The following is a 57,671-nucleotide window of genomic DNA, read 5'->3' as shown; positions in this document are numbered from 1 at the left end:
CCAAACAATCCTATAAATGGAGCAGTTGATCCTACGGTTGCAAGAAAGGTGTAATTTTTATCTACGTTGGTCATTTGCTTTTCAATATTTGCTTCCAAAACACCTTCTAATCTCTCGGATAAATTTGATTTTGATCTTGATTTCATCACCATTTGCATTGAGCTTTTAAATACTTCAGCCATTGGATCATTGGTAGCTGAAGGTAAATTATTGTAAAATGTTTCTGCAGATTTTGACTTCCAAAATTTTTCCTCAAATTCTTCCGCACTTTTATTAATTTTTCTAAAAAGTCTAATTTTATCAAAAATGATAGCCCAAGAGTAAATCGAAAATGCTACTAAAATAATCATTACTGATTTTACTACAATATCTGCTCTTAAAAATAAGCTAACTAAAGAAAAGTCTGTGTTGCTTGAAAGTCCAACTGCTTGTGAGGTTATATCTGCTTCCATGGTTTCTTCTCACACTCAATTGTGTCATTAATTTGGCTCTTATTTCCTATTATTTCGGATTTAATTATTTACCTAAAGTTTCAAAATAATATTTAGCAATTAATATCGCGTCAGCTTTGTTTGCATCTTTTTTTTTTGATAATTCTGAAGATATATATGGGTAAGTTTCAATGACTTTAGTCCTGCTAGCATCTTTCTCGGAATTAAGTAAGTTAAAATGTTTTTTCCATTTAACAGGTCTTACTAAAATTACCGGCAATTTTAATGCTGCACAAACTCCTTTTATTACACCAAATGATTGTCCAAAACTAAACATTCCTGTAACTCCTTGTCCTGGCATTGCACTAACATTCTCAAGAATTACTCTATCATCATGTGAAATATTTTCCTTTGTAAGGATGTTTGCTAATTCAGCTGCATTGATTTGTTTTTTTGACTTTGTGCCTTCTGTCATAGTTGGCATGTCAACAACCATTGAAATATTTCCATCTCTTAATATAGAAATTGCTCCACTAATTCCAGGGTCTATTCCAACCAAATTCATTAATTAATTCTCAAATTTTGCATTTGTAAAAATATTTTGTACATCTTCATCATCATCTAAAGTTTCTAAAAATTTAATCATATTATCTTTATTTTCTCCTGATAAATTTACTGTATTTAATGGTACCCATTCAATTTCTGTAGACAAAAAATTTTCAATTTTTTTTTCTAATTTATTTTTTACTTCATATATCTCAGTATTTGCAGTGTGTACTTCATGAAAATTCTCGTGGGAAAAACATTCATTTGCACCACTTTCAATTGCTAGCTCAAGCATACCTTCATCATCAATTTCGTCTTTATCTATTTTTATAACTCCTAACTGTTGAAAGTTATGTGATGCTGACCCTTGAGTTCCAAGTCCACCGCCACTTTTTTGAAAAATAGTTCTAATACTTGAAGCTGTTCTATTTTTATTATCTGTTAAAGTTTCAACTATAACAGCTGTTTTATTTGGACCAAAACCTTCATATCGAAGATTTTCAAAGTTCGAGTCTGCACTTATACTAGATTTATCTATTGCTCTCTCTATATTGTCCTTAGGCATATTTGCTGATCTTGCAGCTTGAATTGCTGATCGTAATCTAGCATTCATATCTGGATTTTTATCACCAAGTTTTGCTGCAACTGTTATTTCTCGTGAAAGTTTAGAGAAAATTTTGGATCTTTGTTTATCCGCTTTTCCTTTTTTATGTTTGATTCCTGCCCAATGAGAATGTCCAGCCATAAATTAAATATTTTCAGTTAATTTACCACCATATATAAAACTTGTTACACTTTTGGCCAAGCCATTATTCTCATCTGCATTCACTATCATGCCACAAAGTGTTGCTTCTCCTTTAGCTGGGAAATGTTTTTTCGAGTCTCTTTTGAAAAATCTATTTATTGAATTTTGTTTATTCATTCCAATTACAGAGTCATAATCACCACACATTCCAGCGTCTGTTAAATAAGCTGTTCCATTATCTAATATTCTTGCATCATTTGTTGGTACATGTGTATGTGTGCCGACCACAATGGTTGCATGACCATCTAAGTAATGACCCATAGCCATTTTTTCACTAGTGATTTCACCATGAAAATCTACAACTAAAAAATCATAATTTTTTTTTAATTTATGATTATCAATAAAATTTTTTGTAACTTCAAATACATCTTTGCATTTTTTCATAAAAACATTTCCCATCAAATTTAAAACACCAACTCTCAAACCTTTTTTTGACATATAAACTTCAAATCCACTTCCAGGAACATCGTTAAGTAAATTTTCTGGTCTTAATAATCTTTTCTCTTTTTTTATAAATTCAAAAGTTTCTTTCTGATCCCAAACATGATTGCCAGTTGTAATAACATCTACTCCTGAACTAATTAATTCTTTTACATTATTTTCAGTTATTCCAACTCCGTCTATGGCTGCATTTTCTCCATTAGCTATTACAAAATCAATTTTATTTTTTTCTGTAATTGTTTTTAAATTTTTTTTTACTGCAATACATCCTGCATCACCAACTATATCTCCTAGAAACAAAATTTTCATGAATAGATTTTATTTTCTGTTATGACGAAATCTAATTTTTTGTCAAAATTGTTTACAGGTAATTTTTCAATTTCTTGAAAAGAAAACGATAATCCAACTGTCTTGAATTTTTTTAATTTACTAACTTTTTCTATATATCTATCGTAATATCCTCCCCCATACCCTAATCGAAACTTATTTTTGTCGAAACCAACTAAAGGCACTAAAATCAGATCGGGATATACGATTTTTTTAGATACAGGTTCAGGAATTCCCAAATTATTTACTTTTAAATGAGTATCTAATGACCAATTAAAAAAATTCATTTGATTGGAATCACCGACAACAGGTAAGGAAATTAAGAAATTTTTTTCAAGTAACTTTTGTAAAGCAGGCAAACAGTCTAATTCGTAATTTATTGGGTAGTAACCACCAATGGTTTTAATTTTAAATTTTATATTTTTAATTATATCGAAAATTTTAATTTCGATATTTTCAAACTTCTTAAAATTTTTTTTTCTTATAAAAATTAATTTTTTTCTTAGTAATTTTTTTGACAATTTTACTGAATATTTGTATCTGGATTATTTTTTTGTATAAAATTTTCTATTTCTTTAGTTGCTGTATCTATCAAATCTTCATAATTATTTTTTTGATTTTGAATTTCAAACTCAAGCTTAGTTTGATTATCAGATAGTTTTAAAATTTCTTTCTCTTTTTCATCTTTATAATTATAAACTAAAGATTTTAATTCCTTAAATTTGCTAATTAAATTTTGAATTTCTATCTTTTGTTTTTCCAATTTTTTTTTAGTCTCAAAGTATTCATCCATTGTTGTAATTGAAGTAATTAATAAAAGCTTATTTTCACCTATGTTGCCAAGCGAATTTTTAAGACTACTAAACTTTTGGCTTAGATGTGATGACAGCTCCTCTAAATGTTCCTCTTGCCCATCCTCACAGGATAGCAAGTATTCTTTGCCATTAAACTTGATATTTACATTTGCCATTTTTCAATTTCATCCAATAAACTATCGGTTTCTTGATTTAATTCATCTATTTTCTCTGAAAATTTTTGCTCTCTTCTTTTTTCGTCTTCATCCTTAGACTTAAATTCTTCAAACTCCTGCTTTAATTTGAGATTTTCTTTTTCTAAAAAATTATAATTTTCTAATAGTTGTTTATATTCAATTTCTAATTGATTTTTTTGCTCTTTAAGATTTTCTAATTCTGGAGATTTATCTTTTTTAACTAAATCTAAATTTTTAAGTTTTTCGAGTGTTTGATTTAATTTTTTTTCTTTTTCGGTTATAGAATTCATTATATATAAACATACTATTAAATTGAGTCACCTAAGTCTATACAGGATAATTTTTTGAGAATACAAAATAAAGATTTATCGAACGCAATTCGTTTTCTTTCAATGGATGCAGTTGAAAAAGCTAATTCAGGCCATCCCGGGATGCCCATGGGAATGGCAGATGTTGCAACAGTTCTTTTTAAAAACTTTCTAAAATTCAATCCATCCAATCCAAGTTGGATCAATAGAGATAGGTTTGTTTTATCTGCTGGCCATGGATCAATGTTATTATATTCTTTGTTGTATTTAACTGGTTATAAAAGCATCAGTATTTCTGATATTAAAAACTTTAGGCAACTAAATTCTATTTGTGCTGGACATCCTGAGTATGAAAAAAACTCTGGAATAGAAACAACAACTGGACCCCTGGGACAAGGAATTGCAAATGCAGTTGGTTTTGCAATTGCTGAAGAAGTTTTAAAAAAGAAATTGGGAAGTAAAATAATTAATCATAAAACTTACGTTCTAGCAGGTGATGGATGCTTAATGGAAGGCATAAGTCACGAGGCAATGAGTTTATCAGGTCATCTGAAACTTAAAAATTTAATTATGTTATTTGATAACAACTCTATTTCAATTGATGGACCAACTAGTCTTGCTGTATCAGATAACTATAAAAAAAGATTTGAAAGCTATGGCTGGAATTATATTGATATTGATGGTCACAATGAAAGACAAATATTTAGCGCGATTAATAAAGCGCAAAAAGCGATTAAGCCAACAGTTATTTCTTGTAAAACAAAAATTGGATTTGGTTCGCCTAATAAAAGTGGTAAAGCATCTTCTCACGGGAGTCCTCTTGGGCCTAAAGAAATCGAGTTAGTAAGAAAAAAGTTAAACTGGCCTTTCAAACCGTTTGAAATACCAAAAAATATTTTAAAAGAATGGAGAAAAATAGGACTTAAAGGTTCTAAGACAGAAGCAAAATGGAATAAAGATTTTTCAAGAAATAAAAATAAATTAAAAGAATTGTTTAATAATAATTTTTCTAATTCAATTATAAAACAAAAGAAAGACGTTATTGCAAATTTAAAACCATTGGCAACAAGAAAGTCTTCTGAGGCTGTTTTAAACTCATTATTTAAATTAAAAAATAATTTAATAGGAGGGTCTGCAGATCTAGCGGGTTCAAACAATACAAAATCTAAATTTAACAAAGTTATAAATGCTAAAAATTTCGATGGTGACTATATTCATTACGGAGTACGAGAACATGCAATGTGTGGGATTATGAATGGTTTAGCATTGCACAGTAATTTAATTCCGTATGGAGGAACTTTTTTAATATTTTCAGATTATTGTAAGCCTTCAATTAGACTTTCTGCGTTAATGAAACAAAGAGTAATTTATGTAATGACACATGACTCTGTTGGATTAGGAGAGGATGGTCCAACCCATCAACCTATTGAACAATTGTCAGGCCTAAGATCTATACCAAATTTAAATATACTTAGACCTGCTGACCAAACAGAAACCATTGAATGCTGGGATCTCGCACTAAAAAACTCAAAAACTCCAAGCGTTCTTGCATTAACTAGACAAAACCTAGATCCAATAAGAAAAAGTTTTACGTCTACGAATAAATGCTCTTATGGCGCTTATGAGGTAATGAGAACAAATAAAAAAATAAAAATTACTATATTAGCTACTGGCTCTGAGGTAAATCTAGCTTTAAATATAAGTCATAAATTAGCCAAAGAAAAAATATACTCAAAAGTTGTATCTATGCCTTGCCAGGAAATCTTTGATAAACAAAGTCAAAAATACAAAAGTAAAATTTTAAATGAAACGAGCAAAATATTTTCTATAGAAGCGGGATCAGATCAATCATGGTCAAAATATATCAACAATAAAGGATTATCATTTTCAATTAATGATTTTGGAAAAAGTGCTCCTTATAAAAAGGTATATGATCATTTTGGATTAACGGTTGAAAAAATTTGTAAAAAAATAAAATTGAACATCAAAAAAAATGCCAATTAAAATTGGAATTAATGGTATGGGCCGTATCGGAAGAATGGTTGTCCGATCAATTTATGAAAATTATAAAGGGACAGTTCAAATTAAACATATTAATAATAGATCAGGCTCAGAAATTTGTGCAGACTTGTTAAAATACGATTCTGTTCATGGTAAATTTAATGCTGAGATAAAAAGTAATTCAAATTATTTAAAAATAAATAAAGACAAAATTTCATTTTCACAATTCTCAAATATTCAAGACATAAATTGGAAAAAATACGATGTTGATTATGTATTTGAGTGCACAGGCAAATTCAATTCTAAAGAAAAACTAATACCACATTTAAAAAATGGAGCAAAAAAAGTCATAGTATCAGCTCCATGTAAAAATGCGGACAAAACAGTTGTTTTTGGCGTTAATCACAGAAAAATTCGAAAGACTGATAATATTATTTCAGCCGCATCTTGTACAACTAATTGCCTTGCGCCTATTGCAGACGTAATAAATAAAAATTTTACAATCCAAAATGGTTTTATGACAACCATTCATGCTTTTACAACAGATCAAAGAATATTAGATAATTCGCATAAGGATCCGAGACGAGCAAGATCTGCAAGCCAATCAATCGTTCCAACATCAACTGGTGCTTCTAAGGCAATTGGCGAAATTATACCTTCATTAAAAGGAAAGCTTGAGGGTATTGCTATGAGAGTGCCAACTCCCAATGTATCTTTAGTTGAGTTTGTTTTTAATGTTAAAAAAAATATTTCTAAAGAAAAATTAAATAATTCATTTTCAAAAGCATCAAACTCTTATCTAAAAAATATCTTAGAGGTCACAAAAGAAAAATTAGTATCAATAGATTTCAACCATAATAGCTCATCAGCAATACTAGATATTTCTTTAACTAATGTTGTTGGCACAAAAATGGGAAAAATTTCTGCATGGTATGATAACGAATGGGGTTTTTCAAATAGAATGTGTGATATTGCAAGATATTTAAGCAAAATCAATTAATGAAATCCATAACAGATTTAGAAAATTTAAATAATCAAATAGTACTGCTAAGATTAGATTTAAATGTTCCAATTTTAGATGGAAAAATAACAGATACAAATAGAATAGATAAAATTATTCCGACAATTAATTTTCTCTTATCAAAAAAGGCAAAAATAATAATAATTTCTCATGTTGGAAGACCTAAAGGAAAATTTAAAAGCGAGCTATCTCTTCAACCAATAAGAGACAATTTAAGTTTGCAGGTTAATGAAAATGTCAAACTAGAGAAGGCAAATATTTTTAATTTAAAAAAAGATGAATTATTTAAAAGTGCTGGTGAAAAATTAATAATTTTAGAAAATATTAGATTTTACCCAGAGGAAGAGAATAATAATGAAAAATTTTCTGAACATTTAGCAAAACTTGGGGACATTTATGTAAATGATGCATTTTCATGTTCACACAGAGAGCATGCTTCAGTTACAAGTATTACAAAATTTATACCATCCTATAGTGGACTTCAGATCAATTCAGAAGTTGAGGCTCTTAAAAAAATTACAACAAAAATTAAAAAGCCAATTACTTGTATAATTGGCGGATCAAAGATATCTACAAAAATAGACATTATAAAAAACCTAATACCTAAATTTGATAATATTGTAATCGTTGGAGCTATGGCTAATAACATTTTAAAATACAAAGGTTACAATATAGGAGCCTCATTATTTGAAAAAAATTCTGAAAAAATAATTGAAGAAATTTTTTCTGAAGTAGAAAATAATAGTTGTAAAATATATTTCCCTGAGGATGTTAAAGTTGGAAAAAGCCTTGACGACGATTCTTTTCAAAAATCATTAAATCAAATAGAAAATGATGATATGATACTTGATGTAGGTTCAAAAACAATACAAAATATAAAAAGTATAATCGATAATTCCTCAACTATATTATGGAATGGGCCATTGGGATATTTTGAAAACCCTAATTTTTCAATAGGTAGTTTAGAAATAGCAAAATATATAGGAAATAAAGAAGGAAAAATTTATTCAGTTATTGGTGGTGGTGATACAGTCTCTGTTATTAACTCCATAAAAATTAAAAATAAATTTAATTTTGTCTCAACTGCTGGTGGAGCATTTTTAGAATATCTTGAAGGAAAAATTCTTCCTGGTATAAGAGCGCTTAATTAAATGTCTGAATTATACAAAATAGCAGAGAAAATTCTTCAAAACGGAAAAGGAATTCTTGCGGCTGATGAAAGCACCGGGACTATGAAAAAAAGATTAGACTCAGTAAATGTAGAGTCTAATGAAAAAAATAGATTAATCTTCAGAGAAACACTTTTTTCCTCAAACTCAATGAAAGAATGTATTGGTGGTGTGATATTATATGATGAAACAATTAGACAAAAGACTTCACAAAATAAATCTATATCAGAATTAATTTCTGAAAGTGGAGCGGTACCAGGAATAAAAGTAGATACAGGTGCAAAAATGTTAGCAGGATCTAAAGAAGAAAAAATTACTGAGGGATTAGATGGTTTAAGAGAAAGATTAAAAGATTATTATCAACTTGGTGCAAGATTTACAAAATGGAGAGGTGTTTATGTTATCTCTGAAACATACCCAAGCAAGTTATCAATTTCAGCTAATGCTCATGCTTTAGCTAGATACGCTGCACTAGCACAAGAAGCTGGCATGGTGCCAATTGTAGAACCAGAAGTTTTAATGGATGGTAAACACTCAGCAAAAGATTGTTATAATAAAACATCTGAGGTTATCAAAAGATGCTATGACGAATTAGATATAAATAAAGTTGATCTGAAAGGCACAATTTTAAAACCTAATATGATTCTTCCTGGAACGAATTCGAATGAGAAAATTTCTAATATCGAAGTAGCTGAAATGACATTAGAATGTTTAAAAAATAATGTACCATCTGAAGTTCCAGGTATTGCATTTTTATCTGGTGGACAGACAGAAGTTGAGGCAACAAATAATCTTAATCAAATAAATGTTAAAAATGACTCAAGTTTTATTATGACCTACTCATATGGAAGAGCTCTTCAACAAAGTGCTTTAAAGTTTTGGTCTAAAGACATAAACAATATCAAAGGAACTCAAGAAGTGTTTGATCATAGAGCTAAAATGTGTACTTTAGCAGCACAAGGGAAATGGTCAGAAGGTCTTGAAAATTCAAAATAAGAGATTTGTTTATTTAATCTCTCCCACAAAAATACCCGATAATACATTTTTTAAATCTCTAGAACTCGTTTTTAAATCAAAAAAGGTAAGTTTTTTTCAATTAAGATTAAAAAATGAAAAGCTTTCTAAAAAAATTTTTTTTTCAAAAAAAATAATCAAGATCTGTAGAAAATATGGTGTTAAATTTTTAGTTAATGATGATCCAATTCTTGCTTTAAAAGTCAATGCAGATGGTTGTCATTTGGGGCAAAAAGATATGAGCATCATTAAAGCAAAAAAAATTTTAAAGAATAAAATAATTGGAATTACTTGCCATAATTCAATTAGATTAGCAAAAAAAGCTTTAATGAATGGAGCGAATTATATTGCTGTTGGCGCTTTTTATAAAACTAAAACAAAAAAAGTAAAGTTTAGAGCAAAACCAAGTATTTTAAGAAAAATAAAAAAACTGAGTGAAAACCCTATTGTTGCAATTGGTGGTATAAACGAAAAAAACTATAAAAAACTTTTGTTGAACAAAGCAAACTTTTTGGCTATTTCAGGCTACATTTGGAATAATAATAAATACAAACCTTACGAAGCAATAGAAAAATTAAAATGAAAATAAATGCAACTGAAATAAGAGTTGGAATGATATTAGAACATAAAGACGATTTGTGGGAAGTATTAAAAACACAGCATGTAAAACCTGGCAAAGGTGGGGCTTTTGCACAAGTAGAAATGAAAAGTTTAAATAAAAATACAAAACTAAATGAAAGATTTAGATCTAGTGAAACCGTAGAAAAAGCATCTTTGGAAGAGATAAAATTTAATTATCTTTATGATGATGAAACAGATTATTTTTTTATGAATCCTGAAAGTTTTGAGCAGATTAATATTAAAAAAGAGATTGTGGGAGATAAAGGAAAAATGTTAACTGAAAATTTAGATGTCACAATCAATTTCCATGATGAGACACCTTTAAGCGTTAATTTACCCAATCAAATAAAAAGTAAAATTGAAACAACTGATGCAGCATTAAAAGGTCAAACTGTTTCATCTTCTTATAAGCCAGCAACTCTTGATAACGGTTTGAGTATTCAAGTTCCTCCATTTATAGAAAGTGGAGATGAAATAATTGTTGATACAAGAACAGTTGAATATGTAAAAAAAGTGTAATTGATGAATTCAATTTCCCCAAATTTAAATATTATGATTAAAGCTTGTGAAAAAGCTTCTAAAGTAATTATAAGAGATTTTGGTGAAATAGAAAATTTACAAGTATCTAAAAAAGGTCCAAGAGACTTTGTAACTAAGACAGATAAAAAAGTAGAAAAAATACTTATTGAAGAACTTTCAAAAGCAAAAAAAAATTATTCTTTTATTACTGAGGAAAGTGGAATAATCAAAAATACAAATGAAGAAGCTTGTTGGATAATTGATCCGATAGATGGAACAATTAATTTCATGCATGGAATACCTCACTTTGCTATATCAATAGCTTTGAGGATTAATGATGAATTGAAATCTGGTTTAATTTTTGATCCAATTAAAAATGAGATTTTTTATGCTGAAAAAAACAGTGGAGCATATTTTAACAATCATAGAGTAAGAGTTTCTAGTAAAATTGATTTGGAAGAATGTTTATTTTCCTCTAATAGCTATGGAGTAAAATTTGCAACTCCAAATTTAAATATGAGAAATACTGGATGTGCAGCTCTTGATTTGGCATATGTAGGATCTGGAAGATTAGATGGTTTTTTTCATAACAAAATTAATATATGGGATATTGCAGCTGGTATTTTAATCATTGATGAAGCAGGTGGTAAAGTAAGTGACATTAGTGCGTTTAAAGATGAAGCTATAGATCTAAGGGCCTCAAACAGTAATATTTACAAAAAAATGCTTGAAAAAATAAAAAACTTTTAATTGTTTTAAAGATTACTTTTGCTATAAACCGATCACTATGAAAAAAAATTTACACCCTAACTACCATACAATTAAAGTTGAAATGACAGACGGATCTCAATTTGAAACTAAATCTACATGGGGATCTGAAGGAGAGGTTCTAAAATTAGAAATTGACCCTAAATCGCATGCTGCTTGGACAGGTGGAAAACAAAAAATATTAGATAAAGGTAGAATAAGTAAGTTCAATAAAAAATTCCAAAATTTTAGATCAGAGAAAAATAGTTAATGTCTAACGCACCTTTAATGCCGATGGCAACCGCTGTTTGGCTAGTTGAAAATACTACACTTACATTTAAACAAATTGCAGATTTTTGCAAACTTCATGAGGTAGAAGTTCAAGGAATAGCTGATGGTGAAGTTGCAAAAGGTATAGTCGGGTACAACCCAATTATGTCTGGTCAACTTACTAGAGAAGAAATTAACTTATCATCTGAGGATAACAATAGACCGTTAAATTTAAAAACAAATGATGTTGAAATTGAGAATACAGAAAAGAAAATTAAAAAATATGTTCCATTATCAAAACGTCAAGATAAGCCAGATTCTGCTCTTTGGTTGATTAAACAACATAGCATTTTAAAAGACTCACAAATTGCAAAGCTTGTTGGAGTTACTAAGAACTCGGTCACAGCAATAAGAAATAAAAGTTATTGGAACTTTAATAATCTAAATGCAAAAGATCCTGTGGCTATGGGATTATTTTCTCAGAAAGAACTTGTAGATGCAATTGATAAGGCAGAAAGACGAATTAAGAGAGAGAGAAAAGAGAAAGAAAGAGCACAAAACTTAAAATAAATGAATAATAGACAAATAATTTATAAAGTGATAACTAATGCCACTTTTTGGAGGTTGTTATTAAAATAGAAGTTAAAGATAATAATGTTGAGCAAGCACTGAGAGTTTTAAAAAGAAAACTTCAACGTGATGGTTTTTTTAAGATTATAAAGTTAAAGAATACATATGAAAAACCATCAGAAAAGAAAAAAAGGATTCTTCAAGAAAACATTAAAAGAGTAAAAAAACTTAACAAACTCAAGAATAGGATTTAATTATCGCGGGGTGGAGCAGCCTGGTAGCTCGCAAGGCTCATAACCTTGAGGTCGACGGTTCAAATCCGTCCCCCGCAACCAATTTCAAATTTTAAATTTAGATTTCTTTGAGTCTATCAAAAAACCTTTAACAGTATCTGTTGTAAGTTTTTGAAAACTTTTTCCAAATTTTTCAATTTTTTCTATTATAGAGGGTGGTACTGTAATAATTTGACAACCTAATTGCTTTGCTTGGATATAATTGTACGGCTCTCTTGTACTTGCCCAAAGTATTTCAACATTTTTAAAATTTTTTGAAAATTGTATACTTTTTTTAAATTCAGGTACTGGATCTTTGCCTGCATCGGCCATTCTACCACCAAATATTGATATTATTACTTTTGTTCTTTTATCTATTTTGCTTAATATTTGTCTGGTTTGTTTTGCTGTGTAAACTGCTGTTATATTTAGCTTTACTTTATTTTTGTTTAAAGTCTCTATAGCGGCCCCCATAAATTTTCCTTCAGAATTAGTTACAGGAACTTTAACGTAAACATTTCTTCCCCATTTATTTATTTTATTGCCCTGTAATATCATTTCTTTTGAATTATCGGCAAATACTTCACAAGAAACAGGTTTGTTGGTAACAGCAAGAATATTTTTGGAATATTTAGTATAGTCTTTAGCTCCAGCTTTCCTCATTAAGCTAGGATTAGTTGTAAAACCTTTAATTATTTTTTTTTTATTATATTTTTTAATTTGATTTATATTTGCAATATCACAAAAAATTTTTATCAATTTACAAACTCTTAACTATTTCTTCTGTCATTTTTTTTGCGTCTGCAAACAGCATCAAAGTATTATCTCTATAAAATAGATCATTATCAATTCCAGCATAACCTGGTGACAAACTTCTTTTTACAAATAAAACTGATTTACTTTTTTCAACATCTAAAACAGGCATGCCGTATATTGGGCTTTGCGGGTCAGACTTAGCAACAGGATTTGTAACATCGTTTGCTCCAATTACATAAGCAACATCACAGTTTGCAAAATCGTTGTTTATTTCCTCTAATTCAAATACTTCATCATAAGGAACATTTGCTTCAGCCAATAACACATTCATATGTCCAGGCATTCTTCCAGCTACAGGATGAATTGCATAAGAAACTTTTACACCATTTTTTTTTAATGCATCTACCATTTCTCTTAATGCGTGTTGTGCTTGAGCAACAGCCATACCATAACCAGGCACAATTATTACAGAAGATGCATTTTTCATTAAAAAAGCTGCATCATCTGCATTCCCACTTTTTGTTGGTTTTTGTTCCTTACTTTGTTCTGATGATGCTTGATCTGTTGCTCCCCACCCTCCAAGAATTACGTTAAAGAATGATCTATTCATACCTTTGCACATTATGTATGAAAGAATAGCTCCAGATGATCCAACTAAAGCTCCAGTAATAATTAAAGCTGTATTTTCTAATGTAAATCCGATACCAGCTGCAGCCCAACCAGAATATGAATTTAGCATAGAAATTACTACTGGCATATCCGCTCCTCCGATTGGAATAATTAGCAAAACCCCAACTAAAAAAGAAATAGCTACAATTGTCCAAAAAATATTTGATGATTGAGTTTTACATAAATAATAAATTAAAAAAATAATTGCCAATCCTATAAATAGATTAATAAAATGTTGTCCTTTAAAAGTAATTGGCGCGCCTGACATTATGCCTCTTAATTTTAAGAAGGCTATAATTGAACCAGAAAATGTAATTGCTCCAATTGCAGCTCCTAAAGACATTTCAATTAAACTTGCAAGTTTTATACTTCCTGTACTTCCAAGATTAAAAGCTTCTGGATTTAAAAATGCAGAAATTGCAACAAAAACCGCAGCTAAACCAACTAAACTATGAAATCCTGCAACAAGTTCTGGCATCGCAGTCATTGGGATTTTAAATGCTATAAATGCACCAATAGATCCACCAATTACTAAAAATATCAAAACATAAATAAAACCAGAGCCAAAATTTCCAACTGACAAGAAAGTAACAATTATTGCTATCGCCATACCTGCAATACCAAAATAATTTCCTTGCCTTGATGTCTCTGGAGAAGATAGGCCCCTAAGAGCTAAAATAAATAAAATTCCAGAAATTAAGTAAAAGGTTGCGGAAAGATTTGCTGACATAAATTAATTTTATTTCTTTTTTTTCTTATACATTTGAAGCATTCTTTGAGTAACCAAAAAACCACCAAAGATATTCACAGCTGCTAAAATAATTGCAAGAAAACCAAATATACTTGAAGTTTCAAAAATTTTATCTGAGTTGCTTTCTAAAGCTGCAATTATTGCACCTACAATTATTACAGAAGAAATTGCGTTTGTAACTGACATTAATGGAGTATGTAGAGATGGTGTTACACTCCAAACCACGTAATAGCCAACAAAAATTGATAATATAAATATACTAAATCTGAATATAAAGGGATCTATTTCCATAATTATTTAATTTGAGTTTTTTCTATAATTTCATCTTCAAGATTAATAGAAAATTTTTTATTATCTTTATCATATAAATTGCTTACAAAATTGAACATATTTTTTGCATATAAATTTGAGGCCGAATTTGGAAGTTTATTTAAAATATTGCTATCTCCCATTATTTTAACTCCATTATGATCTATAATTTCATTTACTTTTGTAAGCTCAGTATTTCCTCCCTGAGAAGCTGCAAGATCATAAATTACAGACCCGCTTTGCATCGCTTCAATCATATCTTTTTTAACAATTAATGGAGCTTTTTTTCCTGGTATCAAAGCAGTACAAATAACTATATCAATTTTTTTTAATGTTTCTTTTATTAAATTTTCTTGTTTTTGTTTAAATTCTTCAGATGCTTCTTTTGCATACCCACCTTCGGTCTCTAAATTTTCTGCACCCTCAACAACTAGGAATTTGCCACCTAAACTCTCAACTTGTTCCTTTGATGCTAGCCTTACATCTGTTGCATAAACTATACTTCCCATCCTTTTTGCTGTCGCTATAGCTTGTAAACCTGCAACACCTGCTCCTACTACTAATACTTTAGCCGCCGGGATTGTGCCTGCGGCAGTCATCATCATAGGTATAGCTTTTTGATAATAAGCGAAGGAATCTACTACTGCTTTATATCCCGCTAAATTTGCTTGAGATGAAAGTATGTCCATTGATTGTGCTCTTGTAATTCTTGGTAAAAGTTCAAGTGAAAAACAATTTATTTTTTTTTCTAAAAGTTTATTAATTTTTTCTTTATTTGAGTAAGGGTTTAAAACACCGATTAAAATTTGCTTATTTTTCAATTTTTCAAAATTTTCTTCAGCAATTAAATTCATTTGTAAAACTACATCAGCCTCCGATAATACTTTATGTTCATTATCCAATATTTCTGCTCCCTCATTAATAAATTCCTTATCAAAAATACCTAGATGTTCACCATACCCTTTGGGTAGAATTATATTAAGATTTAATGATTTATATTTTTTAACTATTTCTGGTGTAATAGCTATACGCTTTTCTATTTCTAGGTTTTCTTTTATTGATCCTAATTTCATTTATAAAAGAAAGATTGCCATCAATACTAAAACACAAATTACAGCAATAGTTCCCCAAAGTACAAATTTGGTAAAATTATTCCAAGTATTTTTATGGTTCTCATTATCCATCAAACTATTTCTGTCTTGCTTTAAATTTAGGGTTTTTTTTATTGATAATATAAACACGACCGCGTCTTCTTACCAATTTAGAATTTAGGTCTCTTTTTTTCAATGACTTTAAAGAACTGGCAATTTTCATTATTTTAAAATTTTCTGGTCTTTAATAAACGAAGCAACATAATCTTTCAAACTTTTTTTTCCATATCTTCTTATTATTTTGTTTCTTAATGACATTTTTGTCATAGCAGAAGCAAACCTTTCTCCCTCTCTAGGTGGTAAAATCTTTATTTTACTGCCAAACATTTTTGCAACTTTTAGAATCGAAAAGCTTTGTTTATGTGAAATACTATAATGTTTTGATTTATTTTTTTTCCATGCCTCATAACAAACATCAATAGTATCTTTAATATATGTAAATCTTCTAGTTTGAGTACCTGGACTTACAACGGATAAAGGTAATTTATTTCTATATTGATTTTGAAAAATTCCAATAACTGTAGCCATTTCTCCAGTTTCAATTTGACCAGGGCCATAGACATTATAAAAATAAATTACCTCAAATTTAAAATTAAACCATTTTTTTAAATTTTCAAGCAATTCTAAATTTTTTGATTTTGTAAATGCATATGGTGAAAGATTTTTATCATTTCCATTATTTCCTAAACTTGCTGATGTAGCCGAGTAAATCAGTTTAATTTTATTTTCTAAACAAAAGTTAAAAACTGACTCTGATCCTATTGTATTAGACGTATAACATTCATCAAATTTTTTAAAACTCTGAAAAATTCTAGCAAATTCGCCAAAGTGGAAAATTGATTTTATTTTGTTTTTATTTTTTTTGAATATTTTATCTATATCTTTCGTGCTTCCGCGGTAATACTTTACTCTAGAGTTTATTATGTGATTTTTTTTATTCCCAGTAGAATAATTATCTAAACTAAAAATTTTAAATTTAGTGTTCTTTAAAAGTTTCTGAATTAAATTTGTACCAACAAATCCAGCTCCACCCGTTACAACAATAATATCTTTCATTTGGATTAGCCTGGCAATGTCCTACTCTTCCATGTCTTAAGACAAAGTACCATTGGCGCAGAAAGGCTTGACTTCCGAGTTCGGAATGGGATCGGGTATTACACTTTCGCAATAATTACCAGGCATGATTACATACTAAAAATTAAGCTTTATGTAAAGTTATTCATCAAGAAAATTTTGATAAAAGATTAAATTAAATTGGAAATATTAACAATTAGGAGCTCTAATTAGTTTATTAATCTTTTTTGCATAATTATTTGTTATTTTTGAACTTATAAACATGATCTACTATATTATTGTTAATTTCATATTCGTTTACAATTTTTTTTAATATTTTCAAAATTTCCTTAACATCTGAAGCTTCTATTAATTTTTCTAGTGACAATAAGTGTGGTTTTAACTCCCTCCAATTCATATATGGATCCTCTACTTTTTGAATTTTTGGGTGAATAGTTGATTTTGGATTTTGTCCTAATAATAATTCCTCATAAAGTTTTTCACCTGGGCGTAATCCTGTGATTTCGATCGAAATATCCCCATCTGGATTATCTTTATCTTTAATTGATAATCCTGAAAGGCTAATTATTTTTTTAATTAAATCTTTTATTTTTATAGGTTTTCCCATCTCTAATATAAACAAGTCTCCTCCCTGAGATAATGCACCTGCTTGGATTACTAATTGAGCTGCTTCTGACGCAGTCATAAAATAACGAGTAACTTCTGGATGAGTAAGAGTTACAGGGCCACCTTTTTTTATTTGATCTTTAAACTTTGGTATAACGGAACCAGAAGAACCCAATACATTACCGAATCTTACTAAAGAAACCTTTGTTTTATGTTTATTTTCACCTGCGAAAGCCAACAAACAAAGTTCTGAAATTCTTTTACTTACCCCCATTACATTCGTAGGTCGAACTGCTTTATCACTTGAAATTAATACAAAATCTGAAATTTCATAGGAAAATGCAATTTTTGCAATTTTTAATGTACCAAAAATATTATTGTTTAATCCTTCACAAATATTCTCCTCAACTAAAGGAACATGCTTGTGAGCTGCAGCATGATATAAAGTATTTGGTCTAAAAGTTTTTATAATGTTTTCAATTCGTACTTCATCTTGAATTGAGGCTATTATAGGCGTTATGATCAACTGTTTCTCAATTTTTAATTTTATTTGTTCAAGTTCTGAGTAAATTTTGTAAAGACTATGCTCGCTTATATCAATCAAAATTAACTCTTTAGGATCAAGTTTTATAATTTGCCTTGATAACTCAGAACCAATTGAACCTCCGGCACCCGTGACCATTATAGTTTTATTTTTTACATTTTTATTCAATAAATCCTGATTTGGTAAAACTTGATCTCTGCCAAGCAAATCCTCAATGTCTAATTCCTTAATATCAGAAGTAGATATTTTACCCTTAATTATATCTGAAAAACTTGGAAGAGTAATTACTGCAACTTTATATTTTTTTATTTTATCTAAAATTTCTATTCTTTTCGATCTATTGGCTGATGGAATTGCTAATAAAACATGTGATACATCTTTTGATTTAATTAAATAATCTAAATTTTTTACTGAATAAACCATCATTCCATTTATGAGTTTATTTTGTAGTTGCAAATTGTCATCAATAAAACCTAGCACCTTCATTTCACGTGCATCTTCTAATACTGATATTAATTGTCTACCAGCTGCTCCGGCTCCGTAAATAATAACTCTTGATTGTGAGCTTTTATTATTTTTAAGAAAAAAGTTTCCATCCAAGAAATATCTTACAAATAATCTTGATACATATACTAAAAAAAATAAAACTAATGGATGTATAATTCCTATCGATCTTGGTACACCAGAAATACCATAAATTGTAATTAAAATAATAGTTAATAATCCATAGATCCCTATAGCTAAACTAATTGATGATAAAGCTGATTTTCCTGAATAGCGAAATATCGTTTTATAAAAACCTGATATCCAAAATACTAATACTGCCAAAACTGCCAAAGCTAAAGCAGAAGTCAAAGTATTTTCTTTTAATTTTATAAATTCATCTAATCTTAAATAAAACGATAACCAAAAAGAGATAATTGTAAGTGAAAAATCACAAATGACAGCTGCAAATTGTTTAACATATCTAGGAAGGTCCGATATTGAGCCAAATAAATTATATAGTTTTTTTAACATATGTTATTGTTTTCAATTGACACCATTATTCATAACTTCTTATATATAGAAATATACAAGACTTTTCTAATTTTCAAAAAATTCTTTCTTATAAGAAATTTATTTAGTAATTCATCAATTTTAAAAAGTTATGATTGTTAAATGAAATTGCTTTTAACTTTTTTTGTCTTAAACAAATTTCAGAAATTAAAGAGTATTTATCTGATAGTGCATTGATTTTTTTTGAAATTAAAAATAATGTTTTTTCCCTATTGAAAAAATTCATAATTGTTAAAAATACAATATAAAGATAAAGTTTAACTGATCTATGTTTAATATAAATTATTCCTAAAGAGCTTTTCCAAAATCTTATATATAAATTATAATCTAAATCTGGATCTTTGGATTCACTTAAAATTTCCCCTTCGTCTGAAAAAACAATTGACGAAAAATCGGTTATTCCAGGTTTTACACTTAATAATTTTTTCTCTTCATTATAATATTTTTCCACCTCATTAACTACGTTAGGACGTGGTCCAACAAATGACATTTGTCCAAGAAGAATATTTATTAATTGAGGTATTTCATCAAATTTCGTCTTTCTTAAAAAGCGACCAATTGATGTTATTCTCGGATCATTATCTGATGATGATGTTACATTAGAAAGATATTTTTTTTTTTTTGACATTGATCTAAGTTTAAATTGGCTAAAAGTTTTAAAATCTTTTCCAACTCTTTTCCCTGAATAAATTGGATTTGAGAAATCATTTAAAAAAATAATAAAACAAATTATCAGAATTAAAGGTAAGATAATTAAGAAAATAATCAGAGCAATCAATCTCTCAAATATCATTAAAATATTTTTATATCTTGTAGAATAAGTTTATTTTTTTTGCAACGTACTTTGCTTGAATTAAACTCATGAATTGATTCATTGGTAATAATAATGATTTTCTCATTATTTTTTCAGTAAATTTTAAATTTTTTGTGTTGCATCCAAGATTTTTATATTCATGAACAGCTTTTCCACCCCAAGGCAGAATTGTACCTATTTTATTATTAGATAAAAATTTTCTCAAATTATCACGATTTTCGCATTGCACTTCAAAATTTTGATAATTATCGAATCTGTTATTTTCAACTAAATTGTTTGGTGGACATTTTATATATGGATTTTGAGAGAACTCTTCAAAATAAACTTTTGCAATATTTCTTCTATGTTGAATATTTTTTTTAATTTTTGTTAATAAAAAATTTAATATTCCAGCTTGAATATTATCTAGCCTTGAATTAAATCCCCAGTATTTTACAACCTCAATGCTTTTTCTTCCATGATCTCTTAATAACATTATTTTTTTAAAGATTTTTTTGTTGTTTGTGACTACTGCGCCACCATCACCAAAACATCCTAAAACTTTTGCTGGGTAAAAACTTATACATCCACCAACCCCAAATGATCCTGCTGACTTATTTTGATATTTAGAACCGATAGCTTGTGCAGAATCTTCGTATATTTTTAAATTATTTTTTTTTGCAATTTCACAAATTTCCTCCATATCAGCAATCCTTCCATTCAATTGCGTTACAAAAATTCCTTTCGTTCTAGAATTAATTTTTGATTCAATTTCTTTATAGTCCATTAAAAATTCATTATTGCAATTAATAGCCACTGGTTTTGCTCCTGTGAATTTTATTGCCGAGGCTGTTGCTGTCATTGTGTGAGAACAAAAAATAATTTCATCGTTAGATCCAATATTGTCAGCTTTAAGTAACAATTGCATTGCATCTGTGGCATTACCAACTCCAATAGAATAACTAATGTCATGGTAATTCGACAATTTTTTTTCAAATTTTTCTAGGTCATCTTGCATAATAAACGAACCTCTTTTAGCTATTTGAGAAAAAATTTGGTCAAATTTTAATTTGTGTGAGATATATAATTTTGGATAATCAAAAAATGGTACATTCATATTTATTTTTTTAATTTATATAATGCCGACATTGGATTTGAAAACTTTACGGATTTATAAGGAGAAATACCTTTAAATACAAGTTTAAATGATAGCTGGTCTAAAATTTTATCAAAATTAGAGTGTGTATATCCTTTTATATTTTTTCTAAAAAAAATTTCGTTATTATTATTTTTTAAAAAAAAGTCATCAAGATACATATATTTGGTTATTTTTGAAAAATAGTTAATATTATTATTAAATTCCTCTTTTTTTAATATGTATAAAACTCTATCTAAAATAATTATGTCAAACATTTTTGATTTTGATTTTTTTAAAAATAAGTCTATTTTCTTTTTATTAACATTGCTTGAAAGATAATAGTTTATATCATAATTTTGAAATTTTTTTTCAGCAGTTCTGATAGCTCTTTTATTAATATCAATTCCACATAGGTTTTTTGCGTTATTTTGAATAAAGTACAATAATTTGTCACCAGTTGCACAACCAAAATCTAGAATTGTTTTTTTTTCTAAATTATAAAATATTTTATTAAAATGTTCTTTTGGAACTTTTCCATAGTTGCTTTGAAAAGAATTTTTTTGCAATAAATGTCTGTATTTCCAGAAATATTTATTAGATGCAAAGAATCGTTTAATTAATAAAAACACAATTAATTCATCATTTTTTTGACTAGATTAACAACATTTTTTAATTTTGGATAATAAAAATCTTCTAATATTTTTGACGATGGTGCTGGAGTATTTGGTAGAGAAATCAATTTTGGATTACATTTTTGTTTTTTGATATTGATATTTTTTACAATTGACCCAATAAGATTGTTTCCAAAACCACACTGTTCGTGACTTCCATCTATTACTAAAAATCTACTAGTTTTGTTTACCGACTTTACTATTACTTTAGTATCTAAAGGTGTGATTGATCTTAAATCAATTATCTCAATTTTTAAATTATGTTTTTTTTTCAGTATTTTACTTGCTTTAAAAGCAAGATAAGTTGAGTAACTGCTAGAAATTATTGTTAGATCTTCACCTTGTTGAATAACTTTTGGCTTGACCTCATTTAAATCTAATTTGTAATTAGGCTTAAATAAACTTTTTGTTTCGTAGAGCCATCTATCATCTATATAAATAACTGGATCCTTGCATCTAGCTGAAGCTATAAGCAAATCATGGGCATCATTCGGGCTATAAGGCATTACAACTCGTAAACCAGGAAAATGACCAAATACAGAGTGCAAAGATTGGGAGTGTTGTGCACCTTGGCTTCCTCCTCTATTAATAATACCCCTAATAGTAACAGATGAATTGACTGATCCTCCGGTTACATAATTCCATTTTGCTCCTTGATTTACTATAGAGTCCATTGCGTAAAGCATAAAATCCATTCTAGGATGAATTACTAAGCAGTTAGTGCCTAACATAGAAGATCCAATGCCAACACCGCTAATTAAATTTTCACTTACAGGAGTCTCAAGGACTCTACTTGGAAATAATTTATCTAAATTTTTTAAAGTTCCTCCTACGTACCAAGGACTATTTACTCCTTGTCCCAAAATATGAAAATATTTATCTGTTTTTAAAAGGTAATATAATGCCTCTCTTATTGCTTGGGAGTATGTGATATATTTAATCATTAAAAATATTTTTATTTAAATCGGATTTTGTTTGATTTTTAAATTTAATTGCATTTATCCAAGAATTTTGAACTTGTTTATCAACTTTAATTTTAATTAAATCTAATTTTTTCTGTGAAATTAATTTTTTTTTAATGATAAAATTTTCAATTAAATTAATTGGATCTTTTTTTTTCCAATAATTAAGTTTACTTTTTGAACGTTCAATACCAACGTCAATATCATCTCTCCAATCAACATGTCCATAAAATCTATAAGTTTTGGCCTCTATTAAAAATGGCTTTTTTGAAGACCTTATTTTTGATATTATTTTTTTCGTTATTGAATATACATCAAATATACTATTACCATTTAAGCTAACATAATTTATACCATGAGCTTTTGCAAATCTTGTTAAATTGCTGCTTACCTGTCTCAAAGATATATGCATGTTACTAGAATACTCATTATTTTCAATTACATACAAAATTGGTAGATTGGATTTTCCAGAAAATAATAAAGACTCATGAAATACACCTTCCTCTGTAGCTCCATCACCTAAATAAGCAACAGCAATATTGTCAGTTTTTTTTTGTTTTAATGCAAATGCCGCTCCTGTTGCAAGCGATAAGGATCCAGTAACTATAGGAACTGAGCCAAAAAAACCTTTGGATTTATCAACTAAGTGCATTGAAGCACCATATCCGTCAGACAATCCATTTTTTTTACATAAAATCTCTGCAAAAAATTTAGTAAGATTGGACTCTAATGATAATAGATGATGGTGAGACCTGTGGTTTCCAAAAAAAACATCTCCACTTTTCCTATTTAAACTTATACCAACTGGTATAGCTTCTTGACCAGCAGATAAATGAACAGGTGAATTAATAAAACCTTTCTTTTTTTTTTTCCCCAACAAATCTTCAGCATATCTAATTTTAAGAATTAACTCATAAGATTTCATCAATTTTTTAAAATTTATTTGTTTAGTCATTTTTAATTATTATTCTATTGAATTGATAACTCTCAAATGTTTTTTTGTATATTTATATTTATTAAATAATATTTCAGCATTTTTCCTGCTATTAAGAGACATATTTTTTTTGTCTTTTTGGCTTAGTTTATAAAAAGATAAAATTTTTTTCGCAATATCAGTTGGACTATTTGGATCAAATAGGTATCCATTAGAGTTTTTCACTAAAATTTTATTATCAGATACATTGCTTATTAGTATTGGCAAACCACAAGCTATTGCCTCACAACCTACGTTTGGAAAACCCTCATATAAAGAGGGTAATATAAGAGCAGAAGAATTATGATATTTATTTAAAATATTTTTAGTTGCTGGATGTATGTAAAATATTTTTTTTAGTCCAAATTTCTTAATTAATAATTTTATATTTTTTAAATATGGATTTTTTTTGTATTGAAAAAAATTGTCACCATACCAATTACACTCTAATTTTATGTTAGGCACTTGATTTTTCAAAATATGAATTGCTTTTAATAAATTAATAATATTTTTTTGATGCGAATATTTGCCTACACCGATTAAATTTAAATTTTCCTTTTCTTTTTTTTTAATGTAATTATTTGGCCTGAAAAAATTTAGATCAGTATAATTATGAATTAAAGAAATCTTTTTTAACCATGGAGCATTTTTTTTTATTTCATTAAGATTTGTTTTTGAATTAACTATTAAGTGATCAGCAAATAAATGAAAAAATCTACGAACAAACTTGTCAAAAAAATTTAATTTTATGTGGTTATTTCTTTCGGAAACAATTAATTTCCAATTTCTACCAAAAAAACCTGATATTTCAGCTATTAATGAAGGATTTCTCAAATAAGAAATAACAATATCGTGTTTCGAAAATTTTAAAAATTTAATTATTTTTAATATTCTCAAAAACTTACTATTACTTTTTAAACTTACATAATTTATTTTATTTTTCTTTAATTCTTTCAAAAAAAAATTATTACCTCTGTATGTCACCAAAGTGACACTATCGCTATTTTTTTGTAGCAAATTCGCTAAGTAACATATCTGTCTCTGTGCACCACCTGCATTAAGATTATCTATTAAGAAAGTTATATTCATTGATTATCTAAAAAGACTCCTAAACAATAGAGTTTATAAATTGTTCTGAGATAGGAATTTGAAAAATTTTTATTTTCTAAATATTTTTTTAATTTTTTAATTGAAAAGAATTTATATTTTTCAATGCACATGATTTGATCAATAACCTGCTCTGATAAAGATTTATTTTTTATAAGTAATTTTTCCAAAGGTACGCCAAATCCTCTCTTGGCACTAGTGCAAACTTCACTTGGCAGCCAATCTTTTGCAATATCTCTAAGAATACTTTTTGATATATTTTTATTTACTTTATATTTTGCAGGAAGAGATAACCCTAGTTCAATAAGTCTATAATCTAAAAAAGGAGATCTCAGTTCAATTGAGTTTTTCATACTCATCATATCTGTTTTTATCAAAACATTGCTTGGTAAATAACAATTTAAATCTGCAGTTTGTGCAATATTTAGATAATCGTTTTCATCTTTACAATCAGCAAACATATTAATTATTTCTGCATTAAATTTATTATCTGACAAAAAATTTTTATCTAGTAAATATTCTAGATCATCATCAAAAGGATAAATGTGAGTCCACATTATTCTTGAAATTTTATTTAGATTTAATCTATTTGAAATACGTCTGATTCTTTTGTTAGGTATTATAGAGAGCAAAATTGAGATCTTTTTTAGAAGCTTGTCTGGAATATTATTTACCCAATTATACTTCATTAATTTTATATATTCTCTATATCCCCCGAATGCTTCATCTCCACCATCTCCAGTCAAAACCACAGTAGACTCTTTGCTAGCTTTCTTGCAAATTAAATCTGTAACGATTGACGACGGATCAGCAAAAGGGTAATCAAAGTGTTTAATATTAGACTTTATATCTTCTAAAGTTATTACATTTGCTTCATGAATTCTTAAATCTAATCCTAAAAAGTTTGCAGTGGTTCTAGCTAATTCTGTTTCATCGTTATCTGATCCTGCAAATCTTATAGTGTGAGCTTTTATATTCTTAAAATTTAATCTTTTCACAGACGCTGCAACTAATCCCGAGTCAATACCACCACTAAGAAAAATTCCTATTGGAACATCTGAATTAAGTCTTATTTTAGTTGCATCGAGTAAAGTTTCTTTAATTATTTCTTTTAATTCTATCTTGCAAGGTTTTAATCTTTTGTTATAGATTGCTGTAGACCAATATTTGTTAAAATTTAATGATTTTGAAACAATATCCCATTCTCCAAACTCACCTGGATGTACTGCTTTTATTTCTTTATATATTGACAACCAAGTAGGAATAAATCCTAATTTTAAATATGCATATATAGCTTCGTCTGAATTAAAAATTTGTTTCTGAATTAAATATTTAATTGACTTAATTTCTGATGAAAAAATTAATTTTTGTTTATCCTCAAAATAATAAAGTGGCTTTACACCTAGTCTATCTCTGACAATATAAATTTTTTTTTTAAACCTATCTATTAATGCAAACGAAAACATGCCATTGCAGTTTTTTAATAATAAATTGATATCTCGGCCTAAAAAAATATAATAGTTTAACAAAACTTCAGTATCGCTGCTTCCAAAAAATTTGACTCCTCTATCAGTCATTTCTTTTTTGATTAATTTGTAGTTATAAATTTCTCCATTAAAAACAATTGATATACCTTCATTAATATTTGACATTGGTTGGCTGCCATTTTTACTCAAATCTAAAATTTTTAATCTTTTAAAACCAAGCTTAACAATGTTATCTGTAATTATTCTGCTTTCATCTGGACCTCTATGAGTCAACTTATTAAATGCAATATTAAATGAATAATCTGAAAAATTATTATTTCCTGTAATTCCTAAAAATCCGCACATATTAATATTTTCTAAATTTATTTTATTCTTAAAAAATTAGCAAAAATGGCAAGAATCAACGAAATGCCACCATGTATTGTTAAAAAATATATCCCAAAAACTAATTGATTAGTAATTGCAAAAAATGAAACTAAAAATAAAAAGGTATTGTGTTGGAGTGATAAGTGAGCTCTATAAAAATTAACAGAATATAAAAAAAAATTTATTTTACTTTTTTGATTTTGATTTTCAAGAAAGTAGGTGCCACCTGTTCTAGACTTCGAAAAAATAGTGTCATTAAGAACCATGACAAATTGATTTGAAAAAACTACTCCCATTAAGCAAATTCCCCAAATTAGAATATTTTCATTAGATGTGTGAAAGTAAACACTAATAGACAAAATAAAAATTATTAAAAAATCAATTAATTTATCAAAAAATATATCCAGCCACATGCCAAAATTTGACTGGAGATTTTTTTGTCTTGCAATATTGCCATCAACTAAGTCTAAAATTGAGTAAATTTGAATAAATACTGATGAGATTATTAATATTAAATGATTACTTGAAATTAATAAGATAGAACCAATCACTCCAAATATTCCAGATATAATTGTTATTTGATTTGGCGTAAAATTTAAAAATGTTGGTGTTATTTTTTTGGCAATGATTGAATATATATGTTCAAAATAGTTTTTTCTTGATGGTATTTTATGATTTAAGCTCATTGAAATATTTCATTGTTTATAATTCTAAAATAACCACATAAATAATTATAATTTAATTACTTTTTTATTATTATGGCTTCTTAATTTATTTCTGGTATCAAAAATGACTTTTGAATATTTTAAAATTTTCTTATAATCAACTTTGGAATGGTCAGTTACCAAAATTGTTGCATCAAATTTTGAAATTTTGCTTTTATCTAAACTTGTTTTTTTTACTTTTTGTAAGTTGAATTCTCTTGTTACCGGTATTCTAGAAAAAAATGGGTCATAAAATTCAACAGATGCTTTAAATTTTAAAAGCTGATTGATTATTTCCAACGCGGGGCTTTCTCTTAAGTCATTAATATCTCTTTTATATGAAATTCCTAAAATCAAAAATTTCATATTTTTTAAATCTTTTTTTAAGTACTTCTGTTTTTGTTTGAAATATTCAAAGACTTTTTTAATTATCCAGCTTGGCATTGACCTATTTATTTTTCCTGAAATTTTAATAAATTCTGTTTTTATGCCTAATTTTTTTGCTTTCCAGCTTAAATAAAATGGATCGATTGGTATGCAATGACCTCCTAGTCCAGGACCTGGATAAAATGGCATAAATCCAAATGGTTTAGTTTTTGCAGATTCAATTACATTAGTTATGTCAATGTTCATCGCGCTACAAATTTTTTTCATTTCATTCACAAATCCAATATTAACTGCTCTAAAGACATTCTCATAAATCTTCGTCATTTCAGCTATTTCTAAAGTTTTAACTTTAATTACTTTTTGAAATATTTTTTTGTACAAATTGTCAGCCTTTATAATACAATTTTTGGAGTAACCGCTCACAATTTTTGGTATAGTACTTATATCAATTTTCAATCCTGGATCGTTTCTTTCTGGTGAAAAGCTTACATAAAAATCTTTACCTATTGAAAATTTTTTTTTCAATGGTTTTACGAAGACTTCAAATGTAGTACCTGGGTAAGAAGTTGACTCTAAACAGATCATTTGTTTTTTTATAAGAAATTTTTTTATTATCTTAAAAGTGTTTTTTAAATAAGATAGATCAGGATCATAATTTTTTTTTAAGGGTGTAGGCAAACATATAATTACATTATTTACATATCTGATATAAGAAAAATCTGAAGTTGGGATAAATGAACCATTATTTATATATTTTTTTATCTCGTTACTTTTTACATTTGTCAAATAACTCTCACCATTATTTAATTTACTAATTTTTTTTTTATCTATGTCAAAACCAATCACACTTATTTTTTTTTTACAAAATTGTAAAGCTCGAGGTAATCCAACATAACCTAAACCAATAACACCCACTTTATATTTTTCAATTGATCTATTTTTTTTCATTTTATTTTGTTTTAAGAATTATAAAAATTTTTTGATAACAACTTCAATTATCATTATTATTAATTAATTAAAATAAATTATTTTTTTAGTAAAAAAGAAAGTAAATTATAAAAATGAGATTTAAAATTTATAATTGGCTTGTTTTATATATTTTTTCTATTAAATCAACTGCATCACCATAAACGATATCGTAGGTATATTTAGTGCAATATAGTTTGTAAGCATTTTTACTATATAATTTCATCGTTTCTTTATCATCAATAAATTTAATTATCTTTTGTTTTAAGGATGTGCAAGATTGTTCGTTATAACTAAAACCTATTTTTTCTTTGTCTAATAGAGATTTAACCTCACCAGTTAAAGATGATAATATAGGAAGTCCAAAAGATAAATAATCAATAATTTTATTGGGAATATTATCTCTAAAATTTTTAATGTTTCTATATGGAGCTATTGCTAATGAACATCTATTAGCAATAGCACTTATTTTTTCCTCTTCAATCCATCCTGAAAAAAAAATATTTTTTATATTATTTGTTTTTCTTATAAGGGAATTTTTCAATTCTCCATCACCACAAAATATAAATTTTACATTACTATTTTGAAATTCCTTTGCACATTTTATAACTGTTTCAAATTCAAATGCTTGGGACATTGTGCCAAGAAATATTATATTAAAATCTTTTTCCTTATTAATAAAGTTTAATTCACACCATTCATTCGCAAATTTGATTTTATCAGCATCTAAATTTTTTCGACCAGGAACCAAAGGCAAAATTTTATCATTTTCAATTTTTATTTTTTTTGCAAATTTTTGACCCCATTTTAAGTACGATTTTGACATTGAGGTCAACGAGTTAGCACTTTTCATAGTACTAATCGCAAAATAATAATAAGGATATAAAATAAACTTAATAAGTAGTCTGATTTTTTTTGGAAAAGCCTCAATTATTAAATCTGGCCATTGATCTTTAATATCTAATATATAGGGGATTTTTTTTTTTTTAAGCCATTCACTCATAACATAAGATACTTCTATAGGAGGGTAACCAATGAAAACTATGTCTGGTAAGTCTAATTTTGAATATAATGTTTTTTTTAAATTATATCCTAAAATAATGTGATCATATAATCTTTTAAAACTTATGTTATTTTTATAACCAGGACTATCAATCAAATAAAAAGAAAGTTTAGAATTAAACTTAATTAATTTTTCTTTATGTTTTCTTTGTCTTTTTTTTTGATGATTAAATTTACTTGAAAAAAAAATTACTTCATGTCCTCTTTCAACTAATTTACTTGCGAGATTCATTCCCCTCATAGGTCTTGGGTTTACGTCGTCGATAATTAATGGTTCCCCAGTTTGTAAAATCCATACTTTTAACTTTTTATTTCGATTCTTAGGAATTTTTGACATTTGTATGGTTTAAAGATTTAATTTTACTCTTTATACACAAGATAATCCCTATCAATAAATAGAAAAAGAAAGATGAGCGTGGCTGTTCAAAAAATACACCACCTATGGATCCGAATGGTATAGAGATTATCCACGTCAGAAATGATAAATTAAAAACTTTGAGCTTAAGTCGACTTTTTAGATTTCTACAAACAATTAGAGAAATACGTAAGATACTCAAAAATAAAAGTGTGAATAAAATAATACCGATTAAACCGTATCTAAAATATATGTATGTAATTGACGACTCTAAATGTTCTGAATAATAAATTATTCCATCACTAGTTTTACCAAGTTCAAGGCCTTTGGTGGGACCATTTCCTAATAAAATCATCATTGGATTGTCTAATGATCTCTCAACTATAATATTAAGTTGCTCAAATCTATTTCTGCCAGATTCGCCAATTTCTCCATAATTTAGGAAATCTATGAATTGAAGATAAACCATGTCGTGTTCTTCAAAAAATTTTTCTGAAAAAGGTGAGTTAAGAAAAAAAAACAGAATACTAATTAATATTATTGATTTAAGAAAGAAGAAAAACTTAATTCTCATTTTGAAATTTGAAAATAGAACGAGAAGCGGTACAAAAAATAAAAATGTGATTAAAAAGGCAAAAGCATTTGATCTTGATCCAGTTTCAATTAATAGATATATCGATATTAAAAATGGAAATATAAAAATTATTTTTGATAATGCATATTTGTAAAAAAAAAATATACAAAAGAAAGTCATTACAAAAGCATAATCATAAGGATTGCCAAAAGGTATTGTGAGTCTTTCTGACTCGTATATATTTTCCCCAGTGTATAACAACGTTAAACTTCTATATCTGTCTAATTGAAAATAAGCAAAAATTATTAAAATTAAAAATATTAAATAAAAAATATGATCAAAATTAAATTTTGTTGTGTTGATATTGAAATAATTATAAATATATAAAATTATTAAAATGTATAATATGGGCTTATGCAATTCATAAAAATCTCTTAGGATTAAAAAATTGTCATGATAAAAAGATCCAACAAAGATTGTTAGAACTATAATTACAAAATACAAAAAAATTAATAATAAAATCAGTAATAAATCATTATTTTTGTTTAATTGAGAGACTAAATACTTATTATTTTTTATAATTATTGGTGAAAGAAACAAAATTAGTGTACCGTTAATTAAAATATTTCCGATAGATCCAAGATTATTTACAAAAATCGGGAATGAAAAAGTATAAAGTACTATAAAATAAAAAAAAAAGTTACCTGTTTTGCTCATATATTTAAAAAAATCTGTATAAAAATACTTAACATATAAGAAGTAATTATTTCAAATTTTGTCTTGCAATAAATATTTTTAATTATCTATTTTTTTTTGAAAAAACCAATCTGTAGACCATATAACATCATTAAATTATTGTTAAAGATGTTGCCACTTGCTGATATGGGCCAAATAGTTATAAATAGCCCGGCCAATAAACAAATTTGATAATCGGATAAAAATCTTTTTTTAAATTTAAATAAATAAAACAAATGTTTTAACATAATGTATATACAATAAATAAATAATCCGAGTAAAAAAGAAAAGCCTAAAATCCCAGTTTCTGCAAGTAATTGCATGTAAAAGTTATGAGGATGGTTTTCACATGACATTTTTGGGTCTGCTTTATATTTAGCGTCTTTACATTGAAATCTAAACATTTTTGGACCGTGACCAAAAATAGGCTTATCCAAAAACATATTCCATGATGTTCTTATCAAAAAATCATGTGAAGGTGAAAATATATACTTTTTAGCTACTTCATTTTGAAGACCCATTTCCTGAATTGGATTAGTTATATATCTTTCATAAATTTGTTTATTTGTTGATGCAATAAAAGTTATAAAGCAAAAAGATATTATAAGAGCACATAATCTTAAAAACTTATATTTTGAGACAAACAATATTATAAATAATGTTGAGAGATTAAAAAGTACAAAAGCTGTTCTTTCAGCACTGAGAAAAACTAATATATCAACAAAAACAAGCAACAAAAATACATAGCATAGCTCAAAATTATTTTTTTTTTTTATCATGAATAGTGCGAAAAATAATGGGAAAAGTCTTGTAAGAAATGAACCTAATATAAGCTCATCTTTGAAAAATGAAGATACTCTAATTCCATCCACAGGATATCCAATTAAATTTACACCAGTGTGGTACTGAGTAAAACCATCAATTACTAAGATAGTATAAGTAATTAAAAATATGTAGTAAAAATAGGTTAATATTTTTTTATCTGTTTCTATTAAGTAAGATATAAGAAGTGCAAAAATAGCAATCCTTATAAAAAAAAAGGATGATTTTAAACTTATAAAAACATTATCTGAAAACAAAGAGGAAATGACGCATATGAACCAAAAAGTTAGAAATGCAAAAAAAAATGGATTGTTATAAACCTTATATTGGTTATTTGAACAAGTGTGATACAAAAATAATAAAGATAAAAAAGAGATTATTAAGTCTGGTATAAATGGACCTAATACTAAAAAAGGCACTATTAGTGCACATAAAAAACTAAAAATATTTATTTTAAATAATTTTAAACTGAACATTAAACTTTAAAAATTTAAATAAATTTTTACCAAACACATTGACAGTAATTTTTTTTAAATACTAAAAAACTGACGAACGTACTAAAACAATCATTATAGATAAAACTATACCAAATAACATTGCTGAAATAGTTATTAAAATTTCAAAAGATTTCTCTTTTTGAGAAAATAAAGCTCCATCGACAATTGGATCCCAAAAAAATTTTTGATTTTTGATTTGTTTTAGTTGATCAAGCAAAGCTATTTCTAAAATATCTAAGCCTATATATTCCTCTGACAAATCTATGTTTTTTAAATCTTCACTAAAATTTTCAAGTTCAACCTCTAAAATTTTTTGACCCCTATAATAAAGAGGTTCATTTAAATTAACCACATTTGCTCCTGATCCTATGGAGCTTAAATTTTCGTCAGTCACACTATTATTTTCAAGACCTATATATATGTTGCTCTTTTTACTATCCAAGCTATCCTCTAAACCAATAGCTTTAGCAGCTCTTATTGCTTGTTTGTGTTTAAATATTTTGCTCTTTATGAATCCCTCCTGTTTAAGCGTGAAAATATTTTTTTTGATTTTTATTACATTAATTTGTTCTTCCAAGTCATTAGAAATAATTGCTTTTAAATTTTTACCTTTTATTTCAGACTGATAAATCAAATATTGATTTGCTACAGTTGGAGCTATATTTTTAAAATTTTCTGGAAAATAAAAATTTATTTTTACTAAAGAATAAATATCATTTGATGTTGTTTTTTTTTTTGGAGTGATATTTTTAAATTTTATATTTATTTTAGAATTAACCCATTTATTAATATCAGTAATATTGTTATCTTTTGAAAATTTTAAGCATTGTTGATTATTTTTGAAGAAATCAATAAAGTTATTTTTTGAAGTCACTTCATCTTTAAAATTAACATAGAAATTTTTAATTTTAGTATCTTTCAAATTCTTACTTGATACATTTAAAAAATTTAAATTATCAAAATTTGTTTTTGTTTTTTTTTCCCAATTTGAAATTAATAATTCCGATGGTGAATCAAAAATCGACACAGTTGTAGTCCATACATTTTTTTTAATTTTATTTGTAAATCCATATGTCGATAAAGTAATTATTCCAGTTAGGATTAATATGAATATTTTATTTTTATTCAAATCTAAGAAAAATTTTTTAGCTGTATACATAATTTTTATATAATCGTAATTTTTAGTATAATTGAATATCTATATAGTAAATTCTTGCTGTCAATGATATAATTTTTAATATCCGTTCAGATAAAAAATTTATTTTGAAACTTGATCATAAAAACTCTTAATATTTTTTTTTAAATTAAATTTATTTTTTATGTATACTTTCGCTGCTAATGGAATTGACTTTGCTACTTTATTTTCTAAGCAATATTTAACAATTCTGATAGTTTTGTTTAAATCAAGAGGGTTAACTAAAAAACCATTTTGATTATGTTTAACCAATTCTTGTATAGCGAATGTTTTAGAGCTTAAAACAAAACATTTGCAGTACATTGCCTCCTTAATGCTGTTAGGTAACACGTCAACTTTCGAAAAATGAAGATAAAATTGAGTTGAAAGCAAAATTCTATATAATTTTTTTTTTGGTAACCAGCCCATAAACTTTACTGAGTCTTGTATGTTAAGATTTTTTACAATTTTTTTGAGATCCTCTTCCTTGCTGCCCCTGCCAATTATAAACAGCTTTGCTTTGTTAAATTTTTTTTTTATGAAGTTGAAGCTATAAATTACTTGCTCAACATTCTTATGAGGTTCTAAAACACCAACAGTACAAAAAGAATATTTTTTTTTATTTAAGTCTGAACTTCTAAAATTAAATTTAAATTGATCTAAGTTAATTCCTCTATAATTACAAACAATTTTTTTATTACATTTTATAAAATTTTTAATTTGTCTTACTCTTTTTTTTGTATGTGTAAAAATGATTTCAGATTTTTTTGATGCTATTTTTGAAATTTCTAATTTTTTTCTAAAATCATAGGCCCCAAGAAAAATGCTAATTTTTGATTTAATATTATTATTCAAATTTAGAATTACTAAACTTGGATAATGACCCCAAAATAGATGTATGTTATCAGGGGGATTATCATTAATTTTATTGCTGATTATAATAGATCTCGGCATCAAAATAATTTGTTTAATTTTTTCAATTAAGTTATCTTCTGTTGTAATAATTGTTTTTAATGTAAAATAAAATTTCTTTGAAAATATTATTTTTGCAAAAAAATCAAAAAGATTTAATTTTGAATCTATAACTTTTATTTTTGAATTATATTTTGGTAATTCATTTTTTTTACTATTCCTCAAGAAATATAATTCAACTGAATTGTAATATTTTGAAATTTCGGTGTTATCGTTTACTTCAAATGGACAAAAAACTGTGTTTTTTACTCCTATGATGACACATTTTTTTTTTATTTTCATTAAATCAATTATATATTTTAAAATTTAAAATTAAATTTTGTGTTATTATAATTTAGTTCTAAATTAAAAGTTTTTTTTTTGTGCTTTCCTGTACTCTTTCAATGTATTAATCTCATACCAATCTCGATCAGCAATTAAACTATGTTTAAACTCTATAAAGTCCGTTAATTTTCCAATAAATGTATAACAGCTCATTTTCAATAAATTTTCTCTATTAGTGAGCTGATTAATTTTTCTTAAAATTTTTATTGATTTTAAATCTATTTTAAATGGACCAACAACATCATAATTATATTTTCTTTTTAAAATATCAATTTTAGTTATTATATTTTTATTAATTACCGCTTTAACTGCTCTTGATTTTTCGTTTAAAATAGGTCTTCTAAGATATACAAAATTTTTTTTTTTATTATTTAATATTTCCGAAATTATTTTTTGTTTCAATATAAGATCTGAATTCAGTATCAATGAATCATGGTTTAAATATTTCAATGCAATTGATAGCGATTGAGCGCACCCAGTCATCTTAAATTTTTTGTTAATATGAAATTTAATTTTAAACGGAAGCTTGAGATTCAAAATATATGATTTTAAAATTGAGGATTTGTATCCCAATATAAAATGAATTTTGTTTATTTTATTTTTTTCTAAAAAAAAATTGTTTATTTGCTTTTCTAAGATAGTATTTCCTCTAATATTAACCATATTTTTTGGTATTTTTTTAGTTAAATGCTTGAGTCTCGATCCAATACCAGCACATGGTATTACTAGGTCAAATTTTTTCAAGATACTCCGCCATCCACAAATATGGTTTGACCTGTAAAATTTTTAAAACTTGAGCAAATAGAGAAAGCTATATTTGCAATATCATCTGGTGTAGTAAGTTTTTTGGAAGGTGTTTTTAGTATATAATTTTGGAAATAGCTTTCTGTAAATTTAGATGTAAAATTTGTTCTCATCAAGCCTGGTGCTATACAATTTATCTGCACTCTATCACCTAAAGCTCTTGACAGAGATTTTGCTAAATTATTTATTCCAGCTTTTGAACACGAATAAGCTAGATTACTTCCAATACCATTTTTAGATGCTATGGAAGATATTAAGATAATATTAGATTTATTATTTAGTTTTGGTATTAAATTATAAATCAATCTATATTGAGCAATTAAATTAATATTTACATATTTGTTAAAAAGCTTAGGTGTGAGTTTTTTATAATCGTTTATTGGAATGAAAATGGTATCTGACGCATTAAGAATTATTCCATCTAAATTACTTTTTATTTTGTTTGTAACTTTATCTATTGAACTATTTGAATACAAATTAAGATTATAAAATTTAACATTCGAAAAATTTTTTTTTAAACTTTTAATTTTCAATTTATTAGTGTTATATGTAGAATATACATTCCAGTTCTGAGCACTAAATTTTTGTAAAACTGAGTATCCAATTCCAGAACTTCCACCTGTTAAGAAAAGGTTTTTCATTTTAAAACTTTATTAATTGAAAGAAGCGTTTTATAAAAAATACTTTCATTATTTTTCTTGTCAAACTTTTTTAAACTTTGTAAATCTGATCTATATTCTAAATTTAATTCTTTATTAAAATCGCCAGATCTTATATTTTTAAGAACGTTATCCATTAACTTAAATTCTTTATATTTTTGTTTTTCAAATTTTTTAATACTTTTCATTACACCAAATCTACAGGTTGGAGAGGCTTCATTTTGCCAAATCTGATGCAATCCAACCTTGGCTGCTCTATAAATTTGATCAGCCACTTCACCTGATCCATACAGATCCATTATCATCACTTTTTTATTAAACCCTTTTTTTTTTAAAAAGTTAAAACTTTGTTCAAATGTAAAAATTATCTTTGGAATTACATATTGTTCAAGGAATAAGTCTAGTTCTGTCTCTTCAACATAATTAGTTCTCATATCTTTATCTAAAGCAAATTTTAAATCTTTAGATAATTTTTTTATTATTTTTATATTCTCTGGCTTTCTAAGATATATATCTGAATAAAACGCTGGGATTTTTTTTTTTTGCAGATAAAGATCTCTTTGAGGTGGTCCAGGTAATCTTGGTGCAAGTAAAAACCAATTAAAGTTTTTTGAAATTTTAAGCTCTTTAAAATATAGAGAATATCCATGTGCAACTATAATGCTAGATCCAGTTTTCAAGTGCTTTTCTAATACATCTTTATAAACTGTCTTATGAAGATGATCTGGAAGTAACAGAAAGATTATGTCAGCTTTTTGCGCTACGTATTTAAAAGTGTAAATTTTAAAATTATCTTTTTTCGCTCTTTTTTGATATTTATCCTCTATATTAGCTATCAATACGTTATTTCCGGAATCTCTTAAATTTAAAGCATGTGCCCTTCCTTGACTTCCATAACCAAAAATTCCTATAATTTTTTTCATAATTAAGATCTATCTAATATTCTCCATTTATGTTTTTTTGCTCTTCGCATTAGTTCTTTCTGGATAGCTCTAATATTTTCAAAATATTTACTATCAACTTTTCTAAGTTTATGTGTTGTATTATTTTTTAACATATTAATGTGTCTTTTTTCATCTTTAACCACTAATAGTATTTTCTCATCAATGTCATTAAATTCCATTAAACCTGGGATTATATTAACACCTTCAATTATAATAGAAGTTCCCTCTTTATTGGCTCTATTAATTGCATTTCTAAACATTTTTTTTAAAGGAACTGATTGCAGATATAAGTTTTGAATCGGATTTTTCAAATTTGTTTCAAATGAGTGAGAATACAAATGTTTATTAATTTTTTTAGAAATAAATGATTTTGCCATTTCTCTAATAAAACCTGATCCAAGTTTATGAATTATGTTATGTTTTTTCATTAATTCAAAACTTAATGAGGACTTGGTTACACTTGATGCGCCACCAATTAAAAAAATTTTATTTTTATATTTTTTCATCAGATTTAATTTTTTTTATTAAATCAACTACTCTAGAACAGTAGCCAAACTCATTATCATACCATAATAACAATCTTAAATTATCATTCTTTACTTCAGTCCATCTTTCATCGATTATAGTTGAAAAATAATTTCCTATAAAATCTTTTGAAATACATTGGTCGGTATTGAGAGTTAAAATTTGAAAATTTTGTTTCTTAATAAAGTTATTTATCTCTAATTTAAATTTTTTAACATTAAATTTATTTATAAATGATAAATGTATATATGCTGAAGAGACTATTTGGGTTGGAACACGGATAGACATTGAGGAAATTTTCTTTTGCATTCCTGGAATTACAACATTTAAAGCGTTAACGCAGGATGTTTTTTTTGAAATTAGAGCTTCAGTAGAAGCTCTTCCAAGACTAAAATTATCAATAATTTCTCCTGGATATGCGAAAGATCTTGAAGGTCCATCTACAAGATTTTGATAGCCTAACCAAGGGTGAAGGGTAAGGATTGATCCATTTTTTATTTTAAACTTTTGATTTAATAGATTTAGAACTGGACCAATTGCAACAGCATCACATATGGATGTTGATATTATCTGGTGCTTTTTATTATTATAGTTCTTCTCATTTACTCCAAAAATGATTTGAATGTCAGCCCTCTCATATGTGTGGGTTATTAACGCCTTAAATTTCGAATTTTTTTTGTATTTTAAGATTTTTTCGTGATTTTTTTTTACTCCAGAAGAATCTATTATAAAATTAATACTCTTATTGAAATTTTTTTCATAAAGATTTTTATATTTTGAAAAAACTATATTTTTATTTCCAAATCTTATTCTTCCTCTATCTATTACTTCAAATTTATTTTTTAAAGGACCATAAACGGAATCATAATTGATTAAATAGCACAGGCTAGCTGCGGTAAGAAATGGATCATTTATTTGAGTTAGCTCTATTTCTTTATCATTTATAATTTTTCTAATAAGACACCTCCCAATTCTTCCGGCTCCATTAAGTATAATTTTCATATTATATTTTGTTAATAATTTTATTATTCTCCAGTGATATCACTTTATCACAATACTTTAATATTCGATCATTATGAGTGATTAATAATACCGTTTTTGTTTTTTTCAAAACTAACAAATTATCAAGTATTTCTTTTTCTGTTTCTATATCTAGTGAGCTAGTAGCTTCATCAAAAATAATAATTTCAGGATCATCATATAAAGATCTTGCAATAGCAATTCTTTGCGCCTGTCCTCCTGAAATTTGAGATCCTTTTTCCCCAACCATGCTATTTATATCTAAACCATTATTTTCAAGATCATAAATTAATCTTGATAGCTCTATCGCTTTATTTACTTTATTTAAATCTATATCCACTTCTTTCACTCCTAGAGCTACATTCCTTTTAATTGAGTCATTTATTAAAAAATTTGATTGTGGAACATAACCAATTTTAAGTTTAGATACATTTTGATCAATTCTTTTACCATCAACGAAAATTTCACCCGAATCTTGTTGAATTAAGCCTAGCAAGATATCTACAATAGTGCTTTTACCACTTCCACTTCTTCCAATAAGAGCTGTAATTGAATTTTTTTTAATGCTTAGATTAATATTTTTTAAAACGTTATTCCCCCTATTATTTGATTTATAATTAAAACTTATATTCTTTAACTCAATTTTTTCGTTAAAGCATAAATTATTTTGTTTCGTTGTTTCCTTAATGTCAAATTTTATATAATCTGTATTTTTAGAATATTCTGAAATTAATGACTCAAGATAAACTTTGTTAAACCTCATTTGTTGAGCTGAACTTATAATTCTATTTAAAGATGGAAGAATTTTAAAGCCTGCTACTATGTAAATTCCAAATAATGGAACAAGTTTAACTAAGTCCTTTCCACTAAAAATCAAAAAAATCATCACTAATGAAAATGCAATCACACCAAATACTTCTAAAAACAATCTAGGTAATAGTTTTACTCCTTCCAGAAATGATATACTTTTATTTACACTTAGATTTATATCTTTATATAAATTAAAAAAAAATTTTTGTTTTCTATAGAACAATATTTCCTTTATGCCTTCAAAGATGCTTTTTGCATACTTTATTTTAAGTGTTTCATTTTTTTGTCTTATTGTTCCATGCTCTTTAAGTTTTTTGCTAAATTTTTTGTAAATTAAGAAAGATATAATAAAAAAGAAAAAAGCAATAAAAAGCCCATTTATCTCATAGAAAGCTAAGAGAAGGATAATTCCTAAAAAAATAAATAATTCTGTAAAAAAGAAAAATGAGGGAATAATAAAACCGGTTATAACAACGAAAGAATCGACATTTATTACTCTAATAAGTTTTGAAGAGTCATTGGCTTTATGAAACAAATAATTATTAAAAATATATTTTTTCAACAAACTTGTTGCAACATTGTTTTGTAAATACATCGAATATTTGATTTGATCCCAGCTTAAAAACCCAATGATGATATTTTTCAAAATAAAAAGAATTACCAATAAAATTAAAAGTAATATTAAAACTTCATTATAACTTAATTGATTAACAAATTTAATATCGTAACTATTGATTTTTGAAATAAATTGTGGATCAATAATCAAACTTAGGAAAGGAAACAATATACCAAGGCTCAGCATTTCGAGAAGAGTTATAAATAAATTGAAAAAAATAAAATAGTAATACTTTAATTTTTTTTCTTTTGCAAAAATTGTTAAAAAATTATTTAAAGATTTAAATGTATCTTTCATTTTTTTATTGCCTTTTCAATATTTTTAAGATGATGGTAAAGTGATTTATTAGTTAATGTATCCAAATAAGTAGTTTTAAATTTATTTCTTCTTTTACCGTATGTTTTTAATTCGTTGATTTTATCAAAGCCTTTAAATTCATCAAAAATATTTATTTTAATCTCATTTACCCTATTCTTAATTAATTTGTATGCATCCTTATTAATGTTATCTCTATTTAAATTAAAATATAATATTGGAACACATGTACCCGCAACTTCACTGAATGTTGCGGAGGAAATGTAATCTATTATAATAAGATCATAGTTTTTACAAATTTTTAAGAGTTTTAAATTTGTATCAAGCACATTAAATTTATTATTAATATTATAATTAATTTTTTTATAAGGATATTTGGCATCTATCTTTCCAAATTTTGAATATAAAAAATTCTGCCAAGCTTCATATTTTTCCTTATACAAATAATCAACTCCATTTAATGATACATTAAGAACCCTATGTGGAATATAAAGAATTCTCATCTTATTTAATTCTTTAAAATTTATCTTTTTGATATAATTAGATAAATGTATAGAATTTTTGTTTTCTATGGGAATAATCTTATAATTACTATCGTCAATACTTACATAATTTTCATCATTTAAAATTTTTTCTTTTTTTCCTGAGGTTAAAAAATAATCGCATAAATAAAATTCATCATATTTAAGACTTTTGTAAGATACAACTCCATAGGTGGGAATATGATTTATTAATAATAATTTTGAATTTAGCTTCTTTTTTTTTTTCGCAAGAAGTCTATTTTGAATATCTCCTAATGTGCCTGAAATAATAATACTTTCATCTAAATTTTCAAATTTGAATTCCTTTTTTGCTTTGATCTTTTTTATTAATTTTTTAATATCGTCTAAGTTTTTTAAATTTATCTTATTCTTAAGTAAAAGTTTTTTTATTTCTTTCAGAAAATAAGACTCAGTATTTTGACTTAGGTTCATCTTAATATCCTCAAAATTTACTAGAACTATTTCGTATTTATTTATTAAACAAAATAAAATTATTAAAATTTTATTTTTAAAACTTAAAGAAATACTTTTACTTAGAAACAATTTTTTTTTTTTTTTAAAAAAATAAGAAAATAATGAATAAAATTTAAGTAATTTTTTGACTAAAAAACTACTTTGTTTTAATTTGAAAATATCTATACCATTTCTTTTACCAAACTTAATCACAGGATAGTTGCTAGAAATATCTGTAAAAATTTTTAAGTTTCTTCTACATCTAATGGAGACAAAAAAATACATTAACTCGTGAAACAAAATACCAACAATATTATCATCACTTTGTTTTTTGACTTTTTCTATTTTTTTATATATTTTTAATATGTCATTAAAAATTATTTCAGAATCTTTTCTATTTTTAATTAAATAATTTTTTTTGATCATTGATATTTAATTTTGAAATTTTTATAATTGTAGCATATAAAATAACTTATCTGCGGTTTAATAAGATATAGAAATAACATATACTAAAATCATGTCTAAAAATATTTTAAAAAAAATATTCAATAATTTAAGTTTTGATTAAAAAATAATAAATGAAAGATATTAAAATCAGCTCAAATCGAAGTTTTGGATTAGTTTTTTTTATAGTTTTTTTAATAATATCAACTTATCCACTTTTAAATGATCAAAATATTAGAATTTGGTCACTAATAGTTTCGCTAATTTTTTTAATTTTAGGTCTAATTAACTCTAATTTACTGCTTCCCTTAAATAAAATTTGGTTTAAGTTTGGAATTCTTTTAGGAAAAATCTTTTCTCCAATTGTAATGGGAATGATATTTTTTTTTGTAGTGACTCCTATAGCTTTATTAATGAAAATTTTTAAAAAGGATATCTTAAATTTAAAATTTAATAAAAATAAATCATATTGGATTAAAAAAAATGAATCAAGCAGCAGTATGAAAAATCAATTTTAGTATGAATTTTATAATAGAATTTTGGCAATTTTTAAGAATAAGAAAAAAATATTGGTTATTACCAATTATAATTGTTTTAGTTTTATTTGGTGGATTAATAATTTTAAGTCAAGGTTCAGCTGTAGCTCCATTTATTTATACAATATTTTAAGTGAAATTTATATTAGGTATTTCTGCATTTTATCATGATAGTGCGGCGTGTATTTTAAAAAATGGCGAAATATTAGCTGCAGCCCAAGAGGAGAGATTTACTAGAATAAAACATGACCCAAATTACCCATATCATGCAATTGAGTTTGTTTTAAAACACACAAACTTGAAACTTTCCAACATAAATCAAGTAGTTTTCTTTGAAAAACCTTTTTTAAAATTTGAAAGACTATTAGAAACGTATGTTGCATTTGCACCTAAAGGATTTATTTCTTTCAGCAAAGCTATGCCTTTATGGATTAAAGAAAAACTTTTTCAAAAAAATTTATTATTTAACAAACTTAAAGAACATGATGAAAATTACAAATCAGATGAGAACATATTTTTTTCTGATCATCATTTAAGCCATGCTGCTAGTGCCTTCTTTCCTTCACCATTTGAAGAAGCAATAGTTTTAACTGCTGATGGTGTTGGAGAATGGGCAACAACTACTATTGCGCATGGTAAAGGAAATAAATTAAAAATATTAAAAGAAATACATTTTCCGCACTCTCTAGGTCTTCTTTATTCAGCATTTACTTACTACACAGGATTTAAAGTTAATAGTGGCGAGTATAAACTTATGGGTTTAGCACCATATGGTAAACCAATTTATGAAGAAAAAATAAAACAATTAATAGATATTAAGAAAGATGGATCATTCAGGTTAGATCAAAATTTTTTTAATTATGCAACTGGTCTCACCATGACTAACAATAAATTTCATAAATTATTTGGTCAAGAGCCTAGAGATCCAATTAATGAAAAACTAACTCAATTTCATATGGATATAGCAGCATCTGTACAAAAAGTGACTGAAGACATAATGGTTAAACTATCAAAGTCAATTCGTAGTGAGTACAATGTTAAAAACTTGTGCCTAGCTGGTGGAGTTGCATTAAATTGTGTTGCAAATGGCAAAATTCTCAATGAAAAAATTTTTGATAACATATGGATACAACCGGCCGCAGGAGATGCTGGAGGTTCATTAGGAGCTGCTTTGGCATTGTGGCATATTGAACAGGGTAACTTGAGAAAAATTGATCCCGAAGACAGTATGCAAGGATCTTATTTGGGTCCTGGGTTCACTCAAAATGAGATAGAGGAGGAATTAAAATCTATTGGAGCGAAATATAAAACTTTAGATTATGAAAATTTAATTGAGCAAACATCTGAACAATTATCTAGAGGGAAAGCTGTAGGTTGGTTTCAAGGAAGAATGGAGTTTGGCCCAAGAGCTTTGGGTGGTAGATCAATACTTGGAGATCCAAGGTCTGACAAAATGCAAAAAAATTTGAATTTAAAAGTAAAATATCGAGAAAGCTTTAGACCATTTGCTCCATCAATTCTTGAGGAAAATTTATTTGAATGGTTTGATATGGAAAAAAAAAGCCCCTATATGCTCATGGTAGCAAATATAAAAGATGATGTAAAAATTGAAATGACTGCAGAACAAAAAGAATATTTTGGCATTGATAAATTAAATGTTAAAAGATCAGAAATTCCAGCAGTTACACATGTAGATTATTCCGCAAGAATTCAAACTGTTAATAAAAAAACAAACAAACCATATTATGATTTAATTTCAAATTTTAATAAAAAAACTGGTTGTCCTGTAATTGTTAATACTTCATTTAATGTGAGAGGAGAACCGATTGTAAATACACCAACAGATGCATTTAATTGTTTTATGGGAACAGGCTTAGATTTTCTTGTAATTGGTAACTGTATTTTAGATAAGAGAGAGCAAAATGAGGCACTTAAAAAAGACTATATGAGTAAATTCGATTTGGACTAAATTTAATAATTTTTTTATTTGGTCTACTTAATAATGTCTGCATATATTGCGATATGAGACTCTGTATTATCAAATACATTCAGGTTTTTGAAAGATGATGCAATACTGGTTTCTTTTTTTAAAAAATCGGAGAGCTCCAGTTTTTTTTCGTGATGAGGTGTAAAAGTTGATATTCGTAAAGGTTTAATTCTTATTAACTAATATTTAGAAAAAATTTATTATTTCAAAAATTATACAGAATAAATTTGTTCTTTTAATTTTAAAATTTTAACTTTATTCTCCTCATAAAATTTTGAGATTCTAATTTTTATTTTATTATCTAAATCTCTTTGTATTACATTTTTGTTTAAATCAAGAAGCTCAGGGTTTTTTCTCAAAATTTTAAAAACATCCAAAACATCAATTACTTTATTAATTGGATACATGCTGTATATCTCCTTGAAAAAGTTATAATCATCAATTTCATCAAGAGTCATTCTGCAGTTCTCAAAACGATATTCATTATCAGCTTTTATTTCAACTACATTAAAAATTTCAGGTCTATTTATCAGATAACCCCAAATCTCTGTATCAATTTCCTCTTTAATACTACAAACAGTCTTGAGAGCTTTAGTTTTAATAGCATATATATTTACACCTACTGGCATCTCAGATGTGTATATATAGTCAATTTCATTTTTAGATTTTATTTCATTAATAATTAAATTTGCATGATGAACAGAAAACAGGGGATTGTCAGCTGTCATACCAACAAAATAATCCATCTCAAACAACTCTGCAGCATCTAATAGTCTTTGTAACACATCATCAGAGCTACCATTGTAATAATAAATATTATTTTCTTTTGCCAATCTAACTAAAGGTAAATCTTGATTTATGCGTGAAGTACATAAAACAATATCACTACAATCTTTTACTTCTTTTGCTCTTTGTATAATTCGTTCAATAACTGTGTGTCCATTTAATGATTTAAGAATTTTTAATTTTAATCTACTTGACTTTAAACGTGCTGTAATAAGAAAACCAATTTTCAGTTAAATCCCCCTAAATAAAGTATTTTTTCTTTAATACTGTTCCTTTGCTAATATCATTAGATATTTTTTTACCAATTGAATTAATGACATCTAATTGTGACATGTCTGATATTTCTTTAGTTCTTGTAAATTTAATATCAATTAATTTTAAAATATTACCTTTTGACAAATTTGAATTTATTACAGCTGCTTTTTTCATTGGCCCAAAAACAGAATAAGTTTTCTCTCCTTCGTTCATAGAAAGCAATCCTGAGCCATTTAGTTCATCAAGTATTTTTATTTTTTTATGTAACTCATTAAACATTTTTACAGATATTGCGGCTGGCCAATCTATTCTTTTTTCTCCAAAGTGTGTGGTTATATGTTTTTCTACATACTTCATTCCACTAGCTGCTCCTAAAAGCGTAACCAGTTCATTATACCTACTATCACCTGCTGTATGATCTGCATAACCATATTCAATATTATCAAATAATCTCATCAATTTCCTAACCTTATCAAGATTTACATCTTTATAAATTGTCGGATAGTTTTGAAATCCAAACATAAGAATCATGTTTGAATGATCTAAAAAATTAATTGCATTTTCTATTTCATTAATACTTGTACCACCAACTCCAAGAACAATTTTAGTTTGCTTTTGGATATCTTTTTTTAATTTTTCAAGCATAAATATATCATTCAAACAAACTGAATGAATTTCAACATAATCTGGATTAAATGATAGACCAAACTCTATAGCATTAGTATCATTGAGCAATAACATGATTTCTTTGTTACCTTTTGTTACAATTGCAATCAATTCTCTCCACTGCTCTTTTGTAAAAGTCATTGCCTTTAACTGATTATAAGCCTGATGACTTTGATCCATATACTCCTCAAAATCTATAGTAATATGCATTTTAACAATATCCGCATCAGTATTTTTTACAATTTCATTAATTAAATTTTTCATAAAAACAAAATCACCCTCATGGTGCCAAGCGGTTTCAGCAATTAATTTTATCATTTCTTCTTAAATACCTTAATGTTCATTTATTTATGAAAAAAGAATTATATTTGAGATTGGCCTTATCATAATCAACGAATCTTCCTATATCTAACCAATTTTCTCCTAATGGAAACGAAACTATTTTATCTTTTTTATTTATCATCTTTTTAAAAAGAGAAGTCATATTATAAAATTTTTTTGGGATTAAATTAATACATTTTGGATCAAGTATATAAATACCTGCATTAACATAAAATTTATGTTTTGGTTTCTCCTCAATCGAGTCAATAATTTCTTTTTTTACTCTAACTTCACCGTAAGGCAATTCAACATTAAACTCTTTAATACACATTGTTGCTTTTGAATTGTGTTCTTGATGAAAATTAAGCATTTTTTTAAAATCAAGATTAATTAATATATCACCATTAATTACAAAAAAAGGCTGATTTATTTTTTTTTTTTTTAACAGACTTAAAGCACCAGCTGTACCCATTTCAATCTTTTCATGAATGTATTCTATTTGTGCTCCAATTTTTTTTCCATTACCAAAATAATCCATAATTACTTTTGACTTATAATTAACGCAAATAACAAAATTATCATAACCACTATCTATAAATTTTTCTAATATTATATGAAGTATAGGTTTATCACCCACTTTTAACATTGGTTTAGGAATATTTTTTGTTAAAGGTCTTAAACGCATGCCTTTACCACCTGCCATTATCACAACTAAGTTATTATTTTTAGACTTTATAAGCTCATCTAATACATGTAGTCCTATTATCTTGAAATTTTTATCGACTATGGGAATTTGATATATTTTTTTTTTAAGTGCAATTTTCAATACTTTTTCTTTAATATCATCTTTTTTCACTACAAAAGGTTTCTTGTTAATTATAGAATTTATAGAACTATTAATATCTAATCCTTTTAAGAATCCTCTTCTAATATCTCCATCAGTCAAAGTACCCAATAACTTTCCCTTTTTATCAACAACAACTGCAATTTGAAGAGCCCCATTAGATATAATTTTTAGAGCTTGTTTAATTGTTGCATCTTTTGTGATTTTTATTTTTTCTATATTTTTCATAATATTTCTTTTAATATTATAAAACTTTCTACAAAAGTTCCTATGAATACTATTCTCATAATGAAAATTTCACATTAAAAAAAGATTTTTTTAAAAGATCATCAATAGAAATAGAATTTAAAATTTTAATAATTTTTTGACTAGGGCACCCATCACCATAAGGATTTTTAATATTTTTTAAAAGATTTTGAAATTCATTTGAATAAGCTTTTTTTATTGCATATTTTATGCTTTTTTTATTTGGAGAACAATCAATAATGCTTTTCGCTTTAATTCTACCTTTTTGTCTATCACCAATATTTATAGTTCCAATTTTTAAACTTGGTGCCTCTAGTAATCCACTTGAACTATTTCCAATAATGAAATCCATGTATTTTAAAGCACTTAAAAAATTAAGTTGCCCCATTGAAGTAATGGATATAGATTTATTTTGATTTTTACTTGTATATTCATCTATCATTGAGTTAATAATTTTTCCACCTGTATCACTATTTGTTTTCGTAAAAATAATATTTGTATTTTTTAAATCATCTATAGCATCGAGAATTTCTGAGAATTGTTTTTTTGATGTATTTTTTTCTAATGTAACAGGATGAAATGTAACTAAAATATTTTTAATGTTTAATTTAAAATCAATTAATTTTTCAAATTCTTCCTTTGTAAAAAGCGTAAGCCTTTTAATATTTTCAACACCCATACCGCCAACTGTAAAAACTTTGTCTGGGTTTTCACCCAACTGTATAACTCTTTTGGAGTATTCTTCAGTTGCAGTAAAATGCAAATGACTCATTTTAGTTATACTATGACGAATAGCTTCATCTATTGAGCCTTCTGTAGCTTCACCACCATGAATATGAGCTATAGGAATTCTAGATATCATTGCTGCAGTTACAGCGCTAAAAATTTCATATCTATCTCCTAAAACTACAATAATATCAGGTTTTAATTTGCTATAAGCTTCTGAAAAAGATTTTTGGGCTATGCCCATAGAGCTTGATATACCTTCAGCAGTATCTGACGACAAATGCATGTCAATTTTCATGTCAATTTTAAAATCTTTTTCAATTTCTTTATAAGTTAATCCAAACTCTGCACTTAGGTGCATTCCAGTAACAATTAACTGAAGCTCAAGATTCTTATCAATATTTACCTCTCTGATTAACCAATATAATAATCCATACTCTGCACGCGAACCGGTAATTATACATATTTTTCTTTTCATCAAATAAGTTCGTCTTCATTATAATCTTTTTTAGATTTAGTTCCGATAAGCTTATCCCACTTCATTGGATTAATACCATTACCTGGCCTTTTTATTGTAAGATTATTTTCGTTAAAAATATCACCTTTTTTGATTGAGGTTTTAGAAACAATTGATTTTCTAACAATTTTTATATTGGGTATTTCACTATTAGAGGGTTTTTTTATTCCGTTTCCAAGAGCAAGTTCAATATTCCTAATAGCTTTAACCATATCTTTTAATTCATGTGGTTCAAGACTAGCTTTATGGTCTGGACCTTCCATATTACTATCTAAAGTAAAATGTTTCTCTATACAAGTTGCACCAAGTGCAACTGCAGCAATATCCACCTCTATTCCTGACGTATGATCACTATATCCATAACTCACACCAAAAGTATTACCTATTGTTAACATTGCTTTTAAATTAACATCTTGCATTGGTGTCGGATACTCCGTATTAGCATGCAAAACTGTGATATGATTTTTTTTTGTCCCAGATCGAATTAAAATATCTAAAGCATTTTTAATTTCATCTAAATTCGCCATTCCTGTTGAAAGAATTATTTTTTTTTTTAATTTCCCTATACATCTTAAATATGGAAGATTTATTATTTCTCCACTAGGTATTTTTAACGTATTTAGACCCAAATCATTTAAAAGACTGATACTATCAATATCAAAAGGAGATGATAAAAACATTATAGATTTTTTATTGCAATAAGAGATAAGTTGTTTGTGCATTTTAAAATTAATTTCAAATTTTTTTAACATTTGAAATTGAGATTCTCTTAAATCTGTAGTTTCCATTTGATAATTTGCTTTTTTGGCATTTTTAGTTGCTAAATTTTCTGCCTTAAAAGTTTGAAATTTAACCGCATCAGCTCCAGACTCAGATGCAACGTCAATTAATTTTTTAGCTAATTCAATTGAGCCATTATGATTAACTCCAGCTTCAGCAATAATAAATACTTTTTTATGATTCAAATCTATATCCAATATTTATTTTTCCATCATATTCAAAGTCTGTGATTTTTATAAAACTATCTTGTGTTTTCACAAAAAAACATTGATGATCTTTAAAAATTATTGCTCCAGTAATACCTTTATAAATTGGAGCATCTTTAATTAATTCTACCTTAGAAATTTTCATTTCCTTATTTTTTAAATATGTTCTAGCATTAGGTCCTGGATCACATATGGCTCTAACAAAGTTAAATATTTCTCTACTTTTTTGATTCCAATTTAAAATTTCATCACCAGTTTTTCTTTGTGAGCAGTAAAAACCCTGATTATATAATTCTGTTTGTTTTTGAGCTTTTACAGGACCATTTTTAAACATTAAAATTGCGTCATAAAGTATATTTGCACATTCTAAATAAGACCTATCGAGCAAAGTTTTATAGTTATCTTTATCTGATATTTTATAATTTCTTTGTAAAATGATATCACCAGTATCTATTCCTTCATCAACATAATGAACTGTAATTCCAAATTCCTTTTCATCATTTATTAAAACCCAATTTAAAACATTCCTTCCTCTATAAAAAGGTAATTTACCTGCATGACAATTAATAATTTTGTATTTTGTTAAATTGATTATTTGTTTTTTAAAAATTTGATTAAATGACATCGATACAAACAAATCACAGTTATATTCTTTTAAAATAGAAATAAATTCCTCAGAATTTACATTCTTGTTTTCTAAATAATCAATACTGTATTTTTTTGCATAATTTTTTAAAGTTTCATCCTTGCTTCCAAATCTTACACAAATAAAAGATATTTTAATTTGAGTATCATTGATTAACTTATCGAATGTTTTGTGACTCCAAGGACCGTCAGCAAAATAACCAATATTTAAAGTCATTTAAAACTTTACTGAACTTGGAATATTTACAATTCTTACTTCCAAATATTTCGCATTTTTTAAATTCGATTGATAACAATCTTTAAACATTTTAAGCTTATTCATTAACTGCCATGCAGGTCTTGTCATTATACCATTTTTATTTGTATAATCTAAAAATTTATCTCTTTGTTTTTTATTTTTAAGAAGAATTACATTTAACCAATAATTCGATCTACTGTATTTGGGCTCTTTAAAGAAAAAATAATCAATACTTTTAAAAAAGTTTTCATAGTCACTTGCTAACTTACGTTTATTTTTTATAAAGTTATTTAATTTTTCTAATTGAGCAAGTAACAATGCAGCATTTAAATTTGGCATGCGATAATTATAACCAATCATATCATGATTGAAATCCCATTTATGAGGAATTTTAGCAGTTGTTGTTAGATGCTTAGCTTTAACTGCAAGTGATTTATCATTTGTAATTATACAACCACCACCACCAGCTGTAATAATTTTATTTCCATTAAAGCTCAAGGTTCCTAGCTGACCAAAAGTTCCTGTATGTTTATTTTTATAAAAACTGCCTAAACTTTCAGCGGCATCTTCAATCAAAAATATATTATATTTATTACAAATAGTTTTAATTTTATCTATTTTACAAGGGTGACCATAAGAGTGCATGGGAATACACGCTTTAATAATCTTATTCGTTCTTATATTTATACACTTTTTATTTTTTATTTTTGTATTATTTTTTAAAAAAATTTCTAAAGCAGATGGTGAAAGACCCATAGTATCTTTGTCAATATCAATAAATACTGGTTTTGCGTTACAGTAACTAATAGCGTTACAGGTTGCTACAAACGTAAGTGGTTGGGTTATTACCTCGCTATCTGAATTAACATCTGCTAAAATTAGAGATATGTGGAGTGCTGAAGTTCCATTGGTAGTTGCTACTGCATATTTTGCACCTGTATATTTAGCTATTTTTTTTTCAAATTCGTCAACAAATTTTCCAACAGATGACACAAAAGTAGAGTCAACACACTCATTTAAATACTTCTTTTCATTTCCAGTAAATTTTGGTTCATGAAGAGGAATAAATTTATAGTTTTGATATACTGATTTTATAAATTTAATGATAGCTAAATTTTCATCATTATTATTTTCTTTCATGAGGAATATTATAGTACTTTTGATTCTCAGGATCTTTAATTAATTCTTCTTGAATTACACGTTTAATTTCTAATATTCCATCTGGTACTGTCATTGTAATTTTAAAACCAAGTTCTTTTTTTATTTTATCACAGTTTACTCTATAATCTCGAGGGTCATCATTTTTTTGTACATATTTTATTTTTGCACTAGGTAATATTTTTTTAATTTCCTCAACGAGCATTTGTTTTGTATAATTTTCATTTGTATCACCAACATTAAAAACGTTGTAAGCAACTTTTTCATCAGGCGATTTTAAAACAGTGAGAAATGCATTAGAAAAATCTTTAACATGGCAATAAGGTCTCCAAAACTGTTCCCCATAAATCACAAGCTCTTTTCCAAGAGCAAGATCTTTTGTAAACTCATTGACTGTTAAATCAAATCTCATTCTTGAAGAAAGTCCATAGACAGTTGAAAAACGCAAAGAAGTTGGAGAAAATGTATCACTTTTTTCAATTTCGTTAAGCATATATTTTTCAAATTTTACTTTTAATTCAGCATACAAAGATACTGGGGCAAGAATAGAATTTTCATCCACATACTCCTTAGGATCTTCCATTTTTCCATAATTACTACAGGTGGATGCAAAAATAAATTTTGATACACCTTTCTCAATACATTTATCAATTAACCATTTACTTGATTGCCAATTAGTTTTTTCTGCAAGAACTGGGTTTAATTTGCAAGCAGGGTCACCTACAATAGCTGCCAAATGAATTACTGAATAAAAATCGTTAGCAGAAAGAATTTTTTCAAGCTGTATGTGGTCATTAATATCAAAATTATAAAATTCAAAATTTTTATTATGCCAAAGGTCTAACAAGGATTCACCACCAAACATTAAATTATCTACACATGTAACATTATAACCTTCATTGAGAAGCTCTCTTAATAGTCCGGAGCCAACGTAGCCTGCACCACCTGTAACTAATATTTTTTTCAAATTCACATACCCTATCTTAATTTTTTTTAAATTTAAATTAAACTTATAGATGTTATAAATTTAAAGTTTATATAACACAGTTTTTAATTTTTCGTTAATAATAATAAAAAATAATTTATATCTAGATACATCTTATAATTTCTTTAAAGCAAGACACAAAACTTAAGCTAAGTTAAATCAAAATATATGAAAGTCTATTTTCAACGAATTAATATTTTTTTTATAAAATTTGTTGAATTGTTTCTTTCAGATTTTTATGTAAATGATTTTTTCTAAATAAATTATTTTCTTTTATTATTTTTTCCATCTCTAAATTTACATCTTCATAAGCATCTAATTTCTTATAATCTATGGTTTTGTCAGTACCTTCATTGACAATACCATCATTATTAATTGTAAATAGTTTTTCAAATTCAACATTTTTAATTTTTATATTTTCCCAATCAAAATTAAATAATCTATATAATTTTAAATTTTGAGCTGTTAATGCAATTCCATAATTATTATTTTTAGGATTAAAAATAGTTTCTGAGACAGTAAATTTTGATTTTTTCATTCTAGATTGAAATAAATTTTCAAAATAATAAGGTAAATCTAAATTTTGGCTCTTTAATATTTGATAAAAACTTTCATATTGTGATGAAGTTGGTTCGTCTACCACTCTTTCTTGATGATTGTCAAAACTCTTTTTATGTTTAATTATTAGTGGAACCCTTGAATGTGTTTCATATAAAGGATATTTTAAAATATGCATTTTCCACTCAGGAGGTAAAGCGGCGCCATGATCTCCATTAATTACTAAGGTTGTTTCATCGTAAAGATTTTTAGATTTTAAGTAATTTATTATTTTGCCTATTTCATCATCTAATATCTCTAATCTATCAGCATATAAATTATTAAATTTATAAGCAAATGCTTCTGATAAAGACTCCCCTGACCACATCATTGGGCTTTGTAATCCTAAATTATTTAACATTGGACCATGCAATCTATCAAAATGTGTATACAAAAAAATATTTTGATCTTTAAAAAAATTTATTGCATTTATAATTTTATTAGAACTTGGAGCATTATTATCCACGGGTTTAATCACAGTAGACCAAATATCAAATGAATTGGTATATCCATATAATGAGTCAAAACGACCGCCACAAGTATATGCTGCATTTATAAATTCTTTTTTTTTAAGTAATTCAGGAAGAAATTTTATTTTTTCATTTAATTCTAAATGAAAAAGATCATTTCTATAATTTCCAAATCCATGCTGAAGAGGGCTTAATCCGGATAAAGTAGATATAATATTTGGCAATGTTGAGTCACAAAATGAGTATGATCTTTTATAGTGTGTACTATCTGATAAAATTTTCTTAATGTTTGGTAAATTTATTTTTTTTGATAAATTTATTTTTTCAAAAAAGAATGGGTCGGTAAGACTCTCGCAACATAAATATATTATTCTTTCATTTTTTTTTTCTGGAAAAAAAATAATAGGATTGCTTATTGCCATACCTTTTAAATTGGTCTTTAATTTTTTGTGTTTTAATTTTTGATCTGGTTTTTTTTTAGGAAACATTAAAAATGATTTATCAATAAATTCAAATTTCATTGAAATTTCGACCTGACTATCTATAAATTCATCTAAATTTATAGAAATGTCCATCCAATTTTTTTCTTTTTCAATATAAGCTAACCCATGTTTTTTGATATCAACAGGAAATGAAAATTTTAAATCTTTATTTTTATTCTGACTTTTTAAATTTATCAAAATTTCTAAATCATTATTTGCGATATTATACTTTTGAAAGTAATTTTCTAAAAATGCAAAACCAACCCAAATAGATTGTTTTCGATCAGCTTTAACTTGAAATTTTAAAATTTCATTTGTTGATAAAAACATCGCTTTTCTGGTTTCAATACCACAATCAACTTCATATAAAGTATGATTATATTTGTTGTTTTTTTTAATTGATGGTGCTTTTTGATAAATGTACAGGCGGTAATAAATGCTGCTTGATACTCTAAATTTTGAAAATAAATTTGCAAGAAAATATAATAAATATCTTAATAAATTATTATTAAAAACTCTCATAATTAAAATACCATCTTTTTGAAAAGAGCTTTGATGAAAATGTCTTCTCTTGACATAAGAATATGGTATTATATTTACAATTAAACTCTTAAAAATTTTTTTTAGAAATAACATTTTATTTTAATAAGCTTAATTTTTTAAAACCTGATTGATAAAATCTCATACAAAATAATGTTTACAAGTGGTAGTATCAAAGTGCTTAAAATTTTGTAATTGAAACGAAAATTATTAGTCATTTTATAAATTTTTAGAATATAGAGTATTAAATATCCTAATATATCAAGGTTTACAAAAAGTAAATTTTTTATAATTTTATTTGAGCTAAAGCTCTTCTGGTATCTAGCAAAAACTGTCTTACCTACCAAACAGGAATTTAATATTTTTGAAATTATATAAACTTATATATTTATTTGTATTTATTTTGCTAAAGTAATCTTAATATTTTAATTTAATACTGAATTATATTATAAAAAAAATCCTTATGAAAACTAATAAATATGGAAAAATATTCTGGATCACGGGTTTATCAGGTTCTGGGAAATCAACAATTGGTGAGCATTTAAAAAAGATAATTAAAAAAAATTATGGAAAAACAATTATTATTCATGGGGATAATATTAGAGATATTTTTCAATTACGATTTTACACAAAAACAAAAAGATTAAGACTTGGAAAATCTTATTCAGATTTATGTAGATTGCTAATTCGACAGAATATAAATGTAATTTTTACTACTGTTGGTCTTTTTAATGAGTTATTTTTATATAATAGAAAAAATTTAAAAAAAAATTATGTTGAGATATATATTAAAACAGATATCGAAAAATTAAAAAAAAATAAATCTAAAACTTTCTACAAAGTGAAAACACGTAATGTATGGGGTCTAGATTTAAAACCTCAATTTCCAAAAAAACCAGATATAATAATAGAAAATAATTTTCAGGTAAGTCCAGCAATGTTAGCTAAAAAAATATTTAAAAAAATAAATAGTATAAAATCATAATAATAAGACTTCCTTAAGATACATTGCATTAGACAAAATAAATTAATTGTTATAAAGAATGTTGTGATGAAAAATAAGATTGTATATGTTGGCTTATCTGCAGATATATTACACAAAGGTCATATCAATATTTTAAAAACTGCTAGTACTTATGGTGATGTTATAGTTGGTCTTCTTACAGATAAAGCTATAGCTAGTTATAAAAACATTCCCTTTTTAGATTATGAAAAAAGAAAAGTGGTGATTGAAAATATAAAGTATGTAAAAAAAGTAATTCCTCAAACAAAATTGGATTATGTTGAAAACCTTAACCTTATTAAACCACATTATGTTGTTCATGGGGATGATTGGAAACATGGTGTACAAAAGAAAACAAGAAAGAGAGTAATAAAAGTACTAAAAAAGTGGTCAGGAAAACTTATAGAACCTAAATACACAAAAAATATATCTTCTACCTCTATTAAAAAACAGATAAATAATATTCTTTCTCTAACTCAAAATAGAGTTTCTAGACTTAAAAGGCTTATTAAATCAAAGGATATTGTAAGAATTTTAGAGTCACACAATTCACTTACAGGGATAATAATTGATAAAATTAATGTCGTAAAAAATAAAAAAAAGGTTGAATTTGATGGAATGTGGTCTTCAAGTTTAACCGACTCAGCCACTAAAGGTTTACCAGATAATTCTTCATTATCTTTTTCAGCACGTATTTCGTCACTAAACGATATAATGGATGTAACTACTAAACCGTTAGTTTTTGATGCTGATAACGGTGGCCAAATAGAACATTTACCATTTTTAGTAAGATCCCTAGAGAGATCAGGCGTATCAGCAATTATTATGGAAGATAAAGTTGGACTTAAGAAAAATTCTCTATTCAAAAATCAATCTGATACCAAACAAGACAAGCCACAACTTTTCGCAAAAAAAATCAAAAAAATTTGTGGTTCTAGACGATCTCAAGATTTTATGGTGATAGCAAGAATTGAAAGCTTTATTGTGGGAAAAGGCCTGAAAGATGCATTAAATAGAGCTGAAATTTATTCAAAAGCAGGCGCAGATGCAATTTTAATTCACAGTAAAGAAAAAACCCCAGCAGAGATATTTTCATTTGCAAAAGAATTTAGGAAAAGTAAAAATTTTATACCATTAGTTTCGGTACCATCTACTTATTCTAAAGTTTATGAAAAGGATTTAATTAAGAATGGTTTTAAATTGGTTATTTATGCCAATCAATTATTAAGATCAGCTTATCCAGCCATGCAAAATACAGCCAAAACTATTTTAAAAAATAGAAGAGCTTTTGAGGCAGATAAAAAAATTATTCCAATAAAAGAAATAATAAATCTAATAAAGAATGATTAAAGTAAGTGCTTTAATTAATTTATTAAAAAAAAATAAAAGTAATTTTTATACTGGTGTACCAGATAGTGTTTTAAAAGAACTTTCTTTTTCTTTACAAAAAACAAGCAAAAAAAATCATATTATCGCAACAAATGAAGGAGCAGCTGTTTCCATTGGCATAGGT

62 protein-coding genes, 1 tRNA gene and 1 rRNA gene (2 of these 64 cut by a window edge) are annotated in these 57,671 nt (G+C 26.4%); 18 read left to right on the top strand and 46 right to left on the bottom strand.

Features of this window, described 5'->3' with window-relative positions; translation table 11 throughout:
* The 7 genes from tolQ to B8063_RS04465 all read right to left on the bottom strand — a co-directional run.
* Positions 1–452: the 5' portion of a protein TolQ gene (gene tolQ, locus B8063_RS04495; protein WP_085069923.1), read on the bottom strand. Its footprint begins 223 nt before the window's first position; only the first 452 of its 675 coding nucleotides appear in the window; its start codon is at positions 450–452; its stop codon lies off the left edge, out of view.
* A gap of 64 nt (positions 453–516) precedes the next feature.
* Entirely contained in the window at positions 517–996 is a 480-nt protein-coding gene (locus B8063_RS04490) for a crossover junction endodeoxyribonuclease (RefSeq protein ID WP_085069921.1), read from the bottom strand.
* Positions 997–999: 3 nt separating this feature from the next.
* Positions 1,000–1,722, bottom strand: coding sequence for a YebC/PmpR family DNA-binding transcriptional regulator (locus B8063_RS04485; RefSeq protein WP_085069918.1), 723 nt, complete (start codon positions 1,720–1,722; stop codon positions 1,000–1,002).
* Positions 1,723–1,725: 3 nt separating this feature from the next.
* A complete protein-coding gene (locus B8063_RS04480) occupies positions 1,726–2,532 on the bottom strand; it encodes a TIGR00282 family metallophosphoesterase (RefSeq protein WP_085069916.1) in 807 nt (268 codons plus the stop codon).
* Positions 2,529–3,071 carry a 5-formyltetrahydrofolate cyclo-ligase gene (locus B8063_RS04475; RefSeq protein WP_085069913.1) on the bottom strand — a complete coding sequence of 181 codons (543 nt, stop codon included), beginning with the start codon at positions 3,069–3,071 and terminating at the stop codon, positions 2,529–2,531. The genes B8063_RS04480 and B8063_RS04475 overlap by 4 nt, the downstream gene beginning before the upstream one ends.
* A 2-nt stretch (positions 3,072–3,073) precedes the next feature.
* A complete protein-coding gene (locus tag B8063_RS04470) occupies positions 3,074–3,520 on the bottom strand; it encodes a cell division protein ZapA (protein WP_085069911.1) in 447 nt (148 codons plus the stop codon).
* On the bottom strand, positions 3,508–3,831 hold the full coding sequence (locus B8063_RS04465) for a 5-formyltetrahydrofolate cyclo-ligase (protein ID WP_085069908.1): 324 nt from the start codon (positions 3,829–3,831) through the stop codon (positions 3,508–3,510). Before B8063_RS04465 ends, B8063_RS04470 begins: the two co-directional genes overlap by 13 nt.
* A gap of 102 nt (positions 3,832–3,933) precedes the next feature.
* Between B8063_RS04465 and tkt the strand changes: the two genes are divergently transcribed.
* The 11 genes from tkt to B8063_RS04410 all read left to right on the top strand — a co-directional run bounded on the left by tkt (position 3,934) and on the right by B8063_RS04410 (position 12,116).
* On the top strand, positions 3,934–5,853 hold the full coding sequence (gene tkt / locus B8063_RS04460) for a transketolase (protein WP_085069906.1): 1,920 nt from the start codon (positions 3,934–3,936) through the stop codon (positions 5,851–5,853).
* Positions 5,843–6,850: a type I glyceraldehyde-3-phosphate dehydrogenase gene (gene gap, locus B8063_RS04455; protein ID WP_085069904.1), complete on the top strand. Its 1,008-nt coding sequence runs from the start codon at positions 5,843–5,845 to the stop codon at positions 6,848–6,850. Before tkt ends, gap begins: the two co-directional genes overlap by 11 nt.
* Complete coding sequence (locus B8063_RS04450; RefSeq protein WP_085069902.1) at positions 6,850–8,022, top strand: phosphoglycerate kinase; 1,173 nt, start codon at positions 6,850–6,852, stop codon at positions 8,020–8,022. Before gap ends, B8063_RS04450 begins: the two co-directional genes overlap by 1 nt.
* Positions 8,023–9,036 carry a class I fructose-bisphosphate aldolase gene (locus B8063_RS04445; protein WP_085069900.1) on the top strand — a complete coding sequence of 338 codons (1,014 nt, stop codon included), beginning with the start codon at positions 8,023–8,025 and terminating at the stop codon, positions 9,034–9,036.
* Positions 9,020–9,637: a thiamine phosphate synthase gene (thiE, locus tag B8063_RS04440; RefSeq protein ID WP_085069898.1), complete on the top strand. Its 618-nt coding sequence runs from the start codon at positions 9,020–9,022 to the stop codon at positions 9,635–9,637. Before B8063_RS04445 ends, thiE begins: the two co-directional genes overlap by 17 nt.
* The gene (gene efp, locus B8063_RS04435; RefSeq protein WP_085069896.1) at positions 9,634–10,194 is read left to right on the top strand and encodes an elongation factor P; all 561 of its coding nucleotides are present in this window, start codon (positions 9,634–9,636) and stop codon (positions 10,192–10,194) included. The genes thiE and efp overlap by 4 nt, the downstream gene beginning before the upstream one ends.
* Before the next feature lie 3 nt (positions 10,195–10,197).
* A complete protein-coding gene (locus B8063_RS04430; protein ID WP_085069894.1) occupies positions 10,198–10,944 on the top strand; it encodes an inositol monophosphatase family protein in 747 nt (248 codons plus the stop codon).
* A 37-nt stretch (positions 10,945–10,981) separates the two neighbouring features.
* Positions 10,982–11,212: a 50S ribosomal protein L31 gene (rpmE, locus tag B8063_RS04425; protein WP_075521083.1), complete on the top strand. Its 231-nt coding sequence runs from the start codon at positions 10,982–10,984 to the stop codon at positions 11,210–11,212.
* Positions 11,212–11,781, top strand: a complete 570-nt coding sequence (locus B8063_RS04420) for a cell cycle transcriptional regulator TrcR (protein ID WP_085069892.1) — start codon at positions 11,212–11,214, stop codon at positions 11,779–11,781. Before rpmE ends, B8063_RS04420 begins: the two co-directional genes overlap by 1 nt.
* Before the next feature lie 59 nt (positions 11,782–11,840).
* The gene (rpsU, locus tag B8063_RS04415) at positions 11,841–12,035 is read left to right on the top strand and encodes a 30S ribosomal protein S21 (RefSeq protein ID WP_075521090.1); all 195 of its coding nucleotides are present in this window, start codon (positions 11,841–11,843) and stop codon (positions 12,033–12,035) included.
* 4 nt (positions 12,036–12,039) lie between these two features.
* Positions 12,040–12,116 (top strand) — tRNA-Met (locus B8063_RS04410).
* A gap of 3 nt (positions 12,117–12,119) precedes the next feature.
* Here the strand turns inward: B8063_RS04410 and B8063_RS04405 are convergent.
* The 20 genes from B8063_RS04405 to B8063_RS07175 all read right to left on the bottom strand — a co-directional run bounded on the left by B8063_RS04405 (position 12,120) and on the right by B8063_RS07175 (position 30,409).
* Positions 12,120–12,812, bottom strand: coding sequence for a transaldolase family protein (locus B8063_RS04405; protein ID WP_085069890.1), 693 nt, complete (start codon positions 12,810–12,812; stop codon positions 12,120–12,122).
* Between the two features lies 1 nt (position 12,813).
* The gene (locus B8063_RS04400) at positions 12,814–14,208 is read right to left on the bottom strand and encodes an NAD(P)(+) transhydrogenase (Re/Si-specific) subunit beta (protein WP_085069888.1); all 1,395 of its coding nucleotides are present in this window, start codon (positions 14,206–14,208) and stop codon (positions 12,814–12,816) included.
* A gap of 9 nt (positions 14,209–14,217) precedes the next feature.
* Positions 14,218–14,520: a proton-translocating transhydrogenase family protein gene (locus tag B8063_RS04395; protein ID WP_085069886.1), complete on the bottom strand. Its 303-nt coding sequence runs from the start codon at positions 14,518–14,520 to the stop codon at positions 14,218–14,220.
* A gap of 2 nt (positions 14,521–14,522) precedes the next feature.
* Positions 14,523–15,611, bottom strand: coding sequence for an NAD(P) transhydrogenase subunit alpha (locus B8063_RS04390; RefSeq protein ID WP_085069884.1), 1,089 nt, complete (start codon positions 15,609–15,611; stop codon positions 14,523–14,525).
* Positions 15,612–15,722: an aa3-type cytochrome c oxidase subunit IV gene (locus B8063_RS04385; RefSeq protein ID WP_085069882.1), complete on the bottom strand. Its 111-nt coding sequence runs from the start codon at positions 15,720–15,722 to the stop codon at positions 15,612–15,614.
* Positions 15,723–15,726: 4 nt separating this feature from the next.
* On the bottom strand, positions 15,727–15,852 hold the full coding sequence (gene ykgO / locus B8063_RS04380) for a type B 50S ribosomal protein L36 (RefSeq protein WP_085069880.1): 126 nt from the start codon (positions 15,850–15,852) through the stop codon (positions 15,727–15,729).
* Entirely contained in the window at positions 15,852–16,745 is an 894-nt protein-coding gene (locus tag B8063_RS04375; RefSeq protein ID WP_085069854.1) for an NAD-dependent epimerase/dehydratase family protein, read from the bottom strand. The genes ykgO and B8063_RS04375 overlap by 1 nt, the downstream gene beginning before the upstream one ends.
* Positions 16,746–16,753: 8 nt before the next feature.
* Positions 16,754–16,868, bottom strand: a 5S ribosomal RNA gene (gene rrf, locus B8063_RS04370).
* Positions 16,869–16,998: 130 nt separating this feature from the next.
* A complete protein-coding gene (locus tag B8063_RS04365) occupies positions 16,999–18,930 on the bottom strand; it encodes a polysaccharide biosynthesis protein (RefSeq protein ID WP_085069853.1) in 1,932 nt (643 codons plus the stop codon).
* Between the two features lie 103 nt (positions 18,931–19,033).
* On the bottom strand, positions 19,034–19,762 hold the full coding sequence (locus B8063_RS04360) for a sugar transferase (protein WP_085069851.1): 729 nt from the start codon (positions 19,760–19,762) through the stop codon (positions 19,034–19,036).
* A gap of 10 nt (positions 19,763–19,772) precedes the next feature.
* Positions 19,773–20,879, bottom strand: a complete 1,107-nt coding sequence (locus tag B8063_RS04355) for a DegT/DnrJ/EryC1/StrS family aminotransferase (RefSeq protein WP_085069849.1) — start codon at positions 20,877–20,879, stop codon at positions 19,773–19,775.
* A gap of 2 nt (positions 20,880–20,881) precedes the next feature.
* Positions 20,882–21,466, bottom strand: coding sequence for a class I SAM-dependent methyltransferase (locus B8063_RS04350; RefSeq protein ID WP_198150950.1), 585 nt, complete (start codon positions 21,464–21,466; stop codon positions 20,882–20,884).
* A gap of 65 nt (positions 21,467–21,531) precedes the next feature.
* Entirely contained in the window at positions 21,532–22,515 is a 984-nt protein-coding gene (locus tag B8063_RS04345) for an alpha-ketoacid dehydrogenase subunit beta (protein ID WP_085069844.1), read from the bottom strand.
* Positions 22,508–23,488: a thiamine pyrophosphate-dependent dehydrogenase E1 component subunit alpha gene (locus B8063_RS04340; RefSeq protein WP_085069842.1), complete on the bottom strand. Its 981-nt coding sequence runs from the start codon at positions 23,486–23,488 to the stop codon at positions 22,508–22,510. Before B8063_RS04340 ends, B8063_RS04345 begins: the two co-directional genes overlap by 8 nt.
* Before the next feature lie 9 nt (positions 23,489–23,497).
* Positions 23,498–24,595, bottom strand: coding sequence for a glycosyltransferase (locus B8063_RS04335; protein WP_085069840.1), 1,098 nt, complete (start codon positions 24,593–24,595; stop codon positions 23,498–23,500).
* Positions 24,592–26,445: an asparagine synthase (glutamine-hydrolyzing) gene (gene asnB / locus B8063_RS04330; protein WP_085069838.1), complete on the bottom strand. Its 1,854-nt coding sequence runs from the start codon at positions 26,443–26,445 to the stop codon at positions 24,592–24,594. The genes B8063_RS04335 and asnB overlap by 4 nt, the downstream gene beginning before the upstream one ends.
* 17 nt (positions 26,446–26,462) lie before the next feature.
* Complete coding sequence (locus tag B8063_RS04325; RefSeq protein ID WP_085069836.1) at positions 26,463–27,152, bottom strand: CDP-alcohol phosphatidyltransferase family protein; 690 nt, start codon at positions 27,150–27,152, stop codon at positions 26,463–26,465.
* Positions 27,153–27,197: 45 nt separating this feature from the next.
* A complete protein-coding gene (locus tag B8063_RS04320) occupies positions 27,198–28,505 on the bottom strand; it encodes a nucleotide sugar dehydrogenase (RefSeq protein ID WP_085069834.1) in 1,308 nt (435 codons plus the stop codon).
* 127 nt (positions 28,506–28,632) lie between these two features.
* Complete coding sequence (locus tag B8063_RS04315) at positions 28,633–29,922, bottom strand: glycosyltransferase family 4 protein (protein WP_085069832.1); 1,290 nt, start codon at positions 29,920–29,922, stop codon at positions 28,633–28,635.
* The gene (locus B8063_RS07175; RefSeq protein WP_157101716.1) at positions 29,906–30,409 is read right to left on the bottom strand and encodes a hypothetical protein; all 504 of its coding nucleotides are present in this window, start codon (positions 30,407–30,409) and stop codon (positions 29,906–29,908) included. Before B8063_RS07175 ends, B8063_RS04315 begins: the two co-directional genes overlap by 17 nt.
* Between B8063_RS07175 and B8063_RS07170 the strand changes: the two genes are divergently transcribed.
* Complete coding sequence (locus B8063_RS07170; protein WP_157101715.1) at positions 30,408–30,668, top strand: hypothetical protein; 261 nt, start codon at positions 30,408–30,410, stop codon at positions 30,666–30,668. The two genes, B8063_RS07175 and B8063_RS07170, sit on opposite strands and share 2 nt — an antisense overlap.
* A 649-nt stretch (positions 30,669–31,317) precedes the next feature.
* Here the strand turns inward: B8063_RS07170 and B8063_RS04305 are convergent.
* The 10 genes from B8063_RS04305 to B8063_RS04260 form a co-directional block, all read right to left on the bottom strand.
* Positions 31,318–32,547 (bottom strand): O-antigen ligase family protein, encoded by a 1,230-nt coding sequence (locus B8063_RS04305; protein ID WP_085069828.1) that lies wholly within the window; start codon positions 32,545–32,547, stop codon positions 31,318–31,320.
* 61 nt (positions 32,548–32,608) lie between these two features.
* Entirely contained in the window at positions 32,609–33,727 is a 1,119-nt protein-coding gene (locus B8063_RS04300) for a hypothetical protein (protein WP_085069826.1), read from the bottom strand.
* Positions 33,728–33,826: 99 nt separating this feature from the next.
* Entirely contained in the window at positions 33,827–34,996 is a 1,170-nt protein-coding gene (locus B8063_RS04295) for a glycosyltransferase (protein WP_085069824.1), read from the bottom strand.
* A gap of 63 nt (positions 34,997–35,059) precedes the next feature.
* Positions 35,060–35,782, bottom strand: a complete 723-nt coding sequence (locus tag B8063_RS04290; protein WP_198150949.1) for a sugar phosphate nucleotidyltransferase — start codon at positions 35,780–35,782, stop codon at positions 35,060–35,062.
* Positions 35,779–36,483 carry an SDR family oxidoreductase gene (locus tag B8063_RS04285; RefSeq protein ID WP_085069819.1) on the bottom strand — a complete coding sequence of 235 codons (705 nt, stop codon included), beginning with the start codon at positions 36,481–36,483 and terminating at the stop codon, positions 35,779–35,781. The genes B8063_RS04290 and B8063_RS04285 overlap by 4 nt, the downstream gene beginning before the upstream one ends.
* The gene (locus B8063_RS04280) at positions 36,480–37,424 is read right to left on the bottom strand and encodes an NAD(P)-binding domain-containing protein (protein ID WP_085069817.1); all 945 of its coding nucleotides are present in this window, start codon (positions 37,422–37,424) and stop codon (positions 36,480–36,482) included. Before B8063_RS04280 ends, B8063_RS04285 begins: the two co-directional genes overlap by 4 nt.
* A 2-nt stretch (positions 37,425–37,426) precedes the next feature.
* Positions 37,427–37,951 (bottom strand): hypothetical protein, encoded by a 525-nt coding sequence (locus B8063_RS04275; RefSeq protein WP_085069815.1) that lies wholly within the window; start codon positions 37,949–37,951, stop codon positions 37,427–37,429.
* Positions 37,938–38,972, bottom strand: coding sequence for a glyceraldehyde 3-phosphate dehydrogenase NAD-binding domain-containing protein (locus tag B8063_RS04270; protein WP_085069813.1), 1,035 nt, complete (start codon positions 38,970–38,972; stop codon positions 37,938–37,940). The genes B8063_RS04275 and B8063_RS04270 overlap by 14 nt, the downstream gene beginning before the upstream one ends.
* A 1-nt stretch (position 38,973) precedes the next feature.
* On the bottom strand, positions 38,974–40,713 hold the full coding sequence (locus tag B8063_RS04265) for an ATP-binding cassette domain-containing protein (protein ID WP_085069811.1): 1,740 nt from the start codon (positions 40,711–40,713) through the stop codon (positions 38,974–38,976).
* Positions 40,710–42,152 (bottom strand): hypothetical protein, encoded by a 1,443-nt coding sequence (locus B8063_RS04260; protein ID WP_085069809.1) that lies wholly within the window; start codon positions 42,150–42,152, stop codon positions 40,710–40,712. The genes B8063_RS04265 and B8063_RS04260 overlap by 4 nt, the downstream gene beginning before the upstream one ends.
* 152 nt (positions 42,153–42,304) lie before the next feature.
* Between B8063_RS04260 and B8063_RS04255 the strand changes: the two genes are divergently transcribed.
* Genes B8063_RS04255 through B8063_RS04250 form a run of 3 tightly spaced genes read left to right on the top strand, consistent with a single transcriptional unit; the run spans position 42,305 to position 44,675 of the window.
* Positions 42,305–42,688 (top strand): SxtJ family membrane protein, encoded by a 384-nt coding sequence (locus B8063_RS04255; protein ID WP_085069807.1) that lies wholly within the window; start codon positions 42,305–42,307, stop codon positions 42,686–42,688.
* Position 42,689: 1 nt separating this feature from the next.
* Positions 42,690–42,839: a DUF5989 family protein gene (locus B8063_RS07215; protein WP_198150948.1), complete on the top strand. Its 150-nt coding sequence runs from the start codon at positions 42,690–42,692 to the stop codon at positions 42,837–42,839.
* The gene (locus B8063_RS04250; RefSeq protein WP_085069805.1) at positions 42,840–44,675 is read left to right on the top strand and encodes a carbamoyltransferase family protein; all 1,836 of its coding nucleotides are present in this window, start codon (positions 42,840–42,842) and stop codon (positions 44,673–44,675) included.
* A 230-nt stretch (positions 44,676–44,905) separates the two neighbouring features.
* On the opposite strand, the gene B8063_RS04245 is transcribed toward B8063_RS04250, so the two are convergent.
* The 9 genes from B8063_RS04245 to B8063_RS04205 form a co-directional block, all read right to left on the bottom strand.
* On the bottom strand, positions 44,906–45,652 hold the full coding sequence (locus B8063_RS04245) for a cytidylyltransferase domain-containing protein (RefSeq protein WP_232311424.1): 747 nt from the start codon (positions 45,650–45,652) through the stop codon (positions 44,906–44,908).
* 67 nt (positions 45,653–45,719) lie between these two features.
* Complete coding sequence (locus B8063_RS04240; RefSeq protein ID WP_085069801.1) at positions 45,720–46,718, bottom strand: N-acetylneuraminate synthase family protein; 999 nt, start codon at positions 46,716–46,718, stop codon at positions 45,720–45,722.
* A gap of 22 nt (positions 46,719–46,740) precedes the next feature.
* Positions 46,741–47,793: a nucleotidyltransferase family protein gene (locus B8063_RS04235; RefSeq protein WP_085069799.1), complete on the bottom strand. Its 1,053-nt coding sequence runs from the start codon at positions 47,791–47,793 to the stop codon at positions 46,741–46,743.
* Positions 47,794–47,848: 55 nt separating this feature from the next.
* Positions 47,849–49,015, bottom strand: a complete 1,167-nt coding sequence (neuC, locus tag B8063_RS04230) for a UDP-N-acetylglucosamine 2-epimerase (RefSeq protein ID WP_085069797.1) — start codon at positions 49,013–49,015, stop codon at positions 47,849–47,851.
* Positions 49,015–50,031, bottom strand: coding sequence for an N-acetylneuraminate synthase (gene neuB, locus B8063_RS04225; protein ID WP_269466642.1), 1,017 nt, complete (start codon positions 50,029–50,031; stop codon positions 49,015–49,017). The genes neuC and neuB overlap by 1 nt, the downstream gene beginning before the upstream one ends.
* The gene (locus tag B8063_RS04220) at positions 50,009–50,902 is read right to left on the bottom strand and encodes a methionyl-tRNA formyltransferase (RefSeq protein WP_085069795.1); all 894 of its coding nucleotides are present in this window, start codon (positions 50,900–50,902) and stop codon (positions 50,009–50,011) included. The genes neuB and B8063_RS04220 overlap by 23 nt, the downstream gene beginning before the upstream one ends.
* The gene (locus B8063_RS04215; protein WP_085069793.1) at positions 50,903–52,063 is read right to left on the bottom strand and encodes a LegC family aminotransferase; all 1,161 of its coding nucleotides are present in this window, start codon (positions 52,061–52,063) and stop codon (positions 50,903–50,905) included.
* Positions 52,050–53,054, bottom strand: a complete 1,005-nt coding sequence (locus tag B8063_RS04210) for an NAD-dependent epimerase/dehydratase family protein (RefSeq protein ID WP_445082348.1) — start codon at positions 53,052–53,054, stop codon at positions 52,050–52,052. The genes B8063_RS04215 and B8063_RS04210 overlap by 14 nt, the downstream gene beginning before the upstream one ends.
* 214 nt (positions 53,055–53,268) lie before the next feature.
* Positions 53,269–55,251, bottom strand: a complete 1,983-nt coding sequence (locus B8063_RS04205) for a sulfatase-like hydrolase/transferase (RefSeq protein ID WP_085069791.1) — start codon at positions 55,249–55,251, stop codon at positions 53,269–53,271.
* A 367-nt stretch (positions 55,252–55,618) separates the two neighbouring features.
* Between B8063_RS04205 and B8063_RS04200 the strand changes: the two genes are divergently transcribed.
* The 3 genes from B8063_RS04200 to aepY form a co-directional block, all read left to right on the top strand.
* Positions 55,619–56,140 carry an adenylyl-sulfate kinase gene (locus B8063_RS04200; RefSeq protein ID WP_085069789.1) on the top strand — a complete coding sequence of 174 codons (522 nt, stop codon included), beginning with the start codon at positions 55,619–55,621 and terminating at the stop codon, positions 56,138–56,140.
* 66 nt (positions 56,141–56,206) lie between these two features.
* Entirely contained in the window at positions 56,207–57,508 is a 1,302-nt protein-coding gene (gene aepX, locus B8063_RS04195; RefSeq protein ID WP_085069787.1) for a phosphoenolpyruvate mutase, read from the top strand.
* Positions 57,501–57,671, top strand: the 5' portion of a protein-coding gene (gene aepY, locus B8063_RS04190; protein ID WP_085069785.1) for a phosphonopyruvate decarboxylase. It continues 930 nt past the right edge of the window; 171 of the gene's 1,101 nt are visible here — the first part of the coding sequence; the start codon lies at positions 57,501–57,503; its stop codon lies beyond the right edge, outside the window. The genes aepX and aepY overlap by 8 nt, the downstream gene beginning before the upstream one ends.

It is taken from the genome of Candidatus Pelagibacter sp. RS40 (genome assembly GCF_002101295.1).
Taxonomy (GTDB): domain Bacteria; phylum Pseudomonadota; class Alphaproteobacteria; order Pelagibacterales; family Pelagibacteraceae; genus Pelagibacter.
This window is presented reverse-complemented; position numbering and strand designations above follow the sequence as displayed.

Coding starts and splice junctions, on each gene's coding strand:
- B8063_RS04275 (WP_085069815.1), bottom strand. CDS start 37,951: ATGAAAAAATATAAAAATAAAATTTTTTTAATTGGTGGCGCATCAAGT.
- B8063_RS04465 (WP_085069908.1), bottom strand. CDS start 3,831: ATGAATTCTATAACCGAAAAAGAAAAAAAATTAAATCAAACACTCGAA.
- neuC (WP_085069797.1), bottom strand. CDS start 49,015: ATGAAAAGAAAAATATGTATAATTACCGGTTCGCGTGCAGAGTATGGA.
- B8063_RS04395 (WP_085069886.1), bottom strand. CDS start 14,520: ATGGAAATAGATCCCTTTATATTCAGATTTAGTATATTTATATTATCA.
- B8063_RS04355 (WP_085069849.1), bottom strand. CDS start 20,879: ATGAATGTACCATTTTTTGATTATCCAAAATTATATATCTCACACAAA.
- B8063_RS04390 (WP_085069884.1), bottom strand. CDS start 15,611: ATGAAATTAGGATCAATAAAAGAAAACCTAGAAATAGAAAAGCGTATA.
- B8063_RS04300 (WP_085069826.1), bottom strand. CDS start 33,727: ATGTATACAGCTAAAAAATTTTTCTTAGATTTGAATAAAAATAAAATA.
- ykgO (WP_085069880.1), bottom strand. CDS start 15,852: ATGAAAATTGCCAGTTCTTTAAAGTCATTGAAAAAAAGAGACCTAAAT.
- B8063_RS04360 (WP_085069851.1), bottom strand. CDS start 19,762: ATGATATTTGAGAGATTGATTGCTCTGATTATTTTCTTAATTATCTTA.
- B8063_RS04345 (WP_085069844.1), bottom strand. CDS start 22,515: ATGATTAAATATATCACATACTCCCAAGCAATAAGAGAGGCATTATAT.
- B8063_RS04445 (WP_085069900.1), top strand. CDS start 8,023: ATGTCTGAATTATACAAAATAGCAGAGAAAATTCTTCAAAACGGAAAA.
- B8063_RS07175 (WP_157101716.1), bottom strand. CDS start 30,409: ATGGTTTATCTTCAATTCATAGATTTCCTAAATTATGGAGAAATTGGC.
- B8063_RS04365 (WP_085069853.1), bottom strand. CDS start 18,930: ATGTTAAAAAAACTATATAATTTATTTGGCTCAATATCGGACCTTCCT.
- B8063_RS04205 (WP_085069791.1), bottom strand. CDS start 55,251: ATGTTATTTCTAAAAAAAATTTTTAAGAGTTTAATTGTAAATATAATA.
- B8063_RS04450 (WP_085069902.1), top strand. CDS start 6,850: ATGAAATCCATAACAGATTTAGAAAATTTAAATAATCAAATAGTACTG.
- B8063_RS04485 (WP_085069918.1), bottom strand. CDS start 1,722: ATGGCTGGACATTCTCATTGGGCAGGAATCAAACATAAAAAAGGAAAA.
- B8063_RS04235 (WP_085069799.1), bottom strand. CDS start 47,793: ATGAAAAATATAGAAAAAATAAAAATCACAAAAGATGCAACAATTAAA.
- efp (WP_085069896.1), top strand. CDS start 9,634: ATGAAAATAAATGCAACTGAAATAAGAGTTGGAATGATATTAGAACAT.
- B8063_RS07170 (WP_157101715.1), top strand. CDS start 30,408: ATGTCGTGTTCTTCAAAAAATTTTTCTGAAAAAGGTGAGTTAAGAAAA.
- rpmE (WP_075521083.1), top strand. CDS start 10,982: ATGAAAAAAAATTTACACCCTAACTACCATACAATTAAAGTTGAAATG.
- B8063_RS04420 (WP_085069892.1), top strand. CDS start 11,212: ATGTCTAACGCACCTTTAATGCCGATGGCAACCGCTGTTTGGCTAGTT.
- B8063_RS04400 (WP_085069888.1), bottom strand. CDS start 14,208: ATGTCAGCAAATCTTTCCGCAACCTTTTACTTAATTTCTGGAATTTTA.
- B8063_RS04270 (WP_085069813.1), bottom strand. CDS start 38,972: ATGAAAATTATACTTAATGGAGCCGGAAGAATTGGGAGGTGTCTTATT.
- B8063_RS04220 (WP_085069795.1), bottom strand. CDS start 50,902: ATGACTTTAAATATTGGTTATTTTGCTGACGGTCCTTGGAGTCACAAA.
- B8063_RS04285 (WP_085069819.1), bottom strand. CDS start 36,483: ATGAAAAACCTTTTCTTAACAGGTGGAAGTTCTGGAATTGGATACTCA.
- B8063_RS04265 (WP_085069811.1), bottom strand. CDS start 40,713: ATGAAAGATACATTTAAATCTTTAAATAATTTTTTAACAATTTTTGCA.
- B8063_RS04470 (WP_085069911.1), bottom strand. CDS start 3,520: ATGGCAAATGTAAATATCAAGTTTAATGGCAAAGAATACTTGCTATCC.
- B8063_RS04490 (WP_085069921.1), bottom strand. CDS start 996: ATGAATTTGGTTGGAATAGACCCTGGAATTAGTGGAGCAATTTCTATA.
- asnB (WP_085069838.1), bottom strand. CDS start 26,445: ATGTGCGGATTTTTAGGAATTACAGGAAATAATAATTTTTCAGATTAT.
- B8063_RS04200 (WP_085069789.1), top strand. CDS start 55,619: ATGAAAACTAATAAATATGGAAAAATATTCTGGATCACGGGTTTATCA.
- B8063_RS04260 (WP_085069809.1), bottom strand. CDS start 42,152: ATGATCAAAAAAAATTATTTAATTAAAAATAGAAAAGATTCTGAAATA.
- B8063_RS04340 (WP_085069842.1), bottom strand. CDS start 23,488: ATGACTAAACAAATAAATTTTAAAAAATTGATGAAATCTTATGAGTTA.
- B8063_RS04430 (WP_085069894.1), top strand. CDS start 10,198: ATGAATTCAATTTCCCCAAATTTAAATATTATGATTAAAGCTTGTGAA.
- B8063_RS04280 (WP_085069817.1), bottom strand. CDS start 37,424: ATGAAAAAAATTATAGGAATTTTTGGTTATGGAAGTCAAGGAAGGGCA.
- B8063_RS04215 (WP_085069793.1), bottom strand. CDS start 52,063: ATGAAAGAAAATAATAATGATGAAAATTTAGCTATCATTAAATTTATA.
- B8063_RS04305 (WP_085069828.1), bottom strand. CDS start 32,547: ATGTTCAGTTTAAAATTATTTAAAATAAATATTTTTAGTTTTTTATGT.
- B8063_RS04255 (WP_085069807.1), top strand. CDS start 42,305: ATGAAAGATATTAAAATCAGCTCAAATCGAAGTTTTGGATTAGTTTTT.
- B8063_RS04480 (WP_085069916.1), bottom strand. CDS start 2,532: ATGAAAATTTTGTTTCTAGGAGATATAGTTGGTGATGCAGGATGTATT.
- B8063_RS07215 (WP_198150948.1), top strand. CDS start 42,690: ATGAATTTTATAATAGAATTTTGGCAATTTTTAAGAATAAGAAAAAAA.
- B8063_RS04385 (WP_085069882.1), bottom strand. CDS start 15,722: ATGGATAATGAGAACCATAAAAATACTTGGAATAATTTTACCAAATTT.
- B8063_RS04375 (WP_085069854.1), bottom strand. CDS start 16,745: ATGAAAGATATTATTGTTGTAACGGGTGGAGCTGGATTTGTTGGTACA.
- B8063_RS04335 (WP_085069840.1), bottom strand. CDS start 24,595: ATGAATATAACTTTCTTAATAGATAATCTTAATGCAGGTGGTGCACAG.
- B8063_RS04295 (WP_085069824.1), bottom strand. CDS start 34,996: ATGAAAATAAAAAAAAAATGTGTCATCATAGGAGTAAAAAACACAGTT.
- gap (WP_085069904.1), top strand. CDS start 5,843: ATGCCAATTAAAATTGGAATTAATGGTATGGGCCGTATCGGAAGAATG.
- B8063_RS04325 (WP_085069836.1), bottom strand. CDS start 27,152: ATGAGCTTAAATCATAAAATACCATCAAGAAAAAACTATTTTGAACAT.
- B8063_RS04240 (WP_085069801.1), bottom strand. CDS start 46,718: ATGATAAAATTAATTGCTGAAACCGCTTGGCACCATGAGGGTGATTTT.
- tkt (WP_085069906.1), top strand. CDS start 3,934: ATGGATGCAGTTGAAAAAGCTAATTCAGGCCATCCCGGGATGCCCATG.
- B8063_RS04315 (WP_085069832.1), bottom strand. CDS start 29,922: ATGTCAAAAATTCCTAAGAATCGAAATAAAAAGTTAAAAGTATGGATT.
- aepX (WP_085069787.1), top strand. CDS start 56,207: ATGAAAAATAAGATTGTATATGTTGGCTTATCTGCAGATATATTACAC.
- B8063_RS04320 (WP_085069834.1), bottom strand. CDS start 28,505: ATGAAAAAAAATAGATCAATTGAAAAATATAAAGTGGGTGTTATTGGT.